This is a genomic window from Mesorhizobium sp. LNHC209A00 (assembly GCF_000502915.1).
Lineage (GTDB): Bacteria > Pseudomonadota > Alphaproteobacteria > Rhizobiales > Rhizobiaceae > Mesorhizobium.
In genome coordinates this window covers 1-57,103 of the sequence record NZ_AYWT01000022.1, presented here as the reverse complement: position 1 = coordinate 57,103, position 57,103 = coordinate 1, and the positions used below count along the sequence as shown (strand labels likewise).

45 protein-coding genes and 5 pseudogenes are annotated in these 57,103 nt (G+C 57.3%); 32 read left to right on the top strand and 18 right to left on the bottom strand.

Features of this window, described 5'->3' with window-relative positions; translation table 11 throughout:
* The 3 genes and pseudogenes from X739_RS0135835 to X739_RS1000000167340 form a co-directional block, all read right to left on the bottom strand.
* Window positions 1-721 (bottom strand): annotated as a pseudogene (locus X739_RS0135835) (hypothetical protein); the annotation flags it as partial.
* Window positions 645-902, bottom strand: a complete 258-nt coding sequence (locus X739_RS1000000169640) for a hypothetical protein (protein WP_245273964.1) — start codon at window positions 900-902, stop codon at window positions 645-647. The gene X739_RS1000000169640 and the pseudogene X739_RS0135835, both read right to left, overlap by 77 nt.
* Window positions 903-1,040: 138 nt before the next feature.
* Window positions 1,041-3,287, bottom strand: a complete 2,247-nt coding sequence (locus X739_RS1000000167340) for a calcium-binding protein (RefSeq protein WP_023796184.1) — start codon at window positions 3,285-3,287, stop codon at window positions 1,041-1,043.
* A gap of 961 nt (window positions 3,288-4,248) precedes the next feature.
* Here X739_RS1000000167340 and X739_RS138970 point away from each other — a divergent pair.
* Window positions 4,249-4,476, top strand: a pseudogene (locus X739_RS138970) (IS110 family transposase); the annotation flags it as partial.
* 326 nt (window positions 4,477-4,802) lie between these two features.
* On the opposite strand, the pseudogene X739_RS1000000168695 reads toward X739_RS138970, so the two are convergent.
* A pseudogene (locus tag X739_RS1000000168695) lies at window positions 4,803-4,957 on the bottom strand (integrase core domain-containing protein); the annotation flags it as partial.
* Between the two features lie 1,108 nt (window positions 4,958-6,065).
* Here X739_RS1000000168695 and X739_RS138975 point away from each other — a divergent pair.
* Window positions 6,066-6,548 (top strand): M23 family metallopeptidase, encoded by a 483-nt coding sequence (locus X739_RS138975; protein ID WP_198026181.1) that lies wholly within the window; start codon window positions 6,066-6,068, stop codon window positions 6,546-6,548.
* A 92-nt stretch (window positions 6,549-6,640) separates the two neighbouring features.
* Window positions 6,641-8,596: an SUMF1/EgtB/PvdO family nonheme iron enzyme gene (locus tag X739_RS1000000168690; RefSeq protein WP_084056543.1), complete on the top strand. Its 1,956-nt coding sequence runs from the start codon at window positions 6,641-6,643 to the stop codon at window positions 8,594-8,596.
* 207 nt (window positions 8,597-8,803) lie between these two features.
* Here the strand turns inward: X739_RS1000000168690 and X739_RS138980 are convergent, their stop codons facing one another.
* Window positions 8,804-10,075, bottom strand: a complete 1,272-nt coding sequence (locus X739_RS138980; RefSeq protein WP_198026180.1) for a twitch domain-containing radical SAM protein — start codon at window positions 10,073-10,075, stop codon at window positions 8,804-8,806.
* Between the two features lie 289 nt (window positions 10,076-10,364).
* Between X739_RS138980 and X739_RS138985 the strand changes: the two genes are divergently transcribed.
* The 8 genes and pseudogenes from X739_RS138985 (at window position 10,365) to X739_RS1000000170870 (ending at window position 20,488) form a co-directional block, all read left to right on the top strand.
* Complete coding sequence (locus X739_RS138985) at window positions 10,365-12,443, top strand: caspase family protein (RefSeq protein WP_023796177.1); 2,079 nt, start codon at window positions 10,365-10,367, stop codon at window positions 12,441-12,443.
* A gap of 584 nt (window positions 12,444-13,027) precedes the next feature.
* Window positions 13,028-14,647, top strand: coding sequence for a heparinase II/III family protein (locus X739_RS138990; protein WP_023796176.1), 1,620 nt, complete (start codon window positions 13,028-13,030; stop codon window positions 14,645-14,647).
* Window positions 14,648-14,702: 55 nt separating this feature from the next.
* Window positions 14,703-15,152, top strand: coding sequence for a hypothetical protein (locus tag X739_RS138995; RefSeq protein WP_023796175.1), 450 nt, complete (start codon window positions 14,703-14,705; stop codon window positions 15,150-15,152).
* Window positions 15,149-17,365: a glycosyltransferase gene (locus X739_RS139000; protein WP_031252510.1), complete on the top strand. Its 2,217-nt coding sequence runs from the start codon at window positions 15,149-15,151 to the stop codon at window positions 17,363-17,365. The genes X739_RS138995 and X739_RS139000 overlap by 4 nt, the downstream gene beginning before the upstream one ends.
* Window positions 17,366-17,455: 90 nt before the next feature.
* The gene (locus X739_RS139005; protein WP_198026179.1) at window positions 17,456-19,261 is read left to right on the top strand and encodes a methyltransferase domain-containing protein; all 1,806 of its coding nucleotides are present in this window, start codon (window positions 17,456-17,458) and stop codon (window positions 19,259-19,261) included.
* A 317-nt stretch (window positions 19,262-19,578) separates the two neighbouring features.
* Window positions 19,579-19,731 (top strand): annotated as a pseudogene (locus tag X739_RS1000000168685) (transposase); the annotation flags it as partial.
* Between the two features lie 220 nt (window positions 19,732-19,951).
* Window positions 19,952-20,182 (top strand): phage integrase N-terminal SAM-like domain-containing protein, encoded by a 231-nt coding sequence (locus tag X739_RS1000000170875; RefSeq protein ID WP_023796171.1) that lies wholly within the window; start codon window positions 19,952-19,954, stop codon window positions 20,180-20,182.
* Window positions 20,183-20,206: 24 nt separating this feature from the next.
* Window positions 20,207-20,488, top strand: coding sequence for a hypothetical protein (locus X739_RS1000000170870; RefSeq protein WP_348625782.1), 282 nt, complete (start codon window positions 20,207-20,209; stop codon window positions 20,486-20,488).
* Between the two features lie 413 nt (window positions 20,489-20,901).
* Here the strand turns inward: X739_RS1000000170870 and X739_RS139010 are convergent, their stop codons facing one another.
* The 4 genes from X739_RS139010 to X739_RS139020 all read right to left on the bottom strand — a co-directional run bounded on the left by X739_RS139010 (window position 20,902) and on the right by X739_RS139020 (window position 25,155).
* Window positions 20,902-21,792, bottom strand: coding sequence for an adenylate/guanylate cyclase domain-containing protein (locus X739_RS139010; protein WP_084056537.1), 891 nt, complete (start codon window positions 21,790-21,792; stop codon window positions 20,902-20,904).
* A 161-nt stretch (window positions 21,793-21,953) separates the two neighbouring features.
* The gene (locus X739_RS139015; RefSeq protein ID WP_023796168.1) at window positions 21,954-22,241 is read right to left on the bottom strand and encodes a hypothetical protein; all 288 of its coding nucleotides are present in this window, start codon (window positions 22,239-22,241) and stop codon (window positions 21,954-21,956) included.
* 219 nt (window positions 22,242-22,460) lie between these two features.
* A complete protein-coding gene (locus X739_RS1000000167325; protein WP_023796167.1) occupies window positions 22,461-24,671 on the bottom strand; it encodes an extracellular solute-binding protein in 2,211 nt (736 codons plus the stop codon).
* Window positions 24,672-24,912: 241 nt separating this feature from the next.
* The gene (locus X739_RS139020) at window positions 24,913-25,155 is read right to left on the bottom strand and encodes a sel1 repeat family protein (protein WP_023796166.1); all 243 of its coding nucleotides are present in this window, start codon (window positions 25,153-25,155) and stop codon (window positions 24,913-24,915) included.
* 847 nt (window positions 25,156-26,002) lie between these two features.
* On the opposite strand from X739_RS139020, the gene X739_RS1000000167320 reads away from it, so the two are divergent.
* Entirely contained in the window at window positions 26,003-28,318 is a 2,316-nt protein-coding gene (locus X739_RS1000000167320; RefSeq protein ID WP_023796164.1) for a serine/threonine-protein kinase, read from the top strand.
* A gap of 245 nt (window positions 28,319-28,563) precedes the next feature.
* Window positions 28,564-28,914, top strand: a pseudogene (locus X739_RS1000000168675) (DNA methyltransferase); the annotation flags it as partial.
* Between the two features lie 345 nt (window positions 28,915-29,259).
* Here X739_RS1000000168675 and X739_RS1000000168670 read toward each other — a convergent pair.
* Window positions 29,260-29,580, bottom strand: a complete 321-nt coding sequence (locus X739_RS1000000168670) for an abortive infection family protein (protein WP_280940069.1) — start codon at window positions 29,578-29,580, stop codon at window positions 29,260-29,262.
* A gap of 415 nt (window positions 29,581-29,995) precedes the next feature.
* Between X739_RS1000000168670 and X739_RS139030 the strand changes: the two genes are divergently transcribed.
* Entirely contained in the window at window positions 29,996-30,856 is an 861-nt protein-coding gene (locus X739_RS139030) for a hypothetical protein (RefSeq protein ID WP_023796161.1), read from the top strand.
* 136 nt (window positions 30,857-30,992) lie between these two features.
* On the opposite strand, the gene X739_RS1000000167315 is transcribed toward X739_RS139030, so the two are convergent.
* Window positions 30,993-31,793, bottom strand: a complete 801-nt coding sequence (locus X739_RS1000000167315) for a restriction endonuclease (protein ID WP_084056533.1) — start codon at window positions 31,791-31,793, stop codon at window positions 30,993-30,995.
* A gap of 679 nt (window positions 31,794-32,472) precedes the next feature.
* Between X739_RS1000000167315 and X739_RS1000000167310 the strand changes: the two genes are divergently transcribed.
* From X739_RS1000000167310 to X739_RS139040, 4 genes are read left to right on the top strand one after another with little or no spacing between them, the layout of a single operon-like run.
* Window positions 32,473-33,783 carry a RelA/SpoT domain-containing protein gene (locus X739_RS1000000167310; protein ID WP_023796159.1) on the top strand — a complete coding sequence of 437 codons (1,311 nt, stop codon included), beginning with the start codon at window positions 32,473-32,475 and terminating at the stop codon, window positions 33,781-33,783.
* Between the two features lie 49 nt (window positions 33,784-33,832).
* On the top strand, window positions 33,833-34,258 hold the full coding sequence (vsr, locus tag X739_RS0135790; protein ID WP_031252504.1) for a DNA mismatch endonuclease Vsr: 426 nt from the start codon (window positions 33,833-33,835) through the stop codon (window positions 34,256-34,258).
* Entirely contained in the window at window positions 34,245-35,405 is a 1,161-nt protein-coding gene (locus X739_RS139035; RefSeq protein ID WP_023796158.1) for a DNA cytosine methyltransferase, read from the top strand. The genes vsr and X739_RS139035 overlap by 14 nt, the downstream gene beginning before the upstream one ends.
* On the top strand, window positions 35,402-36,088 hold the full coding sequence (locus X739_RS139040) for an Eco29kI family restriction endonuclease (RefSeq protein ID WP_023796157.1): 687 nt from the start codon (window positions 35,402-35,404) through the stop codon (window positions 36,086-36,088). Before X739_RS139035 ends, X739_RS139040 begins: the two co-directional genes overlap by 4 nt.
* A 5-nt stretch (window positions 36,089-36,093) precedes the next feature.
* Here the strand turns inward: X739_RS139040 and X739_RS139045 are convergent, their stop codons facing one another.
* The 3 genes from X739_RS139045 to X739_RS139055 are packed head-to-tail and all read right to left on the bottom strand — an operon-like array spanning window position 36,094 to window position 40,651.
* Window positions 36,094-36,615 (bottom strand): hypothetical protein, encoded by a 522-nt coding sequence (locus tag X739_RS139045; RefSeq protein ID WP_023796156.1) that lies wholly within the window; start codon window positions 36,613-36,615, stop codon window positions 36,094-36,096.
* A complete protein-coding gene (locus tag X739_RS139050) occupies window positions 36,612-38,285 on the bottom strand; it encodes a DEAD/DEAH box helicase family protein (protein ID WP_023796155.1) in 1,674 nt (557 codons plus the stop codon). The genes X739_RS139045 and X739_RS139050 overlap by 4 nt, the downstream gene beginning before the upstream one ends.
* Entirely contained in the window at window positions 38,282-40,651 is a 2,370-nt protein-coding gene (locus tag X739_RS139055; RefSeq protein ID WP_023796154.1) for an ATP-binding protein, read from the bottom strand. Before X739_RS139055 ends, X739_RS139050 begins: the two co-directional genes overlap by 4 nt.
* A 412-nt stretch (window positions 40,652-41,063) precedes the next feature.
* Here X739_RS139055 and X739_RS0135785 point away from each other — a divergent pair, with 412 nt between their 5' ends.
* The 4 genes from X739_RS0135785 (at window position 41,064) to X739_RS139070 (ending at window position 43,613) form a co-directional block, all read left to right on the top strand.
* Entirely contained in the window at window positions 41,064-41,474 is a 411-nt protein-coding gene (locus tag X739_RS0135785) for a hypothetical protein (protein WP_031252503.1), read from the top strand.
* 168 nt (window positions 41,475-41,642) lie between these two features.
* On the top strand, window positions 41,643-42,581 hold the full coding sequence (locus X739_RS139060) for an SEC-C metal-binding domain-containing protein (RefSeq protein ID WP_023796151.1): 939 nt from the start codon (window positions 41,643-41,645) through the stop codon (window positions 42,579-42,581).
* Between the two features lie 112 nt (window positions 42,582-42,693).
* Window positions 42,694-42,963, top strand: a complete 270-nt coding sequence (locus X739_RS139065) for a hypothetical protein (protein ID WP_023796150.1) — start codon at window positions 42,694-42,696, stop codon at window positions 42,961-42,963.
* 176 nt (window positions 42,964-43,139) lie between these two features.
* Window positions 43,140-43,613, top strand: coding sequence for a hypothetical protein (locus tag X739_RS139070; RefSeq protein WP_023796149.1), 474 nt, complete (start codon window positions 43,140-43,142; stop codon window positions 43,611-43,613).
* Between the two features lie 115 nt (window positions 43,614-43,728).
* Here the strand turns inward: X739_RS139070 and X739_RS139075 are convergent, their stop codons facing one another.
* Window positions 43,729-43,977 carry a conjugal transfer protein TraD gene (locus X739_RS139075; RefSeq protein ID WP_023796147.1) on the bottom strand — a complete coding sequence of 83 codons (249 nt, stop codon included), beginning with the start codon at window positions 43,975-43,977 and terminating at the stop codon, window positions 43,729-43,731.
* Window position 43,978: 1 nt separating this feature from the next.
* The gene (locus tag X739_RS139080; RefSeq protein ID WP_023796146.1) at window positions 43,979-44,305 is read right to left on the bottom strand and encodes a conjugal transfer protein TraD; all 327 of its coding nucleotides are present in this window, start codon (window positions 44,303-44,305) and stop codon (window positions 43,979-43,981) included.
* A gap of 172 nt (window positions 44,306-44,477) precedes the next feature.
* Here X739_RS139080 and traA point away from each other — a divergent pair, with 172 nt between their 5' ends.
* From traA to X739_RS139095, 5 genes are all read left to right on the top strand, one after another.
* Complete coding sequence (traA, locus tag X739_RS139085) at window positions 44,478-47,525, top strand: Ti-type conjugative transfer relaxase TraA (RefSeq protein WP_023796145.1); 3,048 nt, start codon at window positions 44,478-44,480, stop codon at window positions 47,523-47,525.
* A 129-nt stretch (window positions 47,526-47,654) separates the two neighbouring features.
* Complete coding sequence (locus X739_RS1000000168665; RefSeq protein WP_084056549.1) at window positions 47,655-47,870, top strand: AlpA family phage regulatory protein; 216 nt, start codon at window positions 47,655-47,657, stop codon at window positions 47,868-47,870.
* Window positions 47,871-48,172: 302 nt separating this feature from the next.
* Window positions 48,173-48,574: a sigma factor-like helix-turn-helix DNA-binding protein gene (locus X739_RS139090; RefSeq protein ID WP_023796144.1), complete on the top strand. Its 402-nt coding sequence runs from the start codon at window positions 48,173-48,175 to the stop codon at window positions 48,572-48,574.
* A 486-nt stretch (window positions 48,575-49,060) separates the two neighbouring features.
* Window positions 49,061-50,173: a DUF262 domain-containing protein gene (locus X739_RS01000000166705; protein ID WP_023796143.1), complete on the top strand. Its 1,113-nt coding sequence runs from the start codon at window positions 49,061-49,063 to the stop codon at window positions 50,171-50,173.
* Complete coding sequence (locus X739_RS139095; RefSeq protein ID WP_023796142.1) at window positions 50,173-50,637, top strand: HEPN domain-containing protein; 465 nt, start codon at window positions 50,173-50,175, stop codon at window positions 50,635-50,637. Before X739_RS01000000166705 ends, X739_RS139095 begins: the two co-directional genes overlap by 1 nt.
* A 205-nt stretch (window positions 50,638-50,842) precedes the next feature.
* Here X739_RS139095 and X739_RS1000000168660 read toward each other — a convergent pair whose 3' ends face one another.
* A complete protein-coding gene (locus tag X739_RS1000000168660; protein ID WP_031252501.1) occupies window positions 50,843-51,088 on the bottom strand; it encodes a helix-turn-helix transcriptional regulator in 246 nt (81 codons plus the stop codon).
* 119 nt (window positions 51,089-51,207) lie between these two features.
* Between X739_RS1000000168660 and X739_RS139100 the strand changes: the two genes are divergently transcribed.
* From X739_RS139100 to X739_RS1000000170865, 4 genes are all read left to right on the top strand, one after another.
* The gene (locus X739_RS139100; protein WP_023796141.1) at window positions 51,208-51,852 is read left to right on the top strand and encodes a hypothetical protein; all 645 of its coding nucleotides are present in this window, start codon (window positions 51,208-51,210) and stop codon (window positions 51,850-51,852) included.
* 97 nt (window positions 51,853-51,949) lie between these two features.
* The gene (locus X739_RS1000000168655; RefSeq protein WP_084056547.1) at window positions 51,950-52,477 is read left to right on the top strand and encodes a helix-turn-helix transcriptional regulator; all 528 of its coding nucleotides are present in this window, start codon (window positions 51,950-51,952) and stop codon (window positions 52,475-52,477) included.
* Between the two features lie 591 nt (window positions 52,478-53,068).
* Entirely contained in the window at window positions 53,069-54,838 is a 1,770-nt protein-coding gene (locus X739_RS139105; protein ID WP_023796137.1) for a recombinase family protein, read from the top strand.
* A 454-nt stretch (window positions 54,839-55,292) separates the two neighbouring features.
* Window positions 55,293-55,751, top strand: a complete 459-nt coding sequence (locus tag X739_RS1000000170865) for an aminomethyltransferase family protein (RefSeq protein ID WP_023796136.1) — start codon at window positions 55,293-55,295, stop codon at window positions 55,749-55,751.
* Between the two features lie 105 nt (window positions 55,752-55,856).
* Here X739_RS1000000170865 and X739_RS1000000171430 read toward each other — a convergent pair whose 3' ends face one another.
* Window positions 55,857-56,339: a transposase gene (locus tag X739_RS1000000171430; protein WP_023796135.1), complete on the bottom strand. Its 483-nt coding sequence runs from the start codon at window positions 56,337-56,339 to the stop codon at window positions 55,857-55,859.
* Between the two features lie 363 nt (window positions 56,340-56,702).
* On the opposite strand from X739_RS1000000171430, the gene X739_RS1000000170850 reads away from it, so the two are divergent.
* Complete coding sequence (locus tag X739_RS1000000170850) at window positions 56,703-56,900, top strand: transposase (protein ID WP_023796134.1); 198 nt, start codon at window positions 56,703-56,705, stop codon at window positions 56,898-56,900.
* Window positions 56,901-57,103 lie beyond the last annotated feature (203 nt).

The following is a 57,103-nucleotide window of genomic DNA, read 5'->3' as shown; positions in this document are numbered from 1 at the left end:
CATCAAGCCCACCATTGAGCGTGTCCGCCCCGTCGCCACCGTAGATGGTGTCGCTGCCGGCAAGGCCGTTGACCGTATCGTTGCCGCCGACGGAGTAGATGATGTCGTCGCCCGAAGTGCCCGGAATCAGATCCGGGCCAGGCGTGCCCACAATCACCTTGAAATTGCCGGCCAGGAAATCGTCTTGCGAGAGGCCCAGGTTTAGCGGGTCGTTCAGCTCGACGACGAGGTCGTCGGCATCAAGGACGAAGTTGCTGTTGATGTCGCCAATGAGAATGGTGGTGGCACCGACATGCGTCCACCAGACCTGAGTGAATCCGGCGCCTATGTCGGCTCCGCCGAGTGCCGTGCCGATCGCAAGAGTGTCGACCGCGGGATCGAAGTTTGCGAGCGCAATCTCGCCACGAAACACCAGGGGTCCACCGTCGTAGGTGCCTGGGGAACCACGCGCAACCGAGAGATCAAGCTTGTCGCCGTCATCACGGCTGAAGTCTGTGATCGTGTCGTGCTCGGCAAACGTCGATTGCGAGGCCGTCAAGATGCGGAAAATATCGGCTTCTGTGNGTCTGTGATCGTGTCGTGCTCGGCAAACGTCGATTGCGAGGCCGTCAAGATGCGGAAAATATCGGCTTCTGTGCCGCCGCTCAGAGTGTCTGCGCCAGCTCCACCGTCGAGGGNCCACCGGAAAGCGTATCTGCACCGTCGTCGCCGGCGAGATCATCATCCCCATCATTACCGACGAGCGTGTCGTTGTCGCCGCCGCCATGGAGTTCGTCGTGACCGGCGCCGCCGTAGAGTTGATCATCGCCCAAGTCACCAAACAGCTTATTGACAGCGGTGTCGCCGTACCCCAGAGAGTCAAAGCCACCGAAAAGCGTATCGGCATCATCGCCACCGTGCAGCGTGTCGGCNCACCGAAAAGCGTATCGGCATCATCGCCACCGTGCAGCGTGTCGGCACCCAGCCCGCCAACAAGCGTGTCGCTGCCTTCATCGCCGTTCAGAATGTCGTCGTTGTTCTCTCCATAGAGGGAGTCGCCATCAAGCCCACCATTGAGCGTGTCCGCCCCGTCGCCACCGTAGATGGTGTCGCTGCCGGCAAGGCCGTTGACCGNCCTTGAAATTGCCGGCCAGGAAATCGTCTTGCGAGAGTTGAATGGCAGCAGGGTCGTCCAGCTGGACGACCAGATCGGTCCCATCGAGTTCGAAATTGCCATTAATGTCCGCGTAAAGGTAAGTGTGCCCGCCAATAGCCTTCCACCATACTTGTGAAAAGCCGGCACCAATGTCGCCCCCCTTCAAGCCGTCGATGCGAACGAACTGATCCCCTAGAGTCCCCGTGAACCCGGTCTCCAATTGCCCCATGAAAGCCAGGGGCCCGCCGTCATACTGACCCGGGCTGCCACGACCAACAGACATGTCGAGCTTATCGCCCTCGGACTGGTTGAAGTCCGTCACCACATCGATACCAGCTAGGTTCGATTGGCTTGCGCTGAAAAACCTGAAAACGTCCGCTTCTGTACCTCCGGTCAGAGTGTCTGCGCCAGCTCCACCGTCGAGGGTATCGGTGCCCGCACCGCCGCTGAGGTGATCGATACCAGCNCCACCGGAAAGCGTATCTGCACCGTCGTCGCCGGCGAGATCATCATCGCCATCGTTGCCCACAAGCACGTCATTGTCATCCCCACCATGGAGCTCGTCCTGGCCATTGTCTCCATAGAGTGTGTCGTTCCCAGCATCGCCAAACAGTTTGTTGATCGCGATGTCGCCATTCCCAAACACGTCCGAACCGGCAATGAGTGTGTCACCGCCAACACCCCCGTGCAGGGTGTCGGCACCCAAGCCGCCAACAAGCGTGTCGCTGCCCTCATCACCATTCAGGGTGTCGTCACCCGATCCACCATCCAGTGTATCGTTGTCTAACCCGCCATTCAGGGTGTCACCCCCGGCATCTCCGAAGAGTTGGTCATCGCCGCTACCACCGTTCAGTGTGTCTGCGCCGTCGCCACCGTGGAGTTGGTCATTGCCACTGTTACCATTGAGAACGTCGTCCCCGCCCTGGCCAAAGGCAATGTTGCCGAGCGAAGTGCCCTCGTAGGGAGGATCGGCCAGATCGGTGCCGCGATAGACTATGAGCGAATCGGAGAAGTCTCCGGCGACGAGTTTTGCGTTGGAATCGCTGGTCGTCAGGTGAATTAGCATATCCTGCTCGCCGAATTGGCCGTCGTCGTCGGCGTCAACCCAGATCTCAATGCCTGACCAGCTTCCGATGGTCGTCCAATGCCAAGAAATGTCGGCAAACCCATCTGGCGACATGAATGAACCCGACGGGACGCCCGGCGTATAGCCGAACTGCAGCTGTTCCGAATTGAAGGCCAGCGGCAGGTTGCCGTAGAAACTAGGAAGGTCGATTTGGTCGCCGCCTGCTACGCCCAACCCCTCGAAATCAGTGATAGTGTCGACCGTCGAAGGCGCGGACTCGCTCCGCGGAATACCAAAGCCGAAACGATAAACGTCGTTCCCACTGCCGCCGGTTAATGTGTCCGCGCCAAGCCCGCCCTCGATAATGTCGGCGCCTCCGCCGCCCGAAATGATGTCGCTGCCATCCCCCCCCACTAAAGTGTCGGCACCCGCCCCCCCGGTAAATGTATCCGAACCGTCACCGCCAATCAGGTGAAGAGGGCCTGAAGAAACCGAACTGCCATTGACGACAAGATGATCATTCTGGCCCTCCGCCGAACCATCAACCGTGAGTGTCGTGCCCAATGCGGTTGAGACCGCTTCGTTGCTCAGCGTCAGATTGAATGCACCGCCGCCCTGATAGACTATCTTTTCGACTGCGGTGACAGTTGTTGATAAAAGCGCGACCGAGAGATTACCAGATACGATCACCGTGTCATTGCCGCCGCTGCCATCTATGGCATCAGTCGGATCCAGGTGATCTCCTACGACGATCGTGTCATCCCCAGCGCCAGCCGACACAGTTTCAGAACCGCTGGTTCGAAAATGGAAATAATCAGCTTGGTCAGACCCTGTCAGCTGACCAGACGTATCGAAACGAACGACGCTGCCGTCGGCGAACGCGAAGTTTGCGTCCAGAAGTTCGTCTATGGCGACTGAAGCTAGCGTGACCGTAGTGCCGTTGCATGTCACGGCAACATCTGAGCCAACCTGCGTGAATGTTATCTCGCCAGCAGTAAACAACCCGTCGAAGGCTATCTGATCAACTGAGAAGGAGAACGGAACCGTCGTCCCAGCCGCATCGCTGAAATTGATAACATTAGCCACTATCGCCTCCTCGATTATTTTGTTTTATCTGTGGGATGCACTTCCTCTGACCGCTTGCTTACACTGCAAGCACGAATTTTAAGCGCCGGTTTGTATGGGGATCTTTGATAGCGGCTGCTTTTTGGGGCGCCTCATACCTAGTGGCCGGCCCCCTGCTGGGTCGGGAGCTCGAGCTAGAGCAACCAACCACTCTAGATTGATCGATTCTAGATTGATCGATGTCTTCGAGAGAGATATTGGACAGCAGGTGGTTAAGGCCGTTTGGCGCGACCCTGTTTTTTTCGGGCAAGCTACTTATCATAGTACACACCCCGACAATGCCATGGGTTTACCCGGCGTTGGAGGGTAGCTCGGAGCCCGCTGCGGGCGGTCAATTCGCTCTCGCAACAAGTAACCCACTTCGGGCGGCTAACGCCGCTCAAATTCCTCTCCGCAGCTGCCCCTTTGTTGGGTAGCTTCCCCAATTTTCCTCTCATTTTAGGAATATCTTATTTAAGGTTAATAGTCCAATTCTTTAATCCTGGAAGTAGCACTCGGCTGGGAGGCAGCTTGCGGCTTGCACCCTGAAAGTACTTCCATCGCAACCCGGGTGCCTCCAATTTGAATCCCTACGGGCGCACTCTATGTGGCATGCTTGGCACAACCAAGGGTAGCCGGCACCTCCCGCTGGCGAGAGGCACTGAGGTCCCCTCCGTGGCTTCGGAAAAGACACGCTATCAACCGCCGCCCGGATGACGTGGCGTCTTCCGCCCTTAGGACTCAGGGGAATGCGTCTGCGAAATTCGCTATCGTCCGCGCTGGCATCGCTGGGCAAGACCAAACCAGAACTCGACGTGAGACCCGCCCGGGATCAGCATAGAGCGCCACTGCATTAGGAAAGCTGAGAACAGACCGGAGCCAAATTAGCTAGCTATATACTGCTGCTTTCCGTGCGGCCAGCGGAGCTACGCGCACTCAAAGAATTGCCGGGCGCATCTCGAGGGCCGGCGATGCCGACGTGCGCCGCGCGCTCTACGAGGCGGCGTCGGGTTTGATGACGCGCTTCAAGGGCAAGGACAAGGACAAGGTCAAGAACTGGGGCCGGGAGATCGCCAAACGCCCCTGCCACCGCATGGCCTGTGTCGCCGTGGCGCGCAAGCTGGCGGTGATCATGCACGCGATTTGGAGCGACGGCACGTTCTATGTCGGCGACGCGGCCACGAGTGACACCGACGTCGCGCGGCGCGTCCATGTCAAGGACCGCAAGCGCTGGGAGCGCATCGATGAGCGGCGCGACGGCATTTGAAAGGCATGGCGCCCGCACCGTGACGGACGCCATCTGACACAAGAAGATCCGCCCCGGCGGATGAGAACCGATGCAGACCAGGAACGACGGAACGCACGTTATCTTATGGGATGGCCCGTCCCTCCGGTTCCGGACAAACTGTCAGTCCGTGTCAGAAGGAGAAGGGAAATGAACATCGTCATACTCGGAATCGATCTTGCAAAGACGCTTTGCAGCCTGGTCGGCCTCGACCGTAGCCGACCATTGATGCTTTCCACAAAGCCATTCTGCATCGGCTTGCCCGGCGCGATGTAGTGCCATTCGACACGCCGATCCTCCTGCTATCATGGCGTCCAAAGGTCAGGTCGGTGCCGTAATCCGGCACGATCATGCAAGGACGGCCGCGATGCGCGGCGGTGGTGTCGAGTTCGGGGGGAAGCCGCGATCACCGGTCAATTGCAGGGGACGAAGTCGAGGCCCCAACGCTCGCAGGCGTCCACTTCCGCGGCGGATGAAGAAACCAGTGTCGGGCCCGGCTTTATCCGGGCTTGCGCCTACGACACCTAGCCCAGCCGCGCGCATCGGGATCACGCGGCCACTAGACGGATCGGCTCCGTCGTTTTCCGTCGTCATCCCCGGGTGTGCTCATTCTAGCCCCGGGATTATACTGAACGTGAATATGCGGGAACATCGGCCCTTGGTCGTTCACGAGGACCAAATACTTTGCGCTGCCGAGCTGAGAGTTAAGCTCTTGCTGCAAAAAGTGTCCCATAAGAGTTGACAACATACCAACCCCACCATCCGCCAGCTTTCTCGTCCTAATATCAACTGCGTTACCAGAATGATGCAGAGACCAACGAGAGTGATTATACCACTCTTTTCCAGCAGTGAACTCAAGTTCAACGCGCCTCGGTGCATATCGTTTGAACACGCTTCGAATTATCGGAATAGCCTGCTGCATAGGCGGACTGAGGCGGCTTTCGATCTGTCTCTGTCTCATCGGAATCTCCGTGAAAAAGAAAGTGTCATTCCTATACCACAAGTACCAGAAGCACGCGTGACCTATGGACACCTCGGAGTTGTTAACGGCAGACCCTACCAAGATGGACGCTTTGTGCGAAGCTAAGGCGAAAAAGAGGTTTCAGGACGAATTGACCGGGCAACTCCCCAACTGCCCCGCGTTCAACCCGGCTCATAGCAACTGGGCAATTTTCAGGACTTGCGCACTGGGGAGCGGTCTTCCAAATGGGTAACCTACTTGGTTGAGCATAGTGATCGGGCGCGCTTCGATCTGCGGGGCGACGTGCTGGTGTTAATCGATGACGATCTTATCGACAGCGGCAAGCAACCAATCTAGCAACAGCCAGATCTCCTTCGGTGCATTCGGAGTTCGAGCCCGGCATTTGTGCGGACCCTCTGCTCGAGAACGGAACGGTTTTCAGCCTCTAAGCGAGGGCAAGGTTATCATGGCGTTGGAAAGTGATATGCTGCAGCAACGCCATCGGAGCACTAATATGAAACTCCCGCTCGACGTGAATAAGATTCGAGACGACGGACCCCATGAAGCCCTAGGTAACTCATTTGGGTTGGTCAGAAAGGACAAAAAGAACAAGGCAAAATCGCATACAGGATGGGATTTGTCTGCCCGTCCTGGCTCGGCGGTTTACGCGATAGCAGACGGGCGAATAATACACAGATTTCATAACGTTAAGGGCTACGGAGAGGCCATTGTTCTAGAATTCGAAAACCCTAAGTACGATCCGTGGAACAGAATGTGTGGAGGACTCCGGACCTACCCCAAGCTTTATGCCGTTTACGCTCATCTCAGCAAGATGTTGAACTTGAACTTAGTACACAAAGGCCAAGTGATTGGATACACGGGCACCGGAGGTAATGCGTCAGGCGAACCACCCCATCTGCATTTTGAAATCATGCTCGAAGAACCGCTTAACCCTCACTCGCCGCGGGTCGATCCTGGCGAACTGTTTGGCTACTAATTCTATGTCTGCGAAGGGAGGGTAGGGCGATAGCGCTCATCACAGAAAGACATTGGGATGGGGCAGAGCTAACCGTTGGAAAGGCCTGAAATATGAGGAGTCTTCTTGCCGCCTTGGTAGCATTGCTTCTTCTGTCGTCGTTTGCGGTCGGCTCGACCCGTTCAGCCAAGCGCGTGGCACTAATTATCGGCAACGGCAAATATGAACATACATTGTTGCTGCCAAATCCCAAAAATGATGCCCGCTTGATGGCCTCTTCCCTACGTGGTGCGGGATTCGATGTGATTGAAGGCATTGACCTGAAAAAGGATGAAATGCTCCGCATCATCGATAAATTCACTGAAGCAGCGAATGGCGCTGACATAGCCTTGGTCTATTACTCGGGGCATGGCATGCAGGTGGATGGTCAAAATTTCCTTTTGCCGGTTGATGCTGAACTGACCTCGCCCGTGCAGCTCAGAACTCGAACCTTATCTGTTGAAAGTATACTATCAGCGCTCCCAAGCGACCCCGCCATCGGCATTGTCATTCTCGACGCCTGCCGAGATAATCCACTTGCTCGCTCGCTTGTGGCCTCACTCCCTGCAACTCGATCGGCAGCCGTGAAATCCGGCCTAGCAGTCGTTCAATCCAATTCGTTATCGCCTGGAAACGGTACGGGCGGAACTTTGATTGCCTATGCCACCGACCCGGGAGCGGTAGCTCTCGATGGAAGTGGTTCGAACAGTCCATACACCCAAGCTCTTGCCAAATATATCGTCCAACCTGGCTTGGAACTTCAGAGCGCTCTTACAAGGGTTCGAGGAGAGGTGACCGAGGTGACAATGGGCAGACAGCGGCCCTGGTACAATGCGTCGATTGGTCGAGAGGTTTTCTTGAGCGATAAATCGAGAGTTGTATCCTCTGATTCAAACGTAGCAGAGCAATCTTATTCGCGAAAAATAGAGCAAAGCCTATGGGATGAGGCTGTTAGGCGCGATACTCAAGAATTCTATAACGCATATCTCCAGCAATTTCCCGATGGGAGGTTCTCCGCAGTTGCGTTACTGAATGTGGAGAGACTTAAGCATACTCCAATCACGCACAATTCTTTGCGGGACGGCGTATCCGAGTCCCAAGAAAGCAATCAGCTCAGAACATCCAATGAGCTTTGCAAAGGAGCCAAAGAGGCCAACCTTCAGCCGACTGTCCACTGCCTTTCAGTGGGGAACTCATTCACTGACACCGATGGTGGTCCGGTTATGGTCGTGATACCGAGCGGTACATTTACTATGGGTTCACCTTCCTCGGAAGATGGTCGGCAAACAGACGAAGGCCCCCAAATGGATGTCACCCTCGTTCGACCAATGGCGATCGGGAAATATCAAGTAACTCGCGGTGAATTTTCCGCATTTGTCGAAGCCACGCACCGCCAAGCTACAGGCGGATGCAATGTGTTTGATGGCACCCGATGGGTCCAATCCGAATCAGCAAGCTGGGAGAATCCAGGATTCCCGCAGAACGATAGCCATCCCGCCACTTGCGTAAGCTGGGAAGATGCACAAGCATATACGCTATGGTTACAGAAAGTAACTGGAAAGCGGTATCGGTTACCGTCTGAAGCCGAATTTGAATACGCCGCACGTGCTAAGATATCCCCGGGCCGATACACACGCTTCTGGTTCGGAAACAGTGTGGATGTGCAGTGTCAATTCGCAAATGGTCCAGACCTATCCGCTCAGACATTGTTCAAGAATTGGGACGTGACTCACTGTACCGACGGCTATGCGAATACAAGCCCCGTCGGGACCTTTTCAGCAAATGAGTTTGGACTCTATGACATGGCTGGCAATCTCTGGCATTGGGTTGAGGATTGTTATAGTCCAATACTATCGAAAGTGATTATAGACGGTTCCGCGCAGACAGGTTTAGGCTGCGATAAACGCGTGCTAAGGGGTGGGTCATGGATATTCGAGGTCTCTAATCTAAGAGCAGCAGATCGTCATAGCGGAAGACCCATCGACCGTTTCAACAGTAGGGGATTCCGGGTAGCTAGATCTTTGGACTAACTTTCGGTCGCTCAAGTTGTGGATTACCGACAATCGAGCCGCATATCAAAGCCCTTCCTCCTCAATAGACTAAACGGCGAACGAAACCCCATGGCGCGGCGGGAGTGGCCGCCATGGCGCCTGCTTCGAAGTCGCCACAGGATGGATCGTTGCGTGGGAAAATCCTCTCCCCACTAGGAATCCACCAACGCGCGAGATGCACTATCGTCATTCTCCGCTATAGTTGATGAGGCGCTGGTCGACTGACAGAAGATGTTGAAACCGTCCTTGGTCGTGGCGGGCGCCTTCAAATGCTCCGATGACCTTGGCGTCGTAACCGCTGCGCTTAGGGGGTGCGTCGACTCCAACCTTCTCTCTCAACAAGGCAAGTTCGAGCGTCGAGTACACCGTATCGAAGAGACGGTCCCGATCGTGTGCGTCGATCCAGATCATCCATTTTCTGCACCAATCAGCCCTGACTTGTTGCGGCAGGAATTCGACCGCCATGTAGCGGTTGATGCCGCGCGGTACCATCAACTTGGCTGTCACGTGTATTTTGCGCTTGAGAGCGAATTGCAACAGATCGCCCAGATGAAGCAGGCCGACTGATGTTAAAGTCAAATCGAGCGCCGCACGTATGCACGCATGCCTACGCGTCATATCAAGGAGAGTATCCAAATTTCGGGTGAATATATCGGTCTTGAAGCCGGTCCTTATATACTCGCCCGCCTGCCCGACCCCGTCGATGGATGCTTGCACGTACACGCTATTGAAGCAGGGCCACAAATTTTCGACGCTTTGCCCCCGATATGAAAACACTGTGAGATTGGTGTTGTACGCCACATCGACATTTGCTGCTTCTCCGGACGTTGCGAGTTCGCTCATGACATCCCAATGGGTGGAATCCATCAGGGGCTCTCCGCCGGCCCAATATAGATGTCGCACACGGCGCTGTTTGGCCGCCGTGATCAGCTCGTCATGAGCTCTGCCCAAGGCGGCAGTCCTGCGATCGAGATACGCGGGGTCCCAGTTGTGAACGTGCTCGCCGAGTTCTTGAAGGCCGATGTTCCGGCGCGCCTCGATCTCCGCCGAGGTTGAGGAATGTGGACCGCAAATGCGACAGCGCAAATTGCAGGTCGACGTTCGATAGTCGAACGTTACGGGTTGCAGGGTTGTGGAACCGTCGTCAGCGGTCGATGCTATCGCCTGTTCGATCATCTCCGGCCAGCGGCTTAACACTTCGTCCTTGTAAGAAAGAGTCCGGTTGCCCGTATTGGAGCAATGGCCGCACCGCTTCGGCAATGTGCCGCTCAGCATTTCTCGGCGGACGCCTTTGACTTCTTCCGAATTCCAATAATCCTCCAGCGAAGCCTCCGGGCCGCCTTCGGCATACCTTTCCAACGAGACATCGACACAGCAAAGCTTTCTACGGCCCTGTGCGCTTACATGCGCGTGGATCCAGGGGAGCAGGCAAAAGCTGTCAATGGGTGACACGGCCACGGACAATCCAATATGGCTTGTTTCTAAAGCGTAATCAAAATCGATCGGATACGCAAAGATTTTCCAATCCTACGTCTCGCAGGCGCGAACAATGCCGGACATGCAGGAGTGAGCCGAATTTGCAGCCGGCGAATTTGAAGAAAGGCAAGCGCGGGTGGCCGTATTGCCTGAATTCCCGCAGTTACCTTGCCGGCCGAGTCTTTTGAGGTGTTCCGGCTTGTGATCCAAGCCAATGTCGCCGTATGCTCATGATGATCGTTGTTCGAGTTGGCTTCTAGGGGGTCGGCTAATGGTCAATCGTCGCCTGGTACTTAGCGCTTGCCTTTTTGTCCCTCTGGCGTTGTGGGACACCGCAAAGCCGGCGGCGGCCGAAACTCGGCTCGCACTTGTTATCGGAAACTCAGACTATTCGAACGTCACGAAGCTTCCCAATCCAACCAATGACGCTCGGCTGATCGCATCTTCGTTGGAGTTGGTCGGCTTCACCACGATAACGGCAATAAATGCCAAACGCCGTGACTTCCTCGAGGCGGTTAAAAATTTCGTCGGAAAAATCGATTCAGACACTGTCGTGGTCTTTTACTATGCCGGGCACGGCATCCAATACCACGATGAAAATTTCCTTCTGCCGATCGACACCGAAGTCAGGCAACCTGGGGATCTGCCCTTCGAAGGTGTCAGCCTGAAAGCAATTACCGACGAACTGATGGAGGCCAAGCCGCATGTAGCCATCTTTATTCTGGATGCGTGCCGCGACAATCCGCTGAAGGGCGGCGCCAAGAGCTCGAAGGCGGGTTTGGATGACGGTCTCGCGAAAATGCCAGGTGCTGTCGGTACGTTCATCGCATTCGCGACAGCCCCGGGTGCGGCTGCAATGGATGGTGCGGAAGCTGACAGTCCCTTTAGCAAGGCACTTGCGTCCTACATCTCGAAGCCTGGTCTGCCAATCGAACAGGTCTTCAAGCGTGTTCGCGAAACCGTGTTCGACAAGACAAATGGATTGCAGGTACCCTGGGACAACACTTCGCTGATCACGGATTTTTTCTTCGTTAGCGCTATGGGCGACGAGCCCGAAGTGGTGCGAATGTCCGAGGCTGATGCAACCGCTTGGCGGGATGCTTCGACGGCGGACACGCTCCAGGCATACAAAGGCTACATTTCCAAATATCCGGACGGCCTATTTGCTGACCTCGCTGCCGCACATGTCCGCTCTATCGAAGAACCGAAGTCCGAAAAGCCAAAGAGCGGAAATGAAAAGCGAGGGCTCTCTTCGGTGGCGGATCTGTCGGATTGGAACAAGGCCAACGAAGCCGGTAGTTCAGCTGCCTACAAGAACTATCTCGTGGCGCATCCGGATGGATTGTTCGCCAAACTTGCGCGCCTGCGCATAGAAGATACATCGACCGCCGACCTTGCGAGCATGACGCCCATTACGACTGTGCAGACACCGAATTTTCAGGAGTTTGTTGAAAATCCACTTTACCCGGAGGTCACTGACTGCGATCGGTTGGCCGGCCACGTCCAAGAGGCCGCCGATCCGTCGGTAGGGGTCTTTTTTGGCCAGATCGAGCCCGCGATGGCGGTTCCAGTCTGCCAGCATACGCTTGAACAATATCCCGACAGCTTGAGGATTCTGACCAATTACGCGCGAGCCATCGATGCGGCCGGACGTCACGAGGAGGCCCGCGCGCTCTATCAGGCCGGAGCCGAAGCCGGCTTCCCAATTGCGTACCGTTCGTTGGGTGACGTTTACCGTGACGGCAGGGGCGTCGAGAAGGATTTGAAGGAGGCGCGGTACTGGTATGCGCTCGGTGCCGAAAAGCACAATGTCTTTGCGGAGCTCAATCTGGCGCTGATTTACGAGGGCGGGCTCGGTGTGCCGGTTAACAAGAGCAAAGCTGTTCAATGGCTATGGCGCTCGGCAAGCCAGGGGTTTGCTCCTTCCATGGAAAAGCTGGCCGGCTATTACCTCAATGGCGACGTCGTGCCGAAGGACGAGCGACAAGCGGCGATCCTTCTGCAAGGTGCAGCCGAAATGGGGCATATTTGGGCAGAGCAACGTCTCGGCGAACTTTACATTTCCGGCACTGGCGTAAAAGCCGACCCATTGTTGGGAAGGGAATGGATCGAACGGTCGGCAACGCAAGGAAACGCTTACGCGCAAGTCGAAGTCGCAAAATTGTACCGTGATGGGATCGGCGGAAAATCCGATGCCGTCGTCGCTTTGAAATGGCTTTATCTTGCAAAGAAGGGTGGCGCCGATTCGGCTGATGAAGCCCTGTCTGGGCTGGAAGCAAAAGCTTCGAAAAAACAGTTGAAGCAGGCCAAGCTGCTTGCTGACACTTTTACGGCGAAGCCCATTAAGTGACTGCCGTGGCGATTGGCGATAAAGCAGGCAACGACTGACAAAGTCAGAATTGCCAGCGTACCTTCTGACGCTTAGTTTCGTCAATGTTTGGTTGGAGCAGGCGCTTGTGCTCCTAGTGCCTTTTCAGCTACCATACCGCAGATTTTATTGGGGACGTGGCAGGCTATGACCAAATTTTTGTTAGCAAAAATTTCGTCCTTGGCGTTTGCAATCTCCTCGGCAGCGCTCCTGAGTGGGTGTGGAACCAGTGGCGGGAAGCCCGAACTCTGCAACCCTAGTGTTCAAAGTGCCAGGTGCGCGAAGGTACCCAAGGCAAAAGCGGCCAAGAGTGTCGCTCCGCGCGTTCATCTATCGTCCAACTACTAGACTTTGAGCAATCTTCCGCCAGATGGCAAATATCCCAGTCGAGAGGGAGCCCAATTTCGACCTTCGAACCACTGAGGTTATTTGCTTCGAATCGGGGCCGGTTAAATGCGCCCCTTTTCGTCAAACAACATGGTGTTGTAAGGATTAGAAGATCAGTTGGTTCGGATCATTTCGCGCGGAGGGTTGCAGACGGTGTCCTTTCGGACGCCGACTGCCTGATGGATTTGCCGCCCCTCCTGTTGGAATGCGAGGCCGGGCGTAACGTTATTCTGCCGACGGCGCGTAAGTTGTACGATCGTGTCGCCGTCTTGGGAATGGCGTCGATATTGACAGGAAATAATCGCTATCGTCGACGTGGCGTTTCCGAACTTGAGAACGCCACAGCATTCGATAGCTGGAATCCGTCCCATTTTCTCGACGTCGCCGAAATGGCGTGCGGATTTGCCATTGGACTGGAATGGTTCGGTCCTGCAATGTCCCATACGGAGCGCGTGTTTCTAGAAGACTGCCTCGCTGAAAGGGCTTTACAGCCGGGTGTCGACCAGTTGCGCGCCGGGGCGGGCTGGACCGCGGCGACACACAATTGGAACGTCGTTTGCTGTAGCGGTCTTATAGTTGCAGCATTGGCAGCTGGCGCGCGGCATGCAGAACTTGCGAGGGAAGTCCTGGCGGGCGCGACAACTGCAGTCGTCCTTGGCCTATCCTCTTTTGATTTCGATGGCGGTTATGCTGAAGGCCCGGGGTACTGGGAGCATTCTGCACGATACGCCGTGGTGGCACTGGCCGCGCTAAGTGAAAAAGGCGTTGCAATGCCCGATCCTGCGGGACTGGCCTCGAGTTGGCTCTTCAACCGGGAAACGACTGCCCCCTCGGGCGCATGCTTCGATTTCGGCGATACGGTCCCTCATCCTGTCCGTTCGCCGATCCTTGGTTGGCTTGCCAATCACAGCGGTGAGCCGGAAGCGGCGATATGGCAGCGGACGGCGCCTGGCAATCTTCATCCGTTCGACCTCTTGTGGCTCTCTGAAGAACAGGAGTCGGGTTTATTTGTTCAGCAACGGGTCACCGCCTTTCAAGGGGCGGGAGTATGCATATTGCGGAAGTTCATCGGAGCCTCAGAGATTTATATCGGGTTCAAAGGTGGGCGCAACGATATCAACCACGCACATCTTGATTTGGGATCGTTCGTCCTTGAGGTCGGAAAATTCCGATTCGTAAGCGAACTTGGACGTGACGATTATGCGCTTCCCGGTTATTTCGACCTTGACACCCGGTTCAGTTATTTTCGACTTGGAACGGCTGGTCACGGCACGGTCATGTTCAATGGGCGATCTCAGTCACTGGGGGCGTATGCGCGCTGTTTGGGGATCTCAGATGAGGCGGACTTCGTTGCAGCCGCCTTTGAGATCGAGGACGAAAATTCGCCGGTCCGCCACCGTCGCGGCATTGCGGTCGACGGTGAATGCGTCTGGATAGTTGATGAGATCACGCGCAAGCACGACACGCTGGAACCCATACTGATCAACTGGCGCGCTTTTACCCAAGCAGAAATTTCCTGGCGGCAAAAGGCGGCAACGCTTTGCATCGGAGGGCAAACTCTCGCTGCAGAGATCGTCGATAGCAACGACATTGCCTGGACTGTCGACCCGGTAGCGTCGCCGCCGGGAGAGGGTGACAATTCGGGATTTACGTGCCTACGATTCGAGACCGAGATGACGGGGTCAGCACAACGTTTGTGCGTGGCGATCTCGGCTCAGCCCATCCAAGGCAGCATTGCAGACAGATTGCCGCCCGGTATTGACATGTGGCCATTGACCTTGGCGAGGAACACCGGCTGAATGAAAGTCCATGGATCGGCCCTTTCACTGAAACGCGTAGAAAGGCAGGTGAAATATGAGGCTTCGATCGCTGATTCCGTTCGCCGAGCGCCGCAACGATAAGCAGATCCCTTCCGAAGAAGACGATATGCACATCTACCGGAGCGTGGCGGCCAAGCCAGTCGTAATGGTGACCGTTCTCGGAGTGAAATCGGACTTACTCGAAGAGATTATCCAGATTACCTCGCGCAAGTTCGAACCCAAGCATCGCCTGGTCTTTCTTACCGACTCGTCGGAATTCGGCCTCTTTCGAAGCAATGGTGCCATCTTCGAATATTTTCCGCCGCTGCTGGAGCAGCGTCTCCATGCTGCGGTCATGCCTTGGCCGGCCTACCTCGCCGAACGTTGGGCGCTGCTGGTTGCCAAATGGAGACCTATCCACGTCATCGCCTACGGACAGAACATCGACGGATTTTTGGCCGCAGCGTTACCCTCCGCGGATCGAGCGCCAGTGCGGCGGCCGTGACACACTTCGACATTGTTTTTGTTGCCGACGTTCGTTTCGAGGGAGGAACCTCGACGGCAATCGCGCTTGAAATGAAAACTGCCGCTCGCCTGGGCCTTCGGATCGGGCTGTTGATGGTGAAGGGGCCGCTTCTGGTGCTTCCCTTTCCTGTTCATCCGCATATCCGCGCCATCCTCGACAGCGGGCTTGCCGAAAGGCTTGACCCGGACGTGAGGATTTCAGCATCCCTTACCATAATTCATCACCCTACGATTATGGAGAATAGGCCGACACGCCCCGTCCGAATCCGTTCGGACCGTGTCGTGATGGTATTGCACCATCCTTGCTACGACCGAAAATGTGCCGTCCAGTACGATCTTCCCAGGGTTGTTAGGAATTGCCTCGATGCCTTTGGCTCGGAAATCCACCTAGCGCCCGTCAGTTCCGTCGTCCGGGACAGCCTGCCACGAACTCTGCCGCCGCATGCCATTGTCACTGAAGCAGATTGGGAGAATCTCCTGGACCTGGACGACTGGCAACAACGCCCCCCTCGGAACGTTTCGACCCCGGTCGTGATCGGTCGGCATTCGCGCCCCGATGCGCTCAAATGGCCCAACACAAGGCAGACCGCCATGTTGGCCTATCCGTCTGACGGGTCGAAGTACCGTGTCCGGATCTTGGGCGCGGGCGACTATTTGCAGGAACTATATGGCGATCTACCTTCGAATTGGGAGCTCCTGCCATTTTCGTGGGATGGCACGGCAGAATTCCTTCGCTCCCTCGATTTTTATGTCTACTACCATAGTGACGAATGGTCAGAGGCATTCGGGCGGACCATTCTGGAAGCTATGGCGATCGGCCTTGTGGTCGTGTTGCCTGCCCATTTCGAAAAACTATTCGCCGGCGCTGCGGTTTACGCGGCGCCGGCACAAGTGGAACGCGTGATCACGCGTTTTGTCGACGATCCTGCCGCCTATGCAGAGCAGGGAGCCCGTGCTCGCGCGCATGTAGAAATGTGCCACACGGCCGATCGCTTCGTCGAGCGACTACGGTCGGTCGGTGTGAGACCCAGCGTTGCTGCTGCGAGCTCGATATCCTCGTCGTTGCAGCCTTTGCCTGATCGCAATGTGCTGTTCATGTCCACAAACGGAATTGGTGTCGGGCATCTGGCGCAGCAACTCGCTATAGCGCGCCATTTGCCACATGGCCTGCAGGCGCATTTCGCAACAATGTCCTATTCCATCAAGGCGGTTATTGATGAAGGTTATCCTGCGCACTTCTTCACATACCACCGGCATATCGGCGCTGACGTCGATGACTGGAACCGGGTTCTTTCGGAAGAGCTGTTCGACCTAATCTCTCATTTGAAGCCGGCGATATTCGCTTACGACGCGACTGCGGTGTTCGACGGAGTTTTGCGCGCTGTGGCCACTCATCCAAATATGTTCTCGATCTGGGTCCGGCGCCCCATGTGGCGGGAAGTCCATCGGCCGTTTCTTGAGCTCGCATCGAAATTCGATGCCGTTATTGAGCCCGGTGAACTGGCCGAGGACTTCGACACCGGCCCGACCGCGTCGCACCGGGGGGATGTGTTTCTGGTTCCACCGGTACTGCATGTTGCGCCTTCAGAACGCCTGCCGCGCGAGGTGGCCCGAAAAGCGCTCGATCTGGCCGATGGCCAGCAGGTGGTTGCCATCCAACTTGGCTCCGGTGCCAATTTTGACATGTCCGGTGTGCATAGGACAGTCGTCGACACGCTGCTCCGGCGGCCAGACACCATGGTGCTCGACATCCGCTCTCCGCTAGAAATTTTCGATCGTCAGGGGGTTCCGGACCATCCACGCCTGAAACGCCTGCAGCTGTTTCCAAGTTTTCGATACAGTTTGGGTTTCGATGCGGCCGTGAGTGCTGCGGGCTACAACGCTTTTCATGAGCAGGTTCTGGGAGCAATACCCACGCTGTTCGTGCCGAACGAAGCGGAGGAGATGGACCGCCAACTGGCTCGCGCCCGTTGGGCTGAACTGACTGGACGAGGGTTGCTACTGAGGCGAAATTTCGACATGGCTCACACTAAGGAGCTTATCGACCGCCTACTCGATCCGGCTGAGCAAGCAAACATCATTGACCGCTGCACGACGATCGAATGGACAAATGGTTCCGAGGATATTGCACGTTATATCGAAGATCACGCCAGGCTGGTTCGCACGGACTGGGACATCACGAGAGAGGATTGAGTGTCGATGTCACCGCGACCCGATGCTGGAAGTTGGAGGGGCGGGCGTGTACCGACTTGCAACATTTGCGGATGCTCCCGATTTGTCGACATGGCACCGAACCCGGCGAGCATTTTCGTGCGACCGGGAGCTCAATGCGGCGGTTGCCATTCCCTTGAACGCCACCGGCTACTCTATGAGTTGCTCCGATCCCGATCGTATCTGAACGGAGCCCGCCGTGTTCTCCATATCGCGCCAGAGCTTGGGCTGGCGAGCGCTCTGTACGCGCGCTTTGGCGATGGCTACTTCGCCTGCGATATTGATCCGGCCAAATATGCCGGCCTTTCCGTAGCGCAACTTGATCTATGCAACGGGCTTGCTGAGTTTTCGGAGCAATCGTTCGACATTGTGATACACAACCATGTGTTGGAGCACATTGCGTGTGACTACAAGACGATATTGCGCCAGCTCGACCTGCTGGTGGCGCCGGGGGGTGTGCACGCCTTCACTGTTCCGTTTATGAGCGGCGGCTTCCGGGAATCGTTCTCCGACAGCGAGAGCGACCGTCTGAAGAACTTTGGCCAGACCGATCACTACCGCGTTTTCGGAACCGAGGACCTGAGTTCGACGATCGCGGCAGTCGTGAGGGTGCCGGAAGCATATGATGCCAGTTTGATGGTTCCGCCAGAACGACTACGCGAAATAGCAGTGCCCGAAAACCAATGGCGCGGTTACAACAACAATGCGGTTTTCTTCATAGAGAAGGGCGCAGAGCGCGCGCCAAGGACTGTTGCCCCGGTGGGTCGCATAGCAGAACAGCCGCGGCTCAGGATAAGTGATCGTCGACCCGCTACACTTTTTGTCTCTGCAAACGGCGTTGGCCGCGGCCATATCTGTCGCCAGATGGCCATCGCCTCTCGCCTCTCCCGGCGCAGTGCGTTCTTCCTGACCATGTCCTATGCGGCGCGCATGATCGCTGCAAACGGCTTTCCGTTCCAGTTCGTCCCGCATCATGACGTTACCGGTGAGCCGGAGCCGGAATGGCACTCAAATCTGTCGCGTGAGATCGAGCTCGCTTTGAACATGACTGGGGCCGACACCCTTGTCTATGACGTCAACTTCGTCTTCGACGGGGTTATTGATGTATTGCGCACACGAAAGCCATTGAAATCATTATGGATTCGGCGTGCAATGTGGCCTGAGATACATCGCTCCTATATTGGCGCCGGAGTGCATTTCAGCACCATCATCGAGCCGGGCGATCTGGCCGAAGCGCTCGACGAGGGACCGACCGTGAGCGACCGGGCCTCCGTTGAACGGGTGCCGCCCGTGTTGATGATCAACCCTAATGAGAGACTCTCGCGAGAACAGGCCCGCGATGCGCTTGCCTTGCCTCGTGACCGGATGCTCATCATGGTCGATCTAGTGTCGACCAGAATCGATACCTACGTCAGGATGCGAGAGCGTGTTCTGCAAGATCTGCTGGGCAGGCCAAACACTTGTGTGGTCGAGTTGGAGCCGATGCAAAAGACCATCGGCACCGTGACGTCGAGTGACCGGCATCGGATAATCCGCGTCGACGCCGCCTTCCGCTACAGCGCCGCTTGGGACGCAGCCGTGACGCGTTGCGGTTATAACATCTTCCACGAACATATCCTTGGCACGGTTCCGAGCATCTTTGTTCCCAATGATGCTCCGGATATGGACCGGCAGTCGGTTCGTAGCAGATGGGCGGAGGAAAACGGTTGCGGAGCAAGCCTGGCCGTCGAGCCCGACGCCTCGCAGTTTCGGAGCAAACTCAATCAGATCTTCGATAAGGCATGGCGCGAGCGTGTTGTCAGCGCATGCGCCCGGGTACGATCGGATGGCTGGCAAAACGGCGCCGAAGCGATCGCGCGAATCATCGACGCGATATAGTGGCAGTGCACCGAGTTCAGAAGGCGTTGCAGTGGAACGCCTGGAATGGAACACAGCTCGCCATCGGGGCATAGCGGACCCTAGGAAGCCGGCCGCACGGAAGATTTCTGGGGGGTGGGCTCTGGGTGGTGAGGCCAGAGCAAGAAGCCCAGGATCAGCGCCAGGACGAACATGATCTCAGTCGGGATCTTGCTCATCAGTGGTACGTCGGGTTCTGCCAGGACCCAGCCTGGACGTCGATCTCGTCCCAGCCGAGCTGGCTGAGCCGGCGAGGACTGTCACCGCGTCGGAGATGACCTCGGTCGGATTGCCGTCCTTACAGGCAGCGAAATCTCGTCGAGCGATACTTCAACAAGCTCAAGCAGTTCAGAGCCATAGCCACCCGATACGATCGAAACCCGCTCGACTTCCTCGCCGCAATCAAACTCGCTTCAGTCCGTATCTGGTTGCGACATTATGAGTCTGCATGAGTCTGCGTCAGAGCTTGCCTGAATTCCGGTAAGCCTCTTATGAGACTTTGCTCCGCGCGCACCCGGCGCTCAGACTCTTCTATAAATGATGTTCTGCGACTTTGACGGCAGCTTTGCGCCTCATGCACGAACCCGGTTCGCGGGAGGGTCGCCTCGACCTGAGATGGCGCGACAGGCATTTGACTTGAGCGGGTAGGGGCGTCGATCTGACCATGGCGCCATGGCTATCTTGTCGACCGATGCACCAATCTCTCCGCTTCGCCAGCGCATGCAGCACGACATGCTCATGCGTGCCCTGGGCTCCCATACCCAGCAGGACTACGTTCGTCACGTCCGGCGCTTCGCTGTGTTCCTTGGCCGCTCGCCCGACACTGCGACGGCTGAGGACATCCGCAGATTCCAGCTGCATCAGCATGAGAGCGGCGTCGGCCCTGCGATGATCAATGGCTGAAGCGTCGGGATCTGGCGCGTGCGCTTGATCATGAGGTATCAGCGCAAGCTGCCCGACGTGCTGAGCGTGGAGGAAGCGGCGCGGCTGCTCGAAGCCGCACCAGGCATCAAGTACAAGGCCGCACTCGGCGTCGCCTATGGCGCGGGTCTGCGCGTGTCCGAGGTCGCGCACCTCAAGGTCGACGACACGCACGCGCGCCCATGGTGCTCAGCGGGCCGGCAGGGCCCCGTCCGCCTGCGCGCAGAGGCTACAAGGCTGTGCGGAGGCTTCACTGAGCGGTCCGTCCGTGTCCACCACGTCGCCTAACGGGGGCGATCACGCCGTCGCCGATATCAGCCGCAAACTAAAATCCCCATAGCCATCAACTGCGGCCCGCGGCTTCCTGCATGCGAGACTTTCGTACGCCTGACGGCACCCGAAACCCTTGAGCATAGCGGTCATTTCGGATGCCGTCGCGACCCCCGAAGCGGAGGTCGGCTACAGCGAAACGGTGGCAGCTCTCGCTGCCACCGTTGCATGACCTCAATGGCCGCAACATTCAGGATTGCATCCTTAGGCGCAGAACTGCAGCACGGCTGCGTCCGCTAGGATCATGAAGTAAAGCCGATCGCCGGGGCGAGGTGCTTGAAGCCCTCGCGTGCCTTGATCAGCGCGCCCAGCGCGGCGAGGAGATCGTCGCGGCCGCTTGAAGCCGGTCGCGGCTAACGAGTCCGGCCGGGTCAGTCTGAGACAATTTCGTAGTGAAGAAGCTGGGCGTCGCCGACGGTCGACCTCACTCCGGGCGAGATGACGCCGGAGCCGAAGAGGAGAATATCTTCGCGGCGCACGAATACTTCATGGCCGGGTCCCATCGACACAAATGTGCCCGACGAGCTTCGCTCGACAAGCCGGGCCCTGCCATTCGAAATAGTGAAGGTCGCGTGGTGCCTTGAAACCCAGGGACGCTCGACGACAATATTGCATTCCGGAGATCGGCCGATGGTCACGAATTCGTTGTTTCGACAGGATCGCAACTGATCTCCATATCGGATGACCAGATTGATCTGCCGCGGCGACGCGGAGCGCTTATCGGTAATGGTGCCCCAGTTGGTGATCTGCGTACCGAGCGCCCCATCGTCGCTCCACAGGGTATAAACATCGAAGAGTTCTTGCTTCCCTTTCAAGGCCATTTTGTCGAGGAGCCGTAATGCCTTGCGGCTTCTCGCGGAAAGGACTTCGCAGAAGCTCTGGCTGATCAGCACCTCCCCGGGGTTGGCCGTGGTGGACAACCTTGCAGTGACATTGACAACGTCACCGAATACCTCGCCCCGCGTGCGAATGACCGCGCCGAAATGCAATCCGATACGGGCGCTCAACGGCCCTTTCGTCAGTTGGCGGCTGATTTGGCAGACGGCCCTCAGCGCCGCCTCCGGGTTCTCGAACAGGCTGAATACGTCATCGCCTTTCGAGTGAATGAAATCACCGCCGTGCCGGGCGACGATCTCGCGCATCGCGTCCAGGCAATCCGAGACCTGCTGCAGAGCGGCATCGTCGCCGATGCGCTCATAGAGGGGCGTGCTGCCCACGACATCAGCTAAGAGGACTGCGGCTAGAAGTCTTTCCTGATCCATCGATCTCGTATCCGCATCGAGAACACAGTGGGTATAGCACACCAAAGTTGCCTTTAACTTATCTAATTGCGCGCCTTGGGGGCCGGGACGGTGCTTCGGCGTGATCGTCTCGGACGGACAGGCGTCTGCCTTCGCTCATCTCGCCAAATCACGCGCTTTTCCTATCGGATCTGCACTAGGCGCCGGAAGCGGATCGTGTGCGCCTGCTCTCCGGTTGGATGGAATAGCTGTGCGCTCATCCATTCGCGGCTTTTGCACTGTTGGCGACGGACCTTGTCCCGCACGTCGTCTATTGTGACGTTTCCGATCACTTCGCGCAGCTCGATGGGCTTGTAATTGCGCGTGACGTTGCAGCGCGCGCAGCGGATGTCCGCCACCTGCCTGGCGTCACGGACATGCGTCAGGGTCCAGGCTGCTCCCCTCGGCCACTTGTCGGGTTGCTCGGGCATGCATCCGAATTGAGAACATTTTCCTGTCCGGTCAAGTGCTGGCTTGACGCTTTGTTCTCATTTCGTTCACTGTCGCCAAATGGGCGACGAGATCAGGTTGCCAAGCCGGAATGCGCCACACCGCCCGGCGTGCAGCATCATCTATGCGGAGCACGACGGCTGCAGAAAGGATGCCGGATGGGGCTATTTCAAGAGCCTAATTTGACATGGAACTGTTCGCTATCGCTGCAACGGGACGCGGATCGCCTTCAACCGCGCGCTTATTGCTTCTGCAGCCGCCTTCGGAGACTTGTTGCCCCTGAGGGCCATATCGACTTCCTCTCGCATAGTCGAGGTGAATTCATCGTATTTCGGGCCGAGGAAGCGCGAAGGCCGTATGATGGCGTTTGTCGCTGCCGTGTACATATCCGGGAATATCGCATTCGACTTCAGCACGGCAGGGTCACTATAGAGTGCCCCAAAGGCTGGTGCGTAGCCACCTTGGATGGCCCGTTCTTTCTGAACCTCGATGCCGGCGAGAAACATCACTAGCGAGACAGCCTTCTTACGATGAGGAGAATATTTCGACACTGCAAGTTGCCAACCGCCAAGAACACCTGTGCGATTGCCCAAATTTCCGCCGCGCGGAAGTGAGATTACGCCAACCTTCCCTCGGAGTTTGCTTGATTTTTCTTCAGCAAGGTACAGAACGTACGGCCAGTTGCGCATGAAGGCGACATTGCCATTCTGAAATTCTTGTCGCGCCGCCTCCTCGCTCAAACCCACAACCCTTTTCGGAGCAATCTTTCCGATCCAGCCGGTCATCGTCTCCAGAGCATGCTCGGTCGCGGCGGTATCTATGGAGAGACCACCGTTCCCATCATTTTTCACCTCACCGCCATAGGCATTTATCATTTCGAGCGCGAAGCACGTTAGCCCTTCCGCTGCGAGGCCGTTGAAAAGGAAGCCTTGAAATTTTCTGACGCCGCGCGCCCGCTCGCCCCTCTGGATTTTGGCTGCACTCTCAGTTAGCTCCTCCCAAGTCTGAGGCGGATTAAGGCCATACTTCGCCAGCAAGTCTCTCCTATAAAAAAGTAAACCGGAATCGACGAACCAAGGCATAGCGACAAGACGGTCGTTCACAACTGCGGCGTCGAGCGCATTCGGCAAGATCTCCTTTTCTACGCCATTTGAGTAGGCGTAGAGGTTGACTAAATAGTCCGCGAGCGTGCCTGACCATGTTACGTCGATCTGAACTATGTCCAGATCAGTTGACTGCTGTTCGAAGCTCTTTCGATAAAGGCTGAGTCGGTCGTCCATTGGCCCTGGTGCTGGGATTACCTTAACCTTGTTGCCAGTGCTTCGGGACCACATCGCGACTTCCCGTTCACAAAATGTCAGCTCTACCCCGGGTGTTCCGCACGAAATGGTGACTGGACTGTTGTCAATAGTGTCCGCTGCGCTTTCATCGTCCACGCGCATCGCGTCTGAAACCACGAGTGCTCGTTGTAGTTCGGCCAATCTGACATGCGCCGCCGCCGACCATGGACTTCTTGGGAACTGCTGGGTGAAATGCGCGAGACTCATCTGATCGGCAGCGATCCCTAATGAGTCCCACGCAGCATCGTCTGGCAGGGGAACCCCTTGCTTTGTTGCGGCAGCGATGATCGCCAGTTTCGGAAGTGTCCCGTACAGAGCAGGTTGCTGAAGTCCACCCGTCGCGACAATGACTTCGTTCCGCGTGCGATTAAAAGAAGAGTCGAGATCGAGGCCCGGCTCGCGAAGAGATTTCACCAGCGAGGTGACAAACGGGCTGTTAGCAAACTGCCCACCTTCGCGGGCAAGCTGCCCTGCCTTCGCCGACAACATGACTGCAACGTCACCTGCTTGCTTGGGGGGCGCCAGGCCGCCGGCGTTCCGGTGGTCGCCTGCCTTCCGAGCCATCAAGAACGGATTGTCGCGAGATGCGTCGACAATAACAAGACGCACCTTTGTGGCATTAGCTGTCGCTGCAGTCAGCTGGCTTAGCGAAATTGCTTCTTTTTCGACGTCCGCGTCCGTTAGGAGGCGCGTGTCCACGGGTAACATGAAGTCGTCACCGTTAACTTCAATCCCGTGTCCGGCGTAATATATAACTGCCCAATCGGCGTGATCGGCAAGTTCCTCGAATGTTCTGATCCGCGACAAAAACCGATCTCTGGGCAGATCGGCTTCGAGCAGGACGTTAGAAAAGCCAAGTTCGGAGAATGCAGCCGCCACTGCCCTGGAATCGCGTTCAGGATCGACCAGCGGCCCCGCGGAGGCGTAGCGTGAATTACCGATAACCAACGCCACGCGTCGCTCAGAAGCTGACCCAGCCACCTTCGCGAATGCACAGTTCGGCGGGGAACCGAAACCGCACACAAAGGCAAGCATTAGAAATGTCATCAAAATCAAGCGACGGATCACCATAATGGCCTCGCATCAGCTCATCATCAATATCCTAACGCGTTACGCGGACGCGCGGAAGCCCTTTCATCTCGGCGATCGCCGCTCGCTACCCGCCCCCTGCACGTTTGATTTACCGCTGATCTCAGATATAGAACCACCCAGCAAAGCACCGACTCGTGGTCTTCAACGTCTTCCAGACGCGACGCGCGTTGTTCTCGAGGCCTCTGTCACTGTGAGATTTCGCGGTCGGTTGCCGATCCAATCATCCGAAGCGGCGACGGCTCCACTGGTCCAGCCACTCCTGAAGTTCCAGCTTCTCGCTGTCCGAGAGTATTGCATTGACCTGGTTGAGCCTGTTCTGCGCCTCCTCATTGCCTTCGCGAAACGACAGCGTGAACCAGAACGCCGCCTCTGTCAGGTTCTTCTCTGTCCCTTCACCAGATAGATAGAGGAACCCCAGGTTTATGTAAGCTGCCTGACTGCCGAGATGGCTGCTTGAGTGCAATACTGGTAGGCGCGCCTAGCATCTTTTCGTGTACCCACACCGTCCTTGAGACAATTGGCGTAGTTCACCAACGATGGTGCGTCGCCAAGATTCGCCCCCTTGCCGAACTCTGCAAAGGCGCGATCAGGATCTTCCCCACGCCCCAGCCATTCAGATAGAGCAATCCGAGCTTGTCATATGCAGTGGTCCAATTCTGCACTGCAGCCTTTTCAAACTAGAAGTGAGCTTTTTGGTAGTCCTTGGCGACGCCATCGCCGCGTATATACATGAAACCTACGTTCGACTGATCTTCCGGATGTCCTCGCTCTGCCCGCCTTTTCTAGGTTCTGCTTGGCCCCAAGCCCCTTGCGGTAGAAGTTGCCCATATTGTGGTTGGCGCTTATGTAGTTGGCCTTCATAGCCTCAGGTTCAACACTGCCGCTTCCTCACCCCGGCCTGCCTTCTCCAGCGCACGCGCAGGCTCCACCTTAAAACGCATCTTGCCGGGCTCTGCGGCAACAGCCTTCTCGCAGGCCGGGATGAAGGGATGGACCAGCAGCTCAACCGGCGCGCTGGTCGGAGAAGCGGGGTATGGCGTTGTTATTGCGACGCGATGATGATCTCACTGGCGCCGACCCTTCGATCGAACGGCCTCTCGATTCAGCGGAACGACGACGGATGGCGGAGCGCTGCCACGAGATCGTTTGGACCAATGGTGCAGACGCCACCGTACAGTTCATCGAGGAACATGCGATCGGCGCTAAGCGGAAACCGTCTGACAGCGGCACAACACAATGTTAATATCTTGGCCCGGGGCTAGGTTATTGATGCGTCGGGCACTCTTTCGTTGCGCAATTTTTGGGCAAGCATGGCGTCTTACGAGCAAACGCGCATTCAGTCGACGAACCGGTTCGATCCCGGTGTGCGCCTCAACGACACTTATCAGCTAGACGAACTTATCGCGTCGGGTGGGATGGGGGACGTCTACCGCGGCCACAATATCGAGACTGGCGAACCGGTAGCGATCAAGACCGTGCGTCCCGAACTGGTCGGGGACGATAAGGTATTCGAGTTGTTCAAAAAAGAGGGCATGATCCTCGGCCGTCTCAATCACCCGACCATCGTTCGCTACTATTCCTTCTCCCGGGACCCCAACATCGGGCGACCTTATTTGGTGATGGAGTTCGTGGAAGGGGAGTCTCTGGCCGACCGCATGAGGGCCGGTCCCCTCACCTTGGAGGAAACTCGACAACTTTTTGGTCCGGTGGCCGCCGGACTGGCGCTAGTCCACAAGGCGGGCGTAATCCATCGCGATCTCTCGCCCGATAACATTATCCTTCAGCACGACAATGTGATGGACCCCAAGATCATTGATTTTGGCATTGCTCGCGCCGCCAGCTCCGGCGAACACACTATTCTCGGCGGCAGCTTTGCCGGAAAGTTCAGCTTCGTCTCTCCCGAACAACTTGGTCTGCGCGGCCGGCAGGTGACCAACCGTTCAGATATTTATAGCATGGGACTGGTTATGGCAGCCGCGCTACGTGGCAAGCCGCTTAACATGGGCTCGTCCCCCGCGGAAGTGATCGAGAAGCGCTCCACAGTGCCCGACCTCAGCGAGATCGATCTCAGCCTGCGGCGGCTATTGACAGCAATGCTGCAGCCCGATCCTGAAGACCGGCCGCGCAGCATGACGCAAATCAGCCACTGGTTGCAGCTGCCAGCGGATCCAACGGCGGTGTTCTCGCTCGAGGGCACCATTCCCCACGCCTTCGGTCAACCCGCTCTAGATGTCCAGTCCGAGGCCCAAAAGCGCAGCTCGTCTGCTGTGATAGCTAGTCTTGAGGGTTCCTCGCAGCAGCAGGCGCGCGATGACCCGGCGCGCGCTGCTATCCAAGCCGGGGCCACCAGCGATCCGGTTATAAGGCCGGCTTTGGCTAATGCTCAGTTCGCAAAGCACGTCCCGCCGGTGCTGAAAGGCCAGACGATTTTCCGGGCGCAGGAGAGCAAGTCTGCCGCGAAAATTACCAGGAGCGTGGGACTGTCACGTACCGGCCTGCTCGCGGGCGTGTTTCTCGCAATCACAGCTATCGCCGGCACAGGCGCATATTTCTCGGGATTGATCGATTTTGGAAATGGCAAAACCGATCTCACAGATAACGGCGACAAAGCATCTGATGTTGGCTCAGGCGGAAACGGATCTCCATCATCCGCCAACAGCCAAACTGTTCAGCCGACCCCACCCACCGCCAAGCCGCCCGGTACCAATTCCGCGGTTAGTCAGCACACGACGCCGACCGGCCCGGAACAGCCCAGCGTCAACACCCAGGCGGAGGAAGCCTTCGCTCGCGCGGATCGGCCCCTTGCCAGCAGCGAGGTTACCCATGACAGCACCGCCACGGGCGCGGGGCAAGTCGAGGAGGGTAAGCCGAAGGCTGTGAAACCAAGCGCGGATGGCGCTGGCAACACGGGATTGAGCTCCGGGCCAGTAGCATCGGCGAAGGAACAGAGCGACGGCGGCACGACGCAACCTTCTGTCGCGCTCAGCAAGAACGCTACGTCGGACGAGACAAATTCGGCCTCAGCATTTAGCCCAGACGAATGCTTCTTCGCCTCAATCATAGCCCAATCGGACAACGCGATGGCGATCAAGGGCATTGGCCTCTCGATGGCGCCATTCGATCGTATTAAGTCCGCGCTCGCCTCTGCGGGCAGTGGCGACGCTCACATAGACGGCCACATCATTACAGCCCGCCAATGTCCGATCACAGCCTTTCTCAAGACAATCAACGATTCGACCAGTGACAACCCGAACCTGAATCTCACCAAGCTTGGCAGCGTGGGCGGAGGCGAAGTTGCCGGCACTGTCACCAACGTCGGTTCGCGGATGCTTCATCTCTTTGCAGTCGACGGAAAAGGAACGGTCTTCGATCTGCAAGACGATACGACTACCGTCAACGCCACATCGCTGTTCAAAATGACTCTTTACGATGCGCACTCAAACTTCATGCCGCCCGGCATCATCGTCGCGCTGACGAGCATCAGAGCGATCGATCTGAGCCAAGCTGGCGCTGCAGCTTCCGGTTTGCCCGCATTGGCCGAAACACTGGCGAGGCGTGGCGACGTGACCGGAGTAGACTTTGGTTTTTTTTCATACGACGAGGAACAACGCTCAAGCGCTCAGTAGAATCTGTTTCTGGTTTGCCGTTTCTCTGGCAAGAACCTGGACGAAGCCGCGAGGCCATTAGCGGGGCAAAACCTGGCCAAGCCCGGTTCGTACTCCACCCGCACCACGGGTTCAGACCCATGAAGGTCCGTCGGGCCGCAGAACTGACTGAGTAAGGCGATCAATACAGCAGGTATCACCAAAGGAAGCGGGTTCCGCTCTGGCGCGCGGCGAGGGTAGCAGCGCGCCTCCCAGGCCAGAAGCATGAGCTTCTCGATGCAGGGCAGGCGGCATTCACCGAACTCAAGAACCTCTGTGTTTGCAACAAGTCGAATGGCGGCACGGGCAGCTTCTATCGTTCGAAGCATGAACTGGTTTTCGTATTCAAAATAGGAACCGCCCCTCACACCAATAGCTTTGAGCTCGGCGAGACGGGTCGATACCGTACCAACGTCTGGGACTATGCCGGCATCAACAGCCTGGGTGCCAATCGCATGAGCGAGCTTGCCATGCGTCCCACTGTAAAACCAGTCTCTCTGGTCGCCGACGCGATCAAGGACTGCTCGCGTCGAAACGAGATCGTACTCGATCTATTCGGCGGTTCTGGTAGCACGCTCAAGAGAGAGATCGGCCTCACACCAATGCAATGGCGAGTGCGCGAAGCCATTTGAGCGATTTCCGTAACCGCCGACACCCATCGCACGCGAGTGAATCACTGTCGACGTTGTTTGGGCGCGTCCAAGATAGAACCGATAGGACCAACAATAGCCATCTTCGTTAGACCCCGAACTGTGGAAGCGTGCGCTCGACGTTCGCTTACACATAGCGCCACACGGCTAGGGCCGGTCAAAGGGCCACGACATACGCAAGGAGGCAAGACGCTAAGCGCCTGCCAAGGTGCTGCCAATGGTGAGGAGCGCGGTGATGCCCATCCGTCGAGAAAAAAGGCCGCTATGCTGGGCTCATGGAGCGGCCTTCGGCTTCTCTGCCTGGCGGGCCTGCCACGTTGAGACAAGGAACGTGGCCATGGTTCCCGAAAGATTCACCGCCAGCTCGGCATGACGGGGCAGGGGTCGTGATCGCTTTGGCCCCGGACTATGTGCGTCACCCAACTTGCTGCGCAGCGAGCCAAGCAGCTCAACGATCTGCTGACAGCTGCCGAGCAGCTGCCGGAACGTCTGCTCGGTGTAGTCGTCGGGCGCCAGCTTCAGCGTCTTGGCAAGTTTCCGGTAGAGAACCGGTAGGTCGTCCTTGTCCTCATAGGTCTCGCCAGCTTCATCGATAATCCATTTGCAGACATCCTCGAGGGCTTGCGTATCGCAGGGCTGGAAGAGGGCTAGCCATTGCGTGGGCGAGAACCCGTGGTCGAGGTATGATGCAGCTCCTCGGCGAGGACGATCTCACACTTCCGAACGTCCATCGCCGATTGCCGCTTTGCGCCTCATTTCGGTCATTCGTGACGCATTCGGCAAATTCTGAAATTGGCCGTCGCTCTCGTCTCCCCTTTCATCGCGTTCTGATGACAACGGTTGGGTGACGGCCTGCAAGGAAAAAGCGGAGGATTGCAGGGTAAAAGCGAAGGATGGCGTCTAGGGCGGCCGGATTCGCTGGCGGCAGGAACGACGACGCCTTAGTTTGTTGGCTCAAAGAGTCCTGCGATTGACGATCGCGTTGGGCCAACCCAAAAGGAACACCTCAATGCTGTCGTCTTCGACCCTGGCCCTGGCCGCGACCCTGTCCGAAAAATTATCTAACCCCTTCTTAGAAAAGGTGCTTGCGGGCTCGCTCGGTGTTGCCTGGGACAGCGCCAATCCTATCAGAGCGAACCTTTTCGCGGCAGGTATCCGGGAACTCGTGACCTACGTCCTTCATGATCTTGCTCCAGATGAGCAGGTGAAGGCATGTGATTGGTATTTGCTCGACCAGGAATACGCCGCGAAGAACAACCTTGAGACCAAGGGCAAAATTACTCGCATTGATCGAATGATTTACGCGACCCAGGGTGGCCTTTCGGACGATTCTCTTGAAGAACTAGGGGTCAACGTCGAGGTTGATCACAAGAAGCTGAGATCAGCTATGGACGAACTTTCCAAATACACCCATGTCAGGCCCGGATCCCTACTCGAAGGCGATGAAGCCGTGAGTGAGTTCATGCGGAACACCTTTCACGCGGTGATCCGATTTCTCGATGCAGTCACCGAGGTCAGAGACGCAGTTGCAGAGGCCGTTTCTCAGACAATCAATGAGGTGGCCGACCAGGCTTTAACAGAAAGCGTTGTCCAGGAACTTGATGAGCTTTCAACGCATACGCTTGTAGACGAGGTAGTCGCTCACGACATCCGTGTCGTAGCGATGGGCCCAAAGGAGATCGAATTTCGAGTAAACGGAACGGTTTACGTTCAACTGAACTACGGTTCGGGATCGGATTTTCGCCGCGGCGAAGGTGTGTCTCTCTCAGACAAATATCCCTTTTCGGTCAGAATGGCTGCCTCCGTTGCCGACATGCGTCCCTACACACTGGAGCGTGCGTCCGTGGACAATAGCAGCTTCTATGAATAAGCGGCGGCTCCTAGCCGATTACTGCTGGCCTTCAAACAGATCCGAGGAAGCCACGGCGCACGGAGTAGTTTGCCTACCGACGACGGTCCAAGTGAAGGTCCGACACCAGTCATATCGACGTCGCGAGGTAACCTGATCACTCACCGAAACGAAGCGGCTTCTCGGCAACTTGTGCGGTCTCTTTGTCGCGGGTGATAGGGTTTACTTTTCTCAGCTCTGCCAGACCTTCCTTGCCGGCCGCTTCCAGCACCGACAGCAGTTCCCGATAGCCTTGCACGTTCTGTGCGGCTTCCGGGACGTCTGCACCCATCTCAACAATCTTGGATACATCGAAGGGAAGAGGGGGCGCCCTGAACCCGCCTTTGAGAAGCCCGCTGTAGGGCGAGAACGACATAAGCATCAGCCCTGCAAACAGATGGCGGTCCCAGACCACGTCATACGCGGCGCGTTCTTCATCGGTCGTAAGACGATTGTACCCGGGCTTGCCAAGCATCTCGTAGTAGGTGTGGAAACCGTGCAGAGAGTCTTCAATTGCCCACAGCCGGTTGCGATACCATTTTTCGAAAAAGCGCTCCTGGAATTGCTCGAATGTCACCAGATTGATGTTTGTCGCGGCGACCGCCTCGATCGCCCCAGATTGAAAGCCCTCCCGCGAAATAATGTAGCCATTATTGGCGCCCGTCTCCTGCATGACCGTGCGACACGCATGCACGATCTCCTTCGGAATCCGGGCTTTCCAGTTCTTGCATTCGCATACGGTGATGCTGGTAATCCCATCCACGGTCTCTTCGGCCAGTACGTCGACATCCACGCTACCGCGCGGCAACTTTATCGTCACCTGCCTTGTGGCTTTCATCCCGCACTCTGCAAGGATCGCCTGGATTAGGTCCTCCAGCTCTTCCCAATTGTCCGGGATCCTCGCCGTAATCAATGGCACGCAACGCTCCTCTTTATATTAGCGGAAGCTTTGGTGAGGAATCGCACGCGATGAAGCTTCCGAGTAGTTTAATAGTAATAACCAGGCGGCCTTGCAGGCGATGCACGCTACCTCATTGATCTCGACGCGCCCGATTTTCGGCTGAAGACTATTGATCCACACCACAGCGTTCGCCGTATTTAGGCCAACATAGATTTCGTTGGGCAGTCAAACGGTGAGCGGAGCCCTTGAATTTGTCGTTCCAAATGGGCCGATTCCGCCTGGGTGCAACGATCAAGGTTCCGAAGGCGCCAATTGCAACTGACGATAATAACTGTGTCTGAAACCCTTGTCGTCATCTCTCCAGTTGGTAGGGTATTTATCGCCTCGGCAACCTCAAGCCGTTATCTTTTATCTGCTCGCATTTTGACGTCAATATCTTAGCAATAAACTACGGAAGAAACCCCTCTGATTCACGAATTTTGCCACAAGTTGGCGCCCTGCGAAAATCCGCAGAAATCCGTCATGGTCTGAATTGACCGGCGTGATCTGTGGCGCGTTTGTGGCGGATCGCCTTGCGCAAAAAGGCCGCCCAACTCAGACTTAAGCATTCAGTCAGTCCACCAATAAGTAAGACCTACCCCATTTTGCTTGAACCGATTAGGCGCGGTTCGATAAGGTCGCGACAGGGAGGGCCACCGTGTCGCAAGTTGTTTCGGATTTTGTAAGCGCCTACACGCGCGAGTACGACTATTACCGGTCGGCGTCGGCGATTTGCAGCCTCCGCTGTGAACAGCTTTTGGCGACCCAGGGGATTAGGGCTATAGTTAGTCACCGCGCCAAGAGGCCAAATAAGCTCTTGGCCAAGCTTCAGCAGAGAAACAAGGATAAGAATTACCAGAATCACGATGAAATTCGGGCCGACATCCCGGACCTAGCAGGTGTACGGATCGCGCTTTATTTTCCCGGCGACCGCGAGAGGGTTAAAGCGATCTTGAGCGAGAAGTTCGATGTCCTTAAGGCAAAGGACTTTCCCGAGAAAGGCAAGTCCCGCAAGGACTCAAAGCGTTTCGACGGGTATCACGCCGACCACTATCGTGTCCTGATGCCCGCGAACGCGTTGGAGGATGGCGAAAAATCATACGCCACTGCCGCAATCGAAATCCAAGTCGGTTCCGTTCTCATGCACGCCTGGGCGGAGGTCGAACATGACTTGGTTTACAAGCCTGAGAGCGGTATGCCTTCGGAGGACGAGCACGCGATACTCGATGAATTGAACGGCATGGTCATCGCGGGAGAGATCGCGCTTGAGCGGCTTCAGAAAGCCGTGGAACGTCGATTGAGCAGTGCTCAGGATACGCAATTCGACAATCATTACGAGTTGGCCGCCTACTTGTACAAGTGGATGCGGGGCAATGTGCCAGAAGGCACGGAGCCCACGATCGGCCGGGTCGATATTCTTTGGGAGTTGCTCAAGCGAGCGGATTTGAACAGCCCAGGAAAACTACTGCCCTTGCTGCCGGACGCTGCCGCCGCTTCCAGCGGGTCTGCTTTATCCGATCTGCTGGCAGACGCGGTGCTGGAATTGTATCCAGAGCTGTATTCGTCTTACGGAACGCTGCAGTCTAGCCTGGCGACCCCAGACACATCCGCGCAACCCTCTCCACAGGCCACCGAGCGAGCCGACACAATGGGGGACTTTCTCTCGGCATGGGTCACGCTCGAACGCACATTCAGAATATTGGGAGCGGACCTTACCTCTAAGCGCGGCTACGTCGACCCCCTCAAAGGCGCCGCATCGATAGAACTTTCGGCAAGTGCGTTGGAAACCATAGGCGGAATCCGACGCCTTCGGAACAATCTGGTCCATGGGATCGACATCCCACCGCGCAAGGTGTTGATGGAAGCGAGGAATTCCTTGGATTCCGTCTTCCAGGAGCTAGAAAACCATCAAGAGGCGCGGGTCCGTGACGCCTTCTCCGAGGCGAGAGACCCCACAACTCGACCATGATTGCCGCAGCTCGAAGAATCGTGGGAACCAGCCGCATCTTGGATGACATATGGTCGATACCCTAAGCAAGTCAGCGCGATCCGAACGAATGTCTCGAATTGGCCGCAAGGACACAAAGCCGGAGATGGTTGTTCGTCGCCTAATTCATTCGCTAGGCTACCGCTATCGCCTACATCGTCGCGCCCTGCCGGGACGGCCAGACCTTGTTTTTCCAACGCGACGGAAGGCGATTTTCGTGCATGGTTGCTTCTGGCACCGACATTCCGATTCGGGCTGCAAACTGGCGCGGCTCCCAAAATCGCGTGAAGAGTTCTGGATACCCAAGTTGGAGGCTAACGCAGAGCGTGACAGCAGAAACGAGCAAGCTCTCGATGAGTTAGGTTGGGAGGTTCTTGTAATATGGGAATGCGAGATGAAGGATCGCGCTTTGCTGAAAAGCAAAATACAGGTATTCTTGGACGATGAAATCAATTGAACTTTTTGCTGGCGCTGGTGGACTTGGGATAGGATTGCACGACGCGGGATTTAATCCGGTGAACGTGATCGAGTGGGATTCCTATTGTTGCGACACAATCCGCGAAAACAAGAAGCGGGGGATCTCAGCGGTCAAAAACTGGAAGGTCACGGAAGGCGATGTGCGGCTAGTCGACTTCAGACCGTATGAAGGAAAAATTCGCCTCGTGTCAGGCGGACCACCTTGCCAGCCGTTTTCGATGGGTGGCAAACACGGCGCGTACGATGACGCGCGAGATATGTTTCCCCAAGCCATACGCGCCGTGCGCGAGACAAGTCCACAAGCCTTTATCTTCGAGAACGTCAAGGGACTGACGCGGGCAACCTTCCGCAACTATTTCGAATATATCAAGCTCCAGCTAGAACACCCTGAGATCAAGCTCCGCCGCGACGAGGAGTGGGGGGATCACCTGGCGCGCCTGGAACAGCACCACACGAGTGGAAGCAAAGCCGGTTTGAATTACCGTGTGATTACCCAGGTTGTTAACGCAGCCAATTACGGCGTTCCGCAAAAACGGGAACGCGTGATTTTTGTGGGTTTTCGCGAAGACCTCGGCGTGAGTTGGCATTTTCCGCTTCCCACCCATTCCCGCGAGGCTCTCCTGTGGAATCAGGTGCACGGCGACTACTGGGATCGCCATAGAGTCGCCAAGAAGGATCGTCCGCCGCAATCTTCCAGCGGGCAGAACTTCGATCCAGATAAGAAAGGGCACCTGCTTCCATGGCGCACCACCCGCGATGCGCTTGTCGGTTTGCCTGATCCGGAATTTGATCCTCGTGGCAGTAAGAAATTCTTGAACCATCGACTGCAAGCTGGGGCGCGCTCCTACAAGGGTCATACCGGTAGTGCACTGGATGAACCCGCCAAGACGCTAAAGGCTGGAGTACATGGCGTTCCCGGGGGCGAGAACATGCTCGTGCGCCCAGATGGATCTATCCGCTACTTCACCGTTCGCGAAAGCGCGCGCCTGCAGACCTTCCCAGATGACTTCCTGTTTCATGGATCTTGGACCGAGACCATGCGCCAACTCGGGAATGCCGTGCCCGTCGACCTAGCTCGCATAGTAGGCGAAGGTGTTGCCAGTCATTTGCCGAGGAAGGCCGCGTGACGGGCAGTCCCTACAATCCTCTCGATAAGGCAAACCTTGCAAAGAGCATCGAGTTTGAATTGCTCGGGCGCGCACCCGTTCCGCTCCCGGCCGTGAACAATGTCAAGGGCGCGGGCATCTATGTAATTTACTACGTAGGACGATTTCCTGCATACACGCCGATCGCGGCGAGAAACGCGGATGGCGCTTATGCTCAACCGATCTATGTCGGCAAGGCGATACCAAAAGGCGGGCGCAAAGGGGGCTTGAGCGCTGATGCTTCCAAGGGTCGTGCCTTAGCTGATCGTATCGCGCAGCACGCGGCCTCTATTGAGCAGGCCACCAACCTGGACAGCCAGGACTTTTCAGTTCGGTACTTGGTCGTAGATGACATTTGGATTCCCCTTGGCGAAAACATGCTGATCGAGACGTTCAAGCCTTTGTGGAACCGCGCCATTGATGGATTTGGAAATAGAGACCCGGGCAATCGCCGCGCGACACAGTATCGCTCGTCCTGGGATGTCCTTCACCCAGGTCGCGCCTTCTCAACAAAGTTGGCGGAAAGCCCACTGACCAGGGAGTTCCTAGAGCGGCAGGTATCGGATTATCTCGCGGGCAGACCTTTGGAAAAGCTCCCGAAGGCTCTCGAGGATCAGCAAGCCGCGGAACAAGCCGAAGCGGAGCAGAGCGCGGACGAAGTCTAGTTGCTTCAGCCGAGCCAGATTATCCTTTCCACGCCAAGTTTGGACGCCGCGCTCTCCACAACGCGGCGATCTCCCTCGTCCGCGAATTTCGAACCAGCTTGAGTCAATATAGCAGCGTGGGGCGTACCAAGTTCGAAGGCTCGTTCGTGAAGAGCCATAAGCGTCGCCTTCCACTCGCTTGCCTTGCTCCAAGCGATCTGACGGTCGTCATCGAGCAATCGTCCGTGCGGCTTGATGTACGTGGCAACAGGCTTCGTATGGGGCGGAATCCCCAGAACCCGAAAAGCCAGGTCATGACTAGCGGAAGCTTCTCGCGTGTAAGGCTTGAGGAGGGTATCCTTAATGTACACGCGAACCTGGCGAGGGTCCATGTACATCCCGAGACGGCCGCCTACATCCTTGGTCTCTGTCCAAATGCCGTAATAACGCGACTTGTCGTTGGCCGAAAGTGAGGGCCAATCAAGCCGATCCGCCTCAGCCCACAGCTTCTCCTTGATCTCGCGCCGAATGTTTTCAGGGACGCTCATGCGACCCCTCCAGGCTGCGGCGTGTCGGGAAAATCAAACTTAGGCATTTCCAGTTGTGCGTCTCCTTCGCGCAGCATCAGATCAGCCTGATCCTTCATCCATTCGAACATGAAGCTGCCGGCCGACGCGTCCCTGAAATTGATCAGATGATGTCCAAGAGGCAGACGCTCCAACGGGCCGGACGCCGCCTTCTGAAGCTCAACCAACTCCGCTATGCGGCGCAGGTCCGTCACGAAATCTAGCACGACAACCTTGTCTTTCCCGGGGCTTAGTCGAAGTCCACGACCGAGCTGCTGCACGAAAATTCGCCTACTATGCGTGGCGCGCATGAATACGATCAGGTCAACATCTGGCACATCGACGCCTTCATTAAAAAGGTCGACGCTGGTCAATAAATCAATGTCGCCGCGACGGAACATCGCCATGAGCTTGTCGCGCTCGCGCGCGTCCTGCCGGGAAGAAATCGATTCCGCGCGAAGGTTGAAGCCACGCAGCGATCCCGCGAAGCTTTCAGCGTGATCCACGGTGGGAGAAAATACGATTCCCCCACGGCGTTTCTCGTGCTTGAAGACCTCCGCGATTTGACGCGCGGCTTCCTCGTCGCGGGTCGGCATGATGAGCTTTTTGTTCAATTGATTCAGCGAATAATTATGCACCGAGCGGTCTTGAACGAATTTCCAGTCGATATTGTCGGCCAGTAGTCGATAATCTACTTCGCTGAGATATCTATTCTTAAGCCCGTCCGAAATACCAAGGCGAACCAGTGGCTTTCCAAGAATTTCGTCGATGTCGAAGCCGTCGCCTCGCCATGGGGTCGCCGTGACTCCTCCCACCATTGGCGGCTCAAGCGCCTCCAATGCCCGCCGGAATGTGGTCGAGCCGATATGATGGGCCTCATCGACAAGAACCAACCCAAAACTCGGAAGGTCGTCGACGCGCCCAATAACACTTTGTACAGTCGCAAAGGTGATGCCGTCATAGAATGATGGCGTTTCGTCGCCCGAAAGCAGATGCGTCGGAACCCATTTCGGCAGCTGATACCAAAAGCCAAACTGGAGCTGACGGATCAGTTCGCGCTTGTCTGCCAGAACCAACACACGGTTGTCGCGGATAAGTCGATCACGGTAAAGATCGCTGACCACCTCGGCCATGACCACGGTCTTTCCGAGGCCAGTCGCCAAAACGATTTGGGATCGTCCCGTATCCGTCAATCCTTCTCTGAAACGCGCGAGCGCGTCTTGTTGATAGGGTCGGAGTTCGCGCCGCGACTTTGAATACTCCGGTATGCGCGCCGCCATGATGGCGAGCTTCGCTGGGTCCAAGAGTTCCACGTTCACGCCGATGCGACGGTAACGATCGATCTCGGCTTGTAATCCTCCCCCCGCTGCACGCGACGTCGCGACGACCATGCGATTCGCGCCGTAGAAGGTGCCGGCCTCGACGGCTTCTTGCACGGCGAATTTATTCGCGGGTGCGGTGGTCGTATGCTTGCACTGGACGACCCAGATTTCACCGTTCTTGACGCCAACGATATCGGCACCCTTGTCTCCCGTCCCTCCAACCACACGGACATCGTCAAATCCCGCATAAATCAGCAGTCGTGCGACATCACGTTCAAATGCCTGCCACGGGCCACGGAGAAGGCGCCGATCGTCGAGAAACGGTGTCATTGAGACGGCTCGACATCTGGCCTGAGAAGCATCAACGACATGACCGCCCGGATGATCTCATCCTTCGAAGCCATTCCCAAGTCACTGAGGTCTTGTTTCGAAAGCCAGATAGCATCGCTCACTAGGCTCACGTACTTGGATAGGACATTCCGCCTGGCATCCTCGGTGATGTCTGGGTCGCCGTAATCGAGGTCGGCGTAAGCATCGGCCCAGATTTTTCCATCAAAGCAAAGCTCGGGGTGCCTGACGATCAGCGTCCTGATTATGTCGGATGGTGCCGATTGCAGGAAGCTGCCATCGATCGTTGCCTCTGCGGGTTTGATCTTTTTTGCCGCGAGCGCGCGCATAACGGTGGTTTGCTCCTGCACCGATAAATCATTGAACAACGACGCACGTTCTTCAGGAGCACACGAATTCACAAGCGCGCGTGCCACATCAACGAGAATTGCTGTTGCGTCGGCTGGAAGCGCTTTGAAGTCGAGGGCATTCTCATCGCCGTACGCGGCACGAAATTCACTAAGAATCAGTGCGATGTCCGGCGCGTACTTTGAGCTGCGGGTTTGATCGGCGGTCATGTACGCGAGATGTGTCAACATCCCATCCCGGGGCGTCATCGTAATCGACTGGAAGACCGGATGGGCGGGGTTATAAAGATAATGGTGCGTCTTAGTCGGAATATCTCCCAGCGTGACGGCCCATGGCGCGCCCGCGGGTAAATCAGGATCATTAGAAGCAACTTCGAATGCCGCGACATTCCATGTCATTGACGACGATTGATGATGATACTTTCTCGTAAGGTTAGGCACCTCACGCCGTACGGGGGGCGCGGGAGTGGGGGCGGCAGGCGATGGTGTGGGCGTAGGCTCACTACCCGGTGCTGGATCATCCATGATTCCAACTGGCAACCCGTCCTCACCACCTGATGTCGATTGAGAACCGCCGCCCGGTTGTACAGGCTGACCTGACTGCCCGTAGAGCAACTCGCGATCGGCCGCTTCCACCAGCTCAAACCATTTTGCGTCGTCTTGGTATTCTGGATTGCCGTCATGGAAGTAACTCGCCATTTCCATCGCGAGGTTGTTGTCCTTGGCGATGAGAATACGCGCGTATGCGCCCGCAGTTTTTGAATGAGGGCTGGTGCGGCGGAATGCCCGAAATAGAGCGAATAACGGCGAATCGTTCGTTGCAAAACCAAGGTCTTTGGCTTTTTCCGGGCGTAGCGGCCCCTCGCCGCGTATAAGCTGCACCATCTCGGTCCAAGTAGGATCAGCACGGTCAAAACGGTCTTTCGCGTAGCTCACCCGGCAGTGATCAATGTGAATTTCACCAACAATACGTCCGCGGTTACGCTGATCGTCGGTCGGATATTCTAGCTGCTCGCTCTCGTCGCCACCATTCCATGAGAATAGGTCCTTGCTCGCGATTTCAATTTTTCGACCATTCCGAATGAAATCGAGGCCGTACTCCGATTGATCAAGATACCGTTGAATGCCAATCCACCCCTTGATCCTGCGCTTGCGCTTCACAATCGAGCCACTCGTGTCGCACAGCGGACAGGGCTCCGATTCCGAAGCCTCAGGCACCCAGGATAAACAGTTCGTGCAGTAGAGACGTTCGGACAGTGCATGGTTGATAGGAATTACCGCACTGACGCTCGTGCCACCTACGCCCGGCACAACGCGATCCTCATTCCACACGCAGTGGCGCCGCGCCTCTAGCCGCTTGTTGTTAATGTAAAGCTCGAAGCTAATAGGGACGCCATTCTGGCGCAGCATCGCGGAGTATGCCTGGGCGAGTCGCTTTTTCACCGTCGTCTGATTGGCACCCTTTGCTAGCCACTTACGTTGCTCTGGTTTGAGCTTCTTGATGGTGACTTCGGTTCCATGCTGCTCCGGATCGGCCTTGGGCCTGGTGAGTTTCGGAGTGCGAAAATGCCGCTGGCGTCGTAATTCATCGAAGTCGATCGTAAGTCCATGCCATTCAAGCTCGCCCTTTCGGGTCGTCCAGACTTCGGTGACCGAGCCAAGACGTGCGGTCGCGATATTGAAGCCCATGCCGAATAACCCCAGACTGTCGATTGGATTGTTTCCAGACCATCCCGCGCTGACGGCTTGTTCCAGAACGTCCACGGACATGCCGGACCCGTTATCTTGGATGCGCACCGTCGCGCCGTCCTTGTCAGAGTTTGGCAAGGTTACGTCGACCCGCGCGTGCGCGATTGGCGCGTCTTGGCGACTCTGCTTGAGAAAACCGTCAACGGAATTGTCTACCAGCTCCGCGATGCAACGCCATTGGTCCAGATTTATCTCGCCCAACATGGGAAGAACCCGCGGACTTGGAATTAAGTTAAACTCGCCGTTCGTCATCGCATTGCTTCCCTGCCCACCAGACATATTTTCGATTCCTGATATATTAACAATTTACATGCAAAAATAGGGGCAAAACTTGCCAATGCTAGTGAATAGTACATGCTTGACTGAATTCCCATGGTGACCCATTTAACCGGCACGCCGGTAGTGCTCGAATCGGATAACTATTTGGGTCGCCTCCGCCCTTTCGTTGACGATACGATCGAGAAGCTTGGAAGCGCAAGTTTTCGGGAGGATCCGATCGCCGGTCGGAAATACTCGCGCGCGACCTCAATAATTAGCTCAGCGTATAAGCGGCACGGAGCAATTCTCGAGGGCTCTTCTGGAGCGCCTTAAGGACTGTGCCCGCTTGCGGGTTTGGACGGAAGACGACTTCAAGCTTTCACATGAATCACTTCAACGCGTTCGCATGAGTGAACGTATCGAGCCGCTTCTTGCCACAGCTCTCCCCTATGGCGATCGTGAGCGAGCCATTCGCGTTGACATCATCGTCTTCGACGAAGAACGGGGTTCGCTGACCTCGTACAAGGTCAAAAGAGGCAACGGATCCTATGATGGTGGGAAACGGCGCATGATCCAGGAGGATCTCGTTCGAACGCATATGCTCCTGCCCGACTACGGTAAGACTCTCGGCCTGACTCCAACGGAAACACACTCGCATATCGTATTCTACTATGGTTTGCTTTCGCTGCCGGCGCCGCTGGCGATAGCTGGGAAGGACCTAGACTCACATTTCAACTTCCCGGTCGTTGAGGCCATCGAATGCGTCAATTCCTATTTCGTTGACCGCTTGCACGCGTTGATCGAGCAGGACAAGTGAGCGATCGGTGGGATCTTTGGCTTCAGGCGTGGCGAGGAACTCCTGGTCGGGAAGATCCTCGACGAACATCGCGTCGGAGCACGAAGAAAGGCGTGGGGTGAGACGGGCATTGATGTGGCTTCGATAAGCAGACATTCTGACGTGCTAGAACCTGACCCTCGAGCACCGATGCTGACGTCGAATCCGAAGCCAGATGACCCGTGCACCTGCAAGAGCGGTAAACGCTACGCGGACTGTCACGGTCCTATCGTCGAGGCGCCGAAAGGCAAGGCGATCTTTGTCGGTCAGAAAATGTACGCCAAGACCTGGGCCGTGAATGCGCAGCACTACGACGCTCAGGGTCTTTACGGCAAGCTCGCGGCCGAGTTGGCGGCGGCGTGTGACTTCCGTCGGGTGCTGGACATAGGATGTGGCCTGGGCCAAGGCCTGAAGGCATTGGCGGAGGCGATCCCGCAGCCGGACCGGCTCATCGTGGGGATCGATGAGAACCCTGACTGCCTAAAGGCCGCCTCCGATCTCCTGGCAATACCAGCAGCCGGCGCCGCGCTTGGACGCATCAAGCCGGAACGTCAGTTGAGCGGGTATTACGCTTCCAAAGTCGCCACAAAGCCATTGAAGCTTAGCGGTGACTTGCTTCTGGTCCACGTCGACATGATGGTTGCTGATCCCGCGTTCGAGGCTTGGCTGGATGCGACCGGACCCTTCGATGCCATCACGTTGTGGTTTTCGGGCGTCCACCCGGCGCGGTCGATGACCAAGGTTTCGCAGAAACTGGGCGCTAAAAACGACGCCGATCTGCGTGAGGCTTTGGAAGATCGGGTGATGGAATTCACCGTCAAGCGGCTCCGAGCCGGTGGTGTCCTGCAAATGGTCCAGCGCTTCGCCGGTAATGTCGAGGCCGTCCGCCAACAGCGTGAGGCGGAGGTCCTTTCCGGCCTTGCCAGCTATCCATTTGAGCTTGTCAGTGTCAGGGACTACATCTATTCGGAGCCGGATTCTGATCAGGCCATGACCGTGGACTCGGTGTTCATCGATCTCAGCGGTCACGCCCGTTTCGCGTTGTCGATATTGATGCGGCGGAACCACATGACAGATGACTTCGGTTGACGCAGGAACCGGCTTTTCCTAACCGCTCGAAGCTGCAGTAAGGTGGTCTAAGCGACGTGACTGCGTCTTGACGAATAATGCTGGCCAGCCGGCCCGGTAGCACATATCACGCGTGGCCATTATCATCGACATACCCACCTCCGCCGATTTCCATGCTGCCGGCGTAAGGCAGGTTCATCTCGCGTGGCAGATCGCGTTGCAATCCCTGCGGGATTACGACGAGGCCACATATTTCAAGCTGGATGGTGAAACGCCGGAAGAAGCGACAGCGGACTTCTGGCGGCGCTCGCAGCCATTGCTTGCCAACGCCTACAGTCTGATCCAGCACGCGATGGAGCTGGCGTTGAAGGGGCGTATCGCGGCGATTACGCCCACCTCCTGATAGGGGATCCGAAGGACTGGGCAAATTCGGCCGCGACTGGGACTGCATCTTTTGGCGAGTTCCGCACGCTTGATGCGGTCGATCTGGTCAAGGTCCACAACAGCGTCATAGCTCGGCCGCTGGACGACGTTTTCAAAGCCTTCTGGGACCAGGTTCGGCGCGACCGAAACCGGATCATGCATTCAGCCGCACATGGAACATTCACCGCCGCGGTGGTCGTCAAAACGATCCTGACCGCAATAGACGTTCTGTTCAGTGAGATTCCCTGGCCGCGTCGGCTCCTGCAGATGGAGTATGAAAGCAAGTTCGCGTCGCTTGGCTTCGTGGACGATGCACACAACAAGGTTCTATCACAGATCGGCAGCGCTATCCGGCAACTGACGCCGGCAGAAGCGAAGCGTTTCTTCGGCTTCGACCGCAAGCGCCGTGCCTACCTATGCCCTCACTGCTATTTTGCAGCCAATCACGACTGGCAAGATGAGTGGCCACATCTTGCACAATTCAAAACCAAGACACCCGGGGCCACGTCGCTTCACTGCTTCGTATGCGAACGGACCATCGAGGTTGAGCGAGTGGCTTGTAAGGACGAAACATGCCAGGGAGACGCGATCGCCGAGGGGATCTGTCTCACCTGCACCCGAACACAATGATGGTATTCGAAATCAGCGTCGATCCGGCTCGGATCCTGAGCCAGAAAGAAGGCGGCACGATATCGACGGCCCGTGCTGTTGCGACTTTGCACATGCGCCACTGGCGGATCCTCCGCTAAGTCCGCTGGTCCTTTCGCTCCTCAAGCCGTTCCGCATCGAACGCTTGCCTACCCTTCGCAGTCCACAGGTTTCGCGCATTCTTCCCATCATGGCTCTGCAGCTTGGCGGCGATCCAGACCATTGCGCCGTAGATGGTAGCGCGATCGTCGTTGGTGACCTCGACGATGCCTGCCTTGACGACCAGACCGCCAAGTTCGATGAGCTGCCGTGTGCGCTTGCGACGTTCGACCTCCCACGTGCGCATATCATGCCGAGCCAGAGCTGCTTGCCGGCGATTGTGGGCTGCCCGGTTGCGCTGGAGCGCTGCGAGGGTTGCGCTGAGATGCCGGAGCAGTTCGCCGGGACCGGCTCTCGAAAAACATCACTCCACGCTTGGCCCATGCCTCACGCTTTGCCGTGTCTTTCGTCTCGGCAACTGCGACCAGTGCGCCGGCCAGCTCGTCGGTGCTGAGCTGATCGGCGCCGGTGGCGATCACCAGCTCGCCAAGCTGCTGCACCTTTCGCGTTTTGAGCTCGCGCGCTTTTTCTTCCAGCGCCTTCAGTTCCGTGTCGTAGTCCCGTGGTTTCCGCATGCCTTTCTCCATTGATTGTCGATGCGATGATGATACGGGAGCGCCCGCTGGAAGGCTTCAGGGTTGCCGAGACAGCCCGGGACGGGCTGGTCCATCCAGAGATTTTTTCGAGGGAGGGCGCGCTTATACGTCGTGCCGACGTAGGCTTTGACGTGCAAATGATCCTGTCGCGATGGCGATCTATCATCTTCACGTCAAGGTCATTGGCCGCAAGGCAGGCAGCAGTGCTGTGGCGTCGGCCGCCTACCGCTCGGCCTCGCGGCTGCGTGACGAGCGGATCGAACGTACTCATGACTTCTCGGCCAAGCGCGGTGTCGTCCATTCCGAGGTGATGCTGCCGGAGGATGCGCCGGAAGCCTGGAGTGACCGCGAACGGCTGTGGAATGATGTCGAGTCCTTCGAGGTACGCAAGGATGCCCAGCTTGCCCGAGAGGTCGAGTTTGCCCTGCCGAGCGAACTCAGCCAGGCGCAAGGCATCGAACTGGCGCGCGACTTCGTGCAGGCCGAGTTCGTCAGCCGGGGCATGGTCGCTGATCTCAATGTGCACTGGGACAGGGCGGAGGATGGCAGTCCCAGACCGCATGCCCATGTCATGCTCACCATGCGCTCGGTCGACGAGAACGGCTTTGGCGCAAAGGTGCGCGATTGGAACGCCACCCAGATGGTCGAGCGCTGGCGCGAGCGATGGGCGGAGCTTGCCAACGAACGCCTGGCCGAACTCGACATCGACGCCCGCATCGATCATCGCAGTCTGGAAGCCCAGGGCATTGCCCTGGAGCCGCAAACCCAGATTGGCGGACCGGCCCAACGCATCGAGGGCAGTGGCCTGGACGCTGGCGACATTGAAGCAGATCGCGCCGAACTGCATCGCGAGATCGCGCGCAACAATGGTGCGCGCATCATTGCCGATCCATCCGTGGCGCTGGATTCCATCACCCATCAGCAATCGACCTTCACCCGAAAAGACATAGCCAAGTTCGCGCATCGGCACAGCGAAGGAATGGAGCAGTTCACCGCGGTCGTGGCAGCCATCAGCAACGCACCCGATCTGGTCGAACTCGGCAAGGACACGCGCGGCGAAGACCGCTTCACCACACGGCAGATGATCGACACCGAACAGAGTCTGCATCGCGCGGCGGAGCGTATCGATTTGGACGAGCGCCACGCCGTGAGTGACGTACATCGCGAGGCAGCACTGGCGCGGGCTGCGCAACGCGGGCTTGTCCTTTCAGGCGAGCAGACCGATGCGCTTGCGCACATCACCGATAGTCGCGGTCTTGGTGTCATTGTCGGCTTTGCCGGAACGGGCAAGAGCGCCATGCTGGGTGTCGCGCGCCAGGCATGGGCAGCGGCGGGCTACGAGGTTCGAGGGGCGGCCCTCTCCGGCATTGCCGCCGAGAATCTGGAAGGCGGATCAGGCATCTCGTCACGCACCATCGCCAGCATGGAGCACAGCTGGGGGCAGGGCCGCGATCTTCTCGCCGCGCGCGATGTCCTGGTGATCGATGAGGCCGGCATGGTCGGCACGCGCCAGTTGGAGCGCGTGCTCTCCCATGCTGCGGACGTTGGCGCAAAGGTCGTCCTCGTCGGCGATCCGCAGCAGTTGCATGCGATCGAAGCCGGTGCTGCATTCCGCTCTATCCACGAACGACACGGCGGCGTCGAAATCGGCCAGGTGCGCCGGCAGCGCGAGGACTGGCAGCGTGATGCCACGCGCGATCTGGCAACCGGGGGGATCGGTGCCGCAGTCAGTGCCTACGACGCGCAAGGCATGGTGCATCAGGCTGCAACGCGCGACGAGGCGCGAGGTGAACTCGTGGAGCGCTGGGATCGCGACAGGCAGGCGCATCCAGAGGCAAGCCGGATAATCCTCACCCATACAAACGACGAGGTGCATGCCCTGAACCAGGCAGCGCGCGAGCGCATGCGTGCTGCCGGCGATCTCGGCGAGGAAGTGCAAGTGACTGTCGAGCGCGGCCCAAGAAACTTCGCCAGTGGCGATCGGGTCATGTTCCTGCGCAACGAGCGCGGGCTCGGCGTCAAGAACGGCACGCTCGGAATCGTGGAGGAAGTCAGCACACAGAGCATGACCGTGCGCACCGATGACGACAGGTCGGTGCGCTTCGACCTGAAAGACTATGCCCACATCGACCACGGCTATGCCGCGACCATTCACAAAGCTCAGGGCATGACCGTCGACCGGACCCATGTGCTCGCCACGCCGGGCATGGATGCACATGGCAGCTACGTCGCACTGTCGCGGCATCGAGACGGGATGGAGCTGCATTATAGCGGCGATGACTTTGCCACCAGAGAAGGACTCATTCGGACATTGTCACGCGACCGCGCCAAGGACATGGCGTCGGATTACGAGCAGATCGACCCGGCGCAGAGCTATGCCGAGCGGCGCGGTATCACCTTCCGAGACCGCGTGGTCGAGATTGTGCGCCGGATCGTTCCGGAGAAGCTGCGCGACAGGATCGGCGGACTGCTGGACGGGTCGCGCTCACCCGGAGACGGCGAGCCCAGCCAGGAAGGTGGGCGCGAGCCGGGAAAGAAGAATGTTGCGGCGCTGAGCGCGGACGTCGGCGCTGCGCCCCGGACAGCGGCTCCCGTCAGGGGAACGCAGCGCGATACGGATGTTTCGATGGACGGGGAAGCGGCGCTGCGCAGCGCTCGCACCAAGGCGCTCGTCCGTCACGCCCGTGCGCTCGACGCGATCCTCAGCACTGGAAATGCGGACGGGCAGGGCAGTCCCGACCAGATGCGTGAATTGAAGGATGCCCGTAGCGCTTTCGAGAAGGTGCGGCCGTATGGCTGGCGCGATGCCGAAGCGGCCTACGTCAAGAATCCCGAGCTTGTCAGTGAAGCGGGGGCCGGCCGCGTCAGTCGCATCGTTCTTGCCCTCCAGCTTGAAACGGAAATTCGCACCGGACTGGACAACGATCCGGTCCGCCGCGCCGACCGGTTCGTGGAACGTTGGCAAAAGCTCGACCATACGGGACAGGAGCAATATCAGGCCGGCGACATGTCCGGCTACAAGTCAACGCGCTCGGCCATGTCTGACATGGCCAAGAGCCTTGAACGCGATCCGCAGCTTGAATCCCTGCTTGCCAATCATAAGAAGGCGCTTGGCATCCAAGTCGAATCCGGCCGCCGCCTGGGTGTGGAACTCGCGTTCAACCACGGCATTGGCAGCGGCCGTGGCATAGGAATCTAAACCCTCCGATTTGCCGCCGTTTCCACTCCTCAGATCAATGAGACGACAAATCTGATTGCGCGCGAGCCTTGGTTTGTCCTGTCTGGTTCCAGCGGGTGCCAAATGCTCTCAGCGAAAGGCAAAGCGGCCATGCCTGAACCAGATCGTATCATTCGCCTTCGGACCGTCCTCGCGCGGACCGGCCTTTCCCGTTCAACGATGTACCGCAAAATCGCCGAAGGCACGTTCCCGGCGCAGATCAAGATAAGCGTAAATGGTGCGGGCTGGCGGGAGTCGGACATCAATCGGTGGGTCGCTGATCCTGTCTCATGGCACACCAGTGCATCACGAAAAAACAGCGACTAGTGGCGGTGGAGTGGCACGTTGCGCCCATGGTTGAACAGTCCTCTCTGATGTAAGTTCAACCACTGGGAATGGCCGGGTCCGGACCGTCCGGTGCTAGGTAACGTTCAGCCGCAAGCTGCTGTTCGGATCTGCCTCACCGGGAGTTTGCCTAGTCTGCTCACGATCCGATGGCTGCCTTCCAGCCTGTTGTTCCGATGCCTCGAACCGGACATAGATCCGTAGCCGGACAGGTCGAAACTACCCTTGTCAAAATTTGGTAGTTCTGGTATCTGAATATTACAAATAGCAGGAAAGTGATTTGTATGGTCAAGGCCCTTCGCCTCAGCAAGGTACATAAAAGCGAAAAAGCTCTCGTCCCGATTGCCAGCAGTGCGGGACTGGCATCCGAGTTGAAGGCGCTGACGGACCGCCTCTCAGATGATCCCGGAGTGAAGAAATTCACGGTCACCGTGAACAAGGAAACAGGAATCGCCAAGGCGACCGCCGTGGGACATCGTGGCCAAACCTTCACGCAGGAGGTTGTTGGGCCAGGGTTGACCGCGACGATGACCTACACCCCAAAGACCAAGGGCGGGAAAGCTGCGCGGGATCAGAACATCGTCGCGCTATACGAGCGTGATTTGACCCAGATGGAGATTGCGGAACGCCTCGACGTGTCCCAATCGACAGTGTCTAATATCCTGCGACGTGAAAGCTTTCGCTAAATCGCAACTCAGGGCGGCCGATATTTCAGCGCGAAACCGCCCACTCAGGTTGTACCGCTCACAGCCCGGTTTCCGCGGTTCATCGCCCAAAGCCCCTAGCCAGGGACCCATCCAGTCTCGGTCTTTCATGTCGGGCCAGATCCCCTGGATTCTGCAAGAATTCATTTTGGCCGTTGGGGGCCGGAAGCGAGCGGCCGTTCTCAGGCGTCGATCAGGGTTAGTGGACGTTCGATCGCAAAGTTGCCAGCGTCAACTTCGAACGCATTGTTGCCGCTTGTAATGCCTCAATTGCAGCCCGAGACTTGCAACTCGTCAGGTTTCGCTAAACAGCGGAGTTGTGGACTGATTAGTCTGGCTACTGTCCGATGCCATTATCGCGAAGGGTTTCGCGATAATCGACAATACCTTAGCAAATTCTAGGTTCTCCTTGCGGCGAGGGACGGGGTGTGGTGTGTTGAATCTAACCATTCTTTTGAGGAATAATTTGTGAGCATCGGCACGCTAAATGGCATCCGAGACGATGACGTTCGAAAGGACGAGTATGATCTGGCGCTGGAAGAAGGCATCGATGACGAAACGCTTCGCGATGATCCGGGGGCAACCAAATTCAGCATCTCAAGCTACGGAGCCGACTACACAGTAGATAGCCTCGTAAAGCGGATGCGCGGGGGAGCGTTCCGCATTCCAGAATTCCAACGCCAGTTCGTCTGGACCCCAAAACACGCCTCGAAGTTCATCGAATCCCTGCTTATGGGCTTACCGGTTCCTGGTGTCTTTCTCTACAAAGAGGCTGATACGAACGAGCATCTGGTGATCGACGGACAGCAGCGCCTTCGAACACTGGAAGCGTTTTATGACGGCGTCCTCCGCGGCAAAGAATTCAAGCTCCAAGGCGTTCGCGAGCCTTGGGTTAATCAAACCTATAAGACGCTTGACCCCGCCGACATTCTAAAGCTCGATGACTCGATCGTCCATGCCACGATTTTTAAGCAAGACAAGCCGGAAGACGTACTAGACAGTATCTACTTTGTATTCGAGCGCATCAACACGGGCGGAATCCGCCTGTCGCCGCAGGAAATCCGCAATTGCATAAGCCTCGGGCCGTTCATCGAGCGGGTGCACCAATTGAATACATTCCCTCCATGGCGTGGGGTATTCGCCAGCCAGAACAACCGCGCGAAGGACGAAGAGCTGATTGTGCGTTTCTTCGCGATGTATCGTGACGGGGACAAATACACCAGGCCGATGAATGGCTTCCTGAACAAGTTTTCTGCGGCCATGAATAAGGTCGGCAAGGACGAGCTAGACCGGCTGTCGAAGGTTTTCCAGACTACGATCAGTAAAGTTAACACGGCGATAGGCGCACGTGCATTCCGCATCATCCGCTCGCTGAACGCTGCCGCCTTTGATTCAGTAATGGTTGGGTTAGCGAAACGCCTCGATACCGGCCCGGCCCCCACAGACAACGATGTTGGCGCAGCATACGATAAGCTGATCGCGGACGATGAGTTCAAACAAGCTTGCGAGCGAGCAACTGCCGACGAGGAGAACGTGCGTAAGCGCTTGGCGCTCGCCACCGCCGCTTTCGCAGGCATCTAGTGCAGCACTCGATCGAGAGCCGTCAACGGAAGCTCGATACCTTCTTTGGGCGCGCCAACGCCGTGAAGGACGACGAACTCAAGTCAGATATGGCGCGTTACGGCATTGTGCTGGTGTGCGGCTATGTCGAGCGGTGCGTCGAGGTCATCATTCTCGATAGGCTGACCACGCGAGCACAGCCACAAGTGCTGCAATTTATTAAGACGCATTTTAAGAAGGGAACGAACTATGACTGCGAAGCAATCTGCCAACTACTGATCCGCTTCGACCAAGCCTGGTCTAACGCCTTTCGAACGACGATCGAAGCGAACGAGCAATGGGAAGCTTCGCTCACCTCGGCTTACGCTATCCGCAACTCAATCGCCCATGGAGGGGAAGGAAACAAAGGCTTGCCGGGTGTCGAAGCGTTCTATTCCGACTGCAAGAGTATCGTCGCCGCCCTCATTGAGGCTACAAAGAAGTAGAACGAAACTCAAACGTGACTCGCTCGCGATCGAGTAGCGAGCGATCTTTTAGGGCCACGCCAGCAGGGCGGCGTCCGCCAGCCACCTCACGTTGGCCATCCACCCCATCGGTAGGTATGGCAGCTCTTGGGAGATGAGGTTCGGGCCCTTAAACCTTGATTGAGAAACAGATAATCCTAAAGGCGCCTGTAGATGCCGCCTTCGTCTAAGTGTTCGCGGTACCGCGTGACAAGCGCACACCAGGGCCACCGCCATTCTCTGGAATGAATTCTATTCCGGCTGCTTCGAGCGATAGCTTCAGCGCTTGCAGGATTGATTCAGATGCTGGTTTCGAACCACGTTCGAACTGCACGATCGTCCTCAAACTTACCTTGGATAGATCCGCCAGTTCCTGTTGAGAAATGTCGAGAAGCCCACGGGCCGCGCGAACTTGGGCCGCACTTACCTTCATTGTTCAAATGCCCTGTTGCACAAAAAGTGCAAATATGCTTGTTTTAGGTAACGGCCGTTGAAAGTGGTTCCTCCGCTTCCAACAGTCTAACCACGCCCACGCTTTGCGGAGCTCGGATCATGGCTGATTCCGACAATAACACGACTTTGCCTTTCGTCACCCGCAGGAAGGTGCTTGCGGGAACAGCAACCGCAATGGCGGCGACGCAGTCTACAACGTTTGCTCGCATCGACTTGGAGGGTGATGACGCCATTGATCCTGCGGTGGCGGTGTGGAAACGATGGCAGGCGGCTTGGGAAGAGGCTGAACGGCTTTGCAATCAGCAGCAGCGGCTGGAGAGGGTACTTATCGAGACCGTTGGCTTCCCTTGCACGACAGTTACCTTGTCCGACGGCGAGAGCGTGACAGTTCACTCCGTTGAGGCCCTCCAGGAATTGCTCGGTGTTCGTCCGGCTAACACAGTGGCCCGCACCCAAGCTGAAGCTGAAATCGGAGCCAATCAGGCGCGCTGGGATGCCGCCGCTAGAGAGATTGGTTATTCGACAGCCTTACTTGCTGAGCGCGAAGCTGGCGAGCGGGCGAAGGAATTCCTCGAAGCCTTATCCCAAGTTCCTGCAACGTCGCTCGCCGGTATAGCCGCCAAGCTAAATGCAGCGCTTAGGGAAGGGGAGTATTCGCTACATGACAGTGAGCCCCCGTGGCCACAGATCCGCTCGGCCTTAGACGATCTAGCTCGGATTAGAGAGCAGAAAGTCTCGAGCTGAACTTCGGCATTAAGGGTACCGGAATCGCGATCATTCGTCGGTTTGCTGATTTTCGCGGGGGCTTACCGAGACAAAGTCTTTACACATGGAGCGACTGATGCAGTTCCGAAAAGCATTTGCGGAGCGAGGGCGCCGCAGCGTCTTCAACGCACCGGTAAACGATGGAAACGAGAGTGGCCCGCACCCTGCTGATCAATATGTGGGCAGGCAGATCGCCGCGGTTCGCGTGCAGTCGGACGTATCGCAGGCCCAGCTTGCCCGATCCATAGGCATCAGTTTTCAGCAGCTTCAAAAATATGAGAACGCTAGAAACCGCGTGAGCGCTTCCATGCTCTACGAGATCGCTAGTTCATTAGGTGTTCCGGTCGGCCGCTTCTTCGGAGGCCTGCCGGGCAATGAGACCGATCGTGATCCTCCTCCGCTGCCGGTCGACGAACGCATCAATTTTATTGCCAGCGCGGAAGGTCGACGCTTGATTGAAAGGCTTGTGCATCTCCATCCGCGAGTGCGAGGTCGGGTGTCGTCTTTAATCGCAGCATTAGGAGAGGAACTGGCAGCCATCGACCCAAAGCAGGAGAGCGCAAGGTCCAGCGAACCCATGCTGGTCGAATGCAGGCCGGCTTGACCGGTAGTTATGGCAAAGCTCAACGAGTTCCCTTCGACGGCTGGAATGGCGAAGTTCGCGCTGTCGCTTCGATCCGCACCGCCAAGGAGGGATGGTCGAGCGAGTGTTTCCCGAAGAGACCTCGACAACGGCTACATCGCCGCAGGCACGGAGAAAGTGGCCCTGTCGTTGCCTATGGCGATGATGGGAGCGTTGCATGAAAAAGGTTCGAACGCATCCCAAGTTCCTGCCATAGGCTTCCCAGCAGCACGGGTGCAGCCCGTGCGATCTAGATTCGCCAGTTCGGCGACTATCCGATTTGCGCGCCGAAGGGTCCTAATTGCACGATCGAAGGGGTGTGCCCCTTTTATCGCCGGTCGTGTTAGTGATGCTCGGCTTCGTGAAGTCGGCACGACACAGACGCGATGGTGGATTGCTGCGCGAAACCGCCCCAGCGGTAACGCCGGAGGAGCTTCGCACAGCCATGCTTAAGTTTGTCGAAGCACTCGCCATCGCCGATGCTAGAGGCGATCATCTCAAATCCGTCGGCGCTTCGGCTGGCCGAAATGCTGCCATGGATGCAGATCGCTGCGAGAAGAAGGCTTCCGACACATGAGGCGGGCCGCTGTCTACGCACGCTTTTCGACCGAGCTGCAGAACGAAAAATCCACTGAAGACCAGATTGCGCTGTGCCGTGCTTACGCAGCGCGCAACGGTCTGGCTATCGTTGCGGTCTACGAGGACAAGGCGCGCTCCGGCTCATCTATATTGGGTCGCGACGCGCTGATGCGCCTGATGGAAGCTGCGGGCCAGAACGCGTTCGACGTCGTCGTCGTCGAGGCGCTCGATCGGCTATCGCGCGACATGGCGGATCTCGCAGGTCTTCACAAACGTCTCTCTTTTCTCGACATTGACATTCAGGCTGTTCATGACGGTATCGCCGATGCGGTGCTCATTGGTATTCGTGGACTCGTCGGTCAGATGCAGAGGGAGGATGGCGCAAAGAAAGTCCGTAGGGGTATGGCTGGAGTCGTCCGTGATGGACGTCATGCCGGAGGCCGGGCCTATGGCTATCGACCGGTCTTGGGCCATCCTGGCGAACTCGAGATCGTCCAGGAGGAGGCAGACGTTATCCGGCGTATTTTTGCCGCCTATTCGGCCGGTCGCGCACCACGTGACCTAGCCGGTGACCTCAACCGGGATGGGATACCGCCCCCGCGGGGGATACGGTGGAACGGTTCCACGATCAACGGAAATGCACAGCGCGGCGTAGGTCTGCTCTTCAACGAGCTTTATGTCGGTCGGATCGTCTGGAACAAGGTCCGGATGGTGAAGAATCCCGATACAGGCAAGCGCGTCTCCAGGCCGAATCCAAAGGACCAATGGCAGACGAAAGAAGTTGCGCATTTGCGCATCATCGAAGACGAAATCTGGGAGAGGGCGCAAGCTCGCAAAGCAGCGCGGGTTAACGCAATCTCTCATATCAAGCGTCGGCCGGCTCACCTGTTGTCCGGTCTGCTCCGCTGCGGCGTTTGCGGTTCGGGTCTGTCGGTTCACGACCGTGATAAGACAGGTAAGACTCGCGTCCGGTGCTCGGCAGTTCGTGAAAGCGGGAGCTGCTCCAACCGGCGCATCATCTATCTACCCGAGATCGAGAAGGCGGTCCTCGATGGCATGCGCGACCAACTGAAAGCGCCGGGCCTCATCGAGGCATACATCCGCAAATACAACCAAGAGCGCCGAGAATTGTCCGCGCAGGCGAATGCGATGCGCACAGCGCTGCAAGGCAAGCGCGATCGGATAGAAGGCGAGCGGCAGCGCACGATCGATCTTGTGATCAGGAGCGTCATTGCTGAAGAGGATGCCAAGCAGCGTATTGCAGAACTCAAGACGCAGCTTTCCGAGGTAGAGGCACAGCTCTCCCGTCTCGATGAGCCGCCGTCACCCGTAGCTCTCCACCCTGCGACCTTGCAGCGTTACATCGAAACCGTCGACGGCCTTTCAAAGGCGTTGGCCGACCACGCAACTGCTGCTGACGACCGTGGCCCGCTGATCCAAAACCTTCGAGGACTTGTTCATAGTGTCACCGTGCACCCCAAGCGGGCACGTGAGGGCTTCGAAATCGAGGTCAAGGGCAAGCTTGCCGCCCTTATAGGCGGGGCCGCATTTCCCAATGCACGGTATACTGAAAAACCCACCGGACTAGGCAGCCGCTTCAACGCTGTCGTTACGCACGATAGTGGGTTGGAAGTGGTAGCGGGAGAGCGCTACATCGCAATATCCACTAATCGAAGAGTTCTTCTGCTATCGGAGGCATGCAGCTTAGTCCAAACTTTCCAATTTGGGGACAGAGCAAGCCTTGCCCTCAGAAGGCATGGCTGACGGTGGAAGCGACGACTGGGCAGCTTCCTGATCAAAGCGCGCAAGTGCGTTGAACGGCTGCTCAAACAAGAGCTTGAAATAGTCAGGTTGAACTGCGGGTATGTCGTCGGCAACTGGGCGCATTCCGAAAAACTCCGTGAAGTGAAAGTCTCGCCCCAGATACGGATGAGACAAGAGACATCTGACTGAGCTGGTTCCTGCTCGTAGGAAATCCCCTGCGGTCGGCTCTTTGATAGACACGTTTCCATGGCGCGGGATGGCCGGTCCTCACCCGTTGTTGAATGTCGCGGCGAAGTGCCTTGCGGCCGGGAGGAGACTGCAATGGATGACATCAAATTCACCACAGGCCTGAGCGCGGTAGCGGATGCCCCGGGTCGCCTTTCGCGGCACTCCTTTCGTCGAGCGTACGGCGCCGTTGAACCAGAACGCATTGTGGATGCGCTGGGACAGGCATATGGTCGTCGGTTCCTATTCCGACATGGTCGAGGAACTGGCGGCGATCCGAGCCAGGGTTGCAATGGGCGACATGTCGCCGCTGTCCAAATATGTCATTGCCGGTCCCGATGCCGAGAAGCTGATGGACACGCTCATCCCGCGCGATATCAAGAAACTTCAGGTCGGACAGATCTATTATGCGCCGTGGTGCGATGAGAATGGCCACGTCGTCGGCGACGGTCTGGTCTTTCGCATGGATGAAACGACATTCCCTGTTTCTGCAGAACAGTCTCAGAACATCGGCGACGGAGCCAAACAGTGTGCAACAATTGCGACGGTGATGGGGTCGGCCGGAGGGATTTCCTCGAGGTCGGCGCAGGGCTCCTTGCAATCGGTCTTGGTGGAGCGTCGTTGTCGGCGCGTGCGGCAGAGGGTGCCGGGTCGGCATTGGCCCCTGATGAGGCGCTCGCCGCGCTGAAATCGGGGAACGAACGCTATGTCAGCCACCCGGAACTCTGCTCGATCGATCTTGCCGCGCAGCGGAGCGCCGTCGCCGCACACCAGGCGCCATGGGCCACGATCATCAGTTGCGCCGACAGTCGCGTTCGACCGGAACTGGTGGCCACGGCGTTGGGGAACTGTTCATCGCCCGGAATGCTGGCAACCTCGTCGATACTGCGACGCTCGGTACCGTCGAATACGGGGCGGCTGTGCTCGGCTCTCCCTTAATCGTCGTCCTCGCAACCGCCGGGCCGGTGATCACGGATATAGTCCCGCTTCTCGGACGTGGTGCGCTTTTCAGAGCGCCCTTTAGAAACTCAATTTCCAAGGCTTGCCGGCCTACCAGCCGCTCCAGCGCTGCGATCCGCGGCTCATAGGTCTGCATCGTGTCGGCCGCCGCCACGTCTTCGTCGAAGGAGTCGGCCTCGTATTTCTGAACCCAGATGCGGATCAGGTTACGCGGCAGTTCGTGCCGCCTGGCGAGACCATGCAGCGTCTCGCCGGACAGGAACTCCTGCACCACCTGACGTTTGAACTCGATGCTGTGCGTGCGATAAGTCACCATGGCCTTCCATCCTTCGAAAGCCCGGCTTCCAAGTCAATTCTGCTTGTTCACCCTGTCCGGTCCGAGGGGCGCACTCCAATCCGGGGTCAGTTTTGGAAACGATGACGTAATTGCTGCCGTCGCTCCTTTGAACGAAGATTCGGCTGACGGCAAAAGCCGCCGACCATTGAGATCGAGGAGGCCGCAGTGAAGCAATATGTCGGGCTGGATGTGTCGCAGAGGGAGACGAGCGTCTGCGTGATCGAAGATACCGGAAAGACGGNGTTTTGGAAACGATGACGTAATTGCTGCCGTCGCTCCTTTGAACGAAGATTCGGCTGACGGCAAAAGCCGCCGACCATTGAGATCAAGGAGGCCGCAGTGATGCAATATGTCGGACTGGATGTGTCGCAGAGGGAGACGAGCGTCTGCGTGATCGAAGATACCGGAAAGACGGTGTTCCAGGGAAAGGCGAAGTCCGATCCAGGAGCCTTGACGGAGTTGCTGCGTAAACGTGCGCCTCACGCCGTGCGCATCGGATTTGAGACTGGTGCCATGTCCGCTGGCTCTGGCACGAGCTGAAAAGGGTAGGGTTGCCGGTCGTCTGCCTTGATGCTCGGCATGCAAAGGCAGCGCTTTCAGTCCGAATGAACAGAGCGATGAGAACGATGCCCGCGGCCTGGCCGAACTGGTTCGCGTCGGCTGGTATCGGGAAGTGAAGGTCAAGAGCGCAGAGAGTCAGGCCACCCGGTCCATGCTCGTCGCCCGGTCGAGACTTGTCGAGA

Excerpts from the sequence above, each read along its gene's own strand:
- X739_RS1000000170850 (WP_023796134.1), top strand. The coding sequence starts at position 56,703 with ATGCAATATGTCGGACTGGATGTGTCGCAGAGGGAGACGAGCGTCTGC.
- X739_RS139030 (WP_023796161.1), top strand. The coding sequence starts at position 29,996 with ATGCTGTCGTCTTCGACCCTGGCCCTGGCCGCGACCCTGTCCGAAAAA.
- X739_RS139060 (WP_023796151.1), top strand. The coding sequence starts at position 41,643 with ATGCTGACGTCGAATCCGAAGCCAGATGACCCGTGCACCTGCAAGAGC.
- X739_RS139035 (WP_023796158.1), top strand. The coding sequence starts at position 34,245 with ATGAAATCAATTGAACTTTTTGCTGGCGCTGGTGGACTTGGGATAGGA.
- X739_RS0135785 (WP_031252503.1), top strand. The coding sequence starts at position 41,064 with ATGAGTGAACGTATCGAGCCGCTTCTTGCCACAGCTCTCCCCTATGGC.
- X739_RS138995 (WP_023796175.1), top strand. The coding sequence starts at position 14,703 with ATGAGGCTTCGATCGCTGATTCCGTTCGCCGAGCGCCGCAACGATAAG.
- X739_RS139090 (WP_023796144.1), top strand. The coding sequence starts at position 48,173 with ATGGTCAAGGCCCTTCGCCTCAGCAAGGTACATAAAAGCGAAAAAGCT.
- X739_RS1000000167325 (WP_023796167.1), bottom strand. The coding sequence starts at position 24,671 with ATGGTGATCCGTCGCTTGATTTTGATGACATTTCTAATGCTTGCCTTT.
- X739_RS139100 (WP_023796141.1), top strand. The coding sequence starts at position 51,208 with ATGGCTGATTCCGACAATAACACGACTTTGCCTTTCGTCACCCGCAGG.
- X739_RS139050 (WP_023796155.1), bottom strand. The coding sequence starts at position 38,285 with ATGACACCGTTTCTCGACGATCGGCGCCTTCTCCGTGGCCCGTGGCAG.
- X739_RS138975 (WP_198026181.1), top strand. The coding sequence starts at position 6,066 with ATGAAACTCCCGCTCGACGTGAATAAGATTCGAGACGACGGACCCCAT.
- vsr (WP_031252504.1), top strand. The coding sequence starts at position 33,833 with ATGGTCGATACCCTAAGCAAGTCAGCGCGATCCGAACGAATGTCTCGA.
- X739_RS1000000167320 (WP_023796164.1), top strand. The coding sequence starts at position 26,003 with ATGGCGTCTTACGAGCAAACGCGCATTCAGTCGACGAACCGGTTCGAT.
- X739_RS138990 (WP_023796176.1), top strand. The coding sequence starts at position 13,028 with ATGGATTTGCCGCCCCTCCTGTTGGAATGCGAGGCCGGGCGTAACGTT.
- traA (WP_023796145.1), top strand. The coding sequence starts at position 44,478 with ATGGCGATCTATCATCTTCACGTCAAGGTCATTGGCCGCAAGGCAGGC.
- X739_RS1000000168660 (WP_031252501.1), bottom strand. The coding sequence starts at position 51,088 with ATGAAGGTAAGTGCGGCCCAAGTTCGCGCGGCCCGTGGGCTTCTCGAC.
- X739_RS139045 (WP_023796156.1), bottom strand. The coding sequence starts at position 36,615 with ATGAGCGTCCCTGAAAACATTCGGCGCGAGATCAAGGAGAAGCTGTGG.
- X739_RS139015 (WP_023796168.1), bottom strand. The coding sequence starts at position 22,241 with ATGCCCGAGCAACCCGACAAGTGGCCGAGGGGAGCAGCCTGGACCCTG.
- X739_RS139105 (WP_023796137.1), top strand. The coding sequence starts at position 53,069 with ATGAGGCGGGCCGCTGTCTACGCACGCTTTTCGACCGAGCTGCAGAAC.
- X739_RS1000000170875 (WP_023796171.1), top strand. The coding sequence starts at position 19,952 with ATGGCTATCTTGTCGACCGATGCACCAATCTCTCCGCTTCGCCAGCGC.
- X739_RS138985 (WP_023796177.1), top strand. The coding sequence starts at position 10,365 with ATGGTCAATCGTCGCCTGGTACTTAGCGCTTGCCTTTTTGTCCCTCTG.
- X739_RS139080 (WP_023796146.1), bottom strand. The coding sequence starts at position 44,305 with ATGCGGAAACCACGGGACTACGACACGGAACTGAAGGCGCTGGAAGAA.
- X739_RS1000000168665 (WP_084056549.1), top strand. The coding sequence starts at position 47,655 with ATGCCTGAACCAGATCGTATCATTCGCCTTCGGACCGTCCTCGCGCGG.
- X739_RS139005 (WP_198026179.1), top strand. The coding sequence starts at position 17,456 with ATGGCACCGAACCCGGCGAGCATTTTCGTGCGACCGGGAGCTCAATGC.
- X739_RS1000000168690 (WP_084056543.1), top strand. The coding sequence starts at position 6,641 with ATGAGGAGTCTTCTTGCCGCCTTGGTAGCATTGCTTCTTCTGTCGTCG.
- X739_RS139055 (WP_023796154.1), bottom strand. The coding sequence starts at position 40,651 with ATGACGAACGGCGAGTTTAACTTAATTCCAAGTCCGCGGGTTCTTCCC.
- X739_RS139075 (WP_023796147.1), bottom strand. The coding sequence starts at position 43,977 with ATGCGCACGTGGGAGGTCGAACGTCGCAAGCGCACACGGCAGCTCATC.
- X739_RS1000000168655 (WP_084056547.1), top strand. The coding sequence starts at position 51,950 with ATGCAGTTCCGAAAAGCATTTGCGGAGCGAGGGCGCCGCAGCGTCTTC.
- X739_RS139070 (WP_023796149.1), top strand. The coding sequence starts at position 43,140 with ATGCATTCAGCCGCACATGGAACATTCACCGCCGCGGTGGTCGTCAAA.
- X739_RS1000000170865 (WP_023796136.1), top strand. The coding sequence starts at position 55,293 with ATGGTCGTCGGTTCCTATTCCGACATGGTCGAGGAACTGGCGGCGATC.
- X739_RS139010 (WP_084056537.1), bottom strand. The coding sequence starts at position 21,792 with ATGGATCAGGAAAGACTTCTAGCCGCAGTCCTCTTAGCTGATGTCGTG.
- X739_RS1000000171430 (WP_023796135.1), bottom strand. The coding sequence starts at position 56,339 with ATGGTGACTTATCGCACGCACAGCATCGAGTTCAAACGTCAGGTGGTG.